The organism is Streptomyces hawaiiensis (assembly GCF_004803895.1).
Classification (GTDB): Bacteria; Actinomycetota; Actinomycetes; order Streptomycetales; family Streptomycetaceae; genus Streptomyces; species Streptomyces hawaiiensis.
In genome coordinates this window covers 5,170,060-5,224,252 of sequence record NZ_CP021978.1, presented here as the reverse complement: position 1 = coordinate 5,224,252, position 54,193 = coordinate 5,170,060, and the positions used below count along the sequence as shown (strand labels likewise).

The following is a 54,193-nucleotide window of genomic DNA, read 5'->3' as shown; positions in this document are numbered from 1 at the left end:
GGTGGGACACGGGGTGCGGGCGGCGGAGGATCCGCGGCTGATGAAGCGGCTGGCCGACCGGCAGGTGACGTGCGAGGTGTGCCCGGCGTCGAACGTGGCGCTCGGGGTGTACGAGAAGCAGGAGGACGTGCCGCTGCGGACGTTGTTCGAGGCGGGGGTGCCGTTGGCGCTGGGCGCGGACGATCCGTTGCTGTTCGGGTCCCGGTTGGCGGCGCAGTACGAGATCGCGCGGCGGCATCACGGGTTCACGGACGCGGAGCTGGCGGAGGTGGCCCGGCAGTCGGTCCGGGGGTCGGCGGCGCCGGAGGATGTGAAGACGAAGCTGCTGGCGGGGGTGGACGACTGGCTGGCGTCGTAGGGACCTCTTCGCCGGTGAGGCGGCGGACCACGCCGAGGGGCACGCCCTGCGGTCGGACGCCGGGAGTCCGTCCTGCGGACGGCGCGGTGGGGTTCTGTCGCGCGGGCGGCGCGGGGGGCTTCTCGCCGGGCAGTTCGATGAAAGTCCCGTTGTGCGGAGGACGCGATGGGGTTTCGTCCCGCAGAGGGCGCATGAGGGGGCCCCGTCGCGCGGAGGAGGCGATAGGGGTCTCTCCCGCAAACGGCGCGACACGGGCTCCGGCCCCGGCGCGAGGGACAACGAGGCCAGGTGGGTTTCTCGGCGACGGCCGCGTGGGCGGCCGCCTCGTCGGTCGCGTCCTCCTCTCGCTTCCGGCAGCAGCGGGCACGTCGTGGCCGGCGCTCCGGCGGCCCGGGAGCCGCGGCCGTGTCGGTCAGACGCCGATACCGGCCAGGAGCGTACGGGCCAGTCTCGCGGCGAACGTGTGCGCCGGGGGCCGTTCGGCCGTCACGTCGTACGCGAAGGCCCGCTGCGCGCACGCCCCCATCAGCAGCGAGGCGGCGGCGAAGGTGTCCGCGTCGGCCCGGACCCGCCCGGCGGCCTGCTCGGCCCGCAGATACGCGTCCAGCCCCTCGATCGGCAGATGCGGCCCCTTCCCCATCTCCCGCATCGCCTCGTCATGGCGCCGCTTGAGCTGCGTCTCGGCGTACAGCGACGCCGCGATCGGAAAGCTCTGCTCGTAGAACAGGGCCGCCTGGCGGGCGATCTCGGTGAGGTTCTCTTCCACCGTGCCGCCGCCGTGCTCGGTGGCCAGGCCGTTCAGCAAGGGGGTCAGCTGCGGCAGCCGTTCCGTGAGAACGCGGATGAACAGGTCCTCCTTGCTCGCGAAGTGCTTGTAGAGCGCGGCCTCGGAACAACCCGCGGCGCGGGCGATCTCCTTCGTCGTGGCGCGGGCCAGTCCGACGGTGAGCATCAACTGGTGGGCGGCGTCCAGGACGCGCTCCCGGGCCGGCTTGGGTGCCGGTGGCTGCATGGCCGCTCTCCTGGAGTTGACGAGTGGGTGAGTACTTACTCACTGTAGGAGGCACACAGGGGTGAGTGAGTACTCACCCACCAGGTTGGGGGAGCTCGTGAAGCTGACTGTTTTCGGTGCCACCGGCGGGGTCGGACAGGAGATCGTGCGCCAGGCGCTGAGAGCCGGCCATCAGGTCACGGCCGTCGTGCGGGATCCCGCACGGCTGGAGGTGACCGGCCCGGGGCTGGACGTGGTCCGTGCGGATCTGACGGACGAAGAGACGGTGCGTCCGGCCGTGGCCGGGCGTGATGCCGTGTTGTCGGGGCTCGGCGCCCGCAGCCGCAAGGACGCCGGCATCGCGACCCGGCTGACCCGCACGGTGCTGGGCGCGATGGAGACGGAGGGGGTTCGCCGACTGCTCGTCGTCAGCGCCGCGCCGCTCGGGCCCGCGCCGGAGCAGGACGGTCCGCTCGACCGGGCCGTGCGCGGCGTCGTCTCCGCCGTGTTCAAGGACATCTATGCCGATCTGCGCGCGATGGAAGAGGAGATCGCCCGTAGTGCGACCGACTGGACGGTGGTGCGGCCGCCGCGGTTGCAGGACCGGCCCGTCACCGGGAAGTACCGGGTGGTCGTCGGCGGGTCCCCGGCCAAGGGCCGCTCCCTGGGGAGGGCCGACGTCGCGCACGCGATGCTGGCGATGACCGGCGACCCGGCCACCGTGAAGCAGGGCGTCGGCATCGCCTACTGATTCCCCTCAGAGGCTGACGCCGACCGTCACCGGCTCGTTGACGAGGGTGATGCCGAAGGCCTCGCGGACGCCGGTCACGACCTCGCGGGCCAGGGCGAGGAGATCCTCCGTCGTGGCACTCCCCCGGTTCGTGAGCGCCAGGGTGTGCTTCGTGGAGATACGGGCGGGGCCGGCGCCGTACCCCTTGGTGAAGCCCGCCTTGTCGATCAGCCAGGCCGCGGAGGTCTTGGTGTGGCCGTCGGCGGCCGGGTACGCGGGGGGTTCCACCCCGTCGCCGAGCCGCTCACGCACGCGCGCGCGGAACGTCGCGAAGTCCGTGTCCGTGAGGATCGGGTTGGTGAAGAAGGAGCCGGCCGACCAGGTGTCGTGGTCCTCGGGGTCCAGGACCATGCCCTTGCCGGCGCGCAGCTTGAGCACCGTCTCACGGGCCTGCGCGAGCGGGACGCGGTCGCCCGCTTCCACACCGAGGGCGCGGGCCGTCTCGGCGTACCGGAGAGGGGCGGAGAAACCGTCGGCGTCCTCCAGGCAGAAGCGGACGCGCAGGACCACGTAGCGCTCGGGGTCGGACTTGAAGCGGCTGTGGCGGTAGGAGAAGGCGCAGTCCTCGCTGGCCAGGGTGACCGTGTCGCCGGTGCGGCGGTCGTAGGCGACGACCTCGGTGATCGTGGAGGACACCTCCTGGCCGTACGCCCCCACGTTCTGGATGGGCGTCGCGCCCGCCGAGCCGGGGATGCCGGCCAGGCACTCGATGCCGGCCAGGCCCGCCTCGACCGTGCGGGCGACGGCGTCGGTCCAGATCTCGCCCGCGGCCAGCTCCAGCGTCGTGCCGTCGAGGAAGAAGCCCTTGGTGGCGATGACGAGGGCCGTGCCTTCGAAGCCCTTGTCGCCGATGACGAGGTTCGAGCCGCCGCCGATGAGCAGCAGCGGGGTGCCCGTCTCGTCGGCTTCGCGGACGGCGGCGATCACCTCGTCGTCCGTCGTGGCGGTGATCAGCCGGGTCGCGGGGCCGCCCAGCCGGAAGGTCGTCAGGGGGGCGAGGGGGGCGTCGTGGAGTTCCTGCACGGGCTCAAGAGTACGAGACGGTACTGACAGGGCCGGGCACACGTGCGTACGGCCCCGTTCCGCAGGGAAAAGGGGCCGCACGCGCGCGTGGTGGTCGTCAGGGCAGGCGGCGGAGTGCCTCGGACCAGGGCAGCGGGAGTTCGTCGCTGTTCACCTGCCATGTGGTGAAGGCCGAGTCCCTCATCTGCGGGGCGAGGCCCCGGGAGGCGGGGCCGTGGGCACCCGCGCGGACGAAGGCGTGGAGCGCGTCCTTGGACTCCCAGGCCGACAGGGTCCAGAAGGTCCGTTCGAGGGGCTTCGCCTTGAGGGTCGCTCCATAGGCGCCGGGGCTTTGGCGGACCTGCCGCCAGACGGCGGGCGTCCCGGCGAGGAACTTCAGGGCTCCCCACAGCGTGCGGGTCTCGAAGCGAGAGGCGAAGACGTGCACCTCGGTGTCCCGGGGCGGGGTGTTCGGGACGGTCCAGGGAAGGGTCGGCATGCCGCTTCTCCTTGTCGTAAGTCCTTCGGGGTCAGTGGGCGGCCGTCTCCAGTACCGGTGCAGGCTCGGCCGAGGCCGCCTGCCGCTCGGCGCGCCGCCGGGTCGGTATCAGCAGGGCGGCGATGCCGGCGAGGGCGACCACCGCGGAGCCCGTCACCAGGGCCGGCCGCATGCCGTCGACGAAGGTCTGGCCGGTCTCGTAACCGCCCTGGGCCGCGAAGATCGACGCCATGACGGCGATGCCGAGCGCCCCGCCCACCTCGCGCAGGGCGTTGTTGGCGCCGGAGGCGATGCCCTGCTCCGACGGCCGCACGCTGGACATCACCAGGTGCGAGGCGGGGGCGAAGAACAGCGCCATTCCGATGCCGCTGACGATCAGGGCGGGCAGCTGGGCCGCGTAGGAGGCGTCGGCCGTGGCCACCACCGCCATGTAGCCGAGGCCCAGGGCCTGCAGGAAGAGTCCCGCGGCGACGACCGGGCGGCCCCCGATGCGGTCGGCCAGGATGCCGGCGATCGGGGCGACCAGCATCGGCATGCCGGTCCAGGGCAGCATCCTGAGCCCCGCCTCGGTGGGCGAGTAGCCGAGGACGCCCTGCATGTACTGGCTGAGCAGGAAGATCGAGCCGAACATGCCGAGGAACATCAGCAGGCTCGCGGCGTTGATGCCGGCGAAGGCCCGGGAGCGGAACAGCCGCATCGGGAGCATGGGGTTCTTGGCGCGTGTGCTGTAGAGGACGAATCCGGCGAGCAGCGCGGAGCCCGCGAACAGACCCGTCAGGACGAAGGGGCCGGTCCAGCCGTCGACCGGGCCGCGGACCAGGCCGTAGACGATGCCGAAGAGGCCGCCGCTGGCGAGCAGGGTGCCGGGGATGTCGAGCGAGGCTCCGGTGCCGTGGGACTCGGCGAGGCGGAGGCGGGCGAGGGGCAGCAGGGCCAGGCCCAGCGGGACGTTCAGCCAGAAGATCCACTGCCAGGAGATGTGTTCGGTGAGGGTGCCGCCGACGAGCGGTCCGGAGGCGACGGCGAGTCCGTTGACGGCGCCCCAGATGCCGTACGCCATGCCGCGCTTGGCGGCGGGCACGGCGGCGGTCAGCAGGGTGAGCGTCAGCGGCATCATCACGGCCGCGCCGGCGCCCTGGACCGCGCGGGCGGCGATGAGGGAGTCGATGCCGGGCGCCAGGGCCGCGGCAGCGGAGGCACCGGTGAAGACGGTGAGTCCCGCGATGAAGAGCCGGCGGCGGCCGAAGCGGTCACCGAGGGCCGCGCCGAACATCAGCAGGACGGCGAAGGTGAGCGTGTAGGCGCTCACGGTCCATTCCAGGTCGTGCAGTCCTCCGCCGAGGTCCTCGCGGATGGAGGGCAGGGCGGTGGTGACGACGAGGTTGTCGAGGGCCGCCATGAATCCGGCGACGCTGGTGATGACGAGGGCCCAGGCGGCTCCCCCGCGACGTGCGGTCTGGTGTGACATCTCTCCCCCAGAGAGGTGATTCACTCGAGCAATTAGTTATTGATTACTAACTTTCGCGGACATGGAAGGGCACGGTGACGCGCCCTTCCCAGTCACGCCTCCAGCCGGCCCGTGAGCTTCGCCGACGGGTACAGCCCCTCCCAGACGCGGTGCTCGGGAGGGAAGCCCATTCCCAGCAGACAGTTGATGAGCATTCCGTACGCCAGGAAGGTCGTCGTCTCTTTGACGTCGGCACCCAGCGGCCCGTGGACGGTGTCCCACAGCCGCATCCAGCCGGCCCGGACCGATTCACCGAATTCGTGGTCGCCCTCCTGCTCGGCGGCTGCCACGGCGACGTACATCTGCATCTGCATCATCAGCCGCTCGGGCCGTTCCGCGATGACCTTGGTGTACGCGTTCGCCATGGCGTGCTGGGCCTCTTCACCCTCCAAGCCCTCGGCGGCCTCCGCGAAGGCACGGATCGACTCCTCGACGCAGCGCTGAGCCGCCGCCAGGAAGATCGCCTTCTTGCCCGGGAAGAGTCGGAAGAGGTACGGCTGCGAGACGCCGACCCGTCGGGCGATCGCCTCGGTCGAGGTGCCGTGGTAACCGCCGCGGGCGAACTCGGTCGTCGCCGCCCGGATGACGCTCTCGCGCCGCTCTTCCGCACTCATCCTGGCCATGCAACCTAAGTTAGTGCTCAATCACTAACAAAGTCAAGCGGTGGTCCGCGCGGGCCATGCGTAAGGGGCGCCCCGTAATGGAGAGCGCCCCTTACATCGCGTGCGGCCGTCTCAGGCCAGCCGCACGACCGCCCTGGACATGCCCAGCACCTTCTGCCCTGCGCTGGTCGCCGTCAGGTCCACGCGGACCGTGTTGTCGTCGAGCTTGGCGGCGACCTTGCCGGCGACCTCGATCACAGCGCCCTGGCCGTCGTTCGGGACGACGACCGGCTTGGTGAAGCGGACGCCGTACTCGACGACCGCGCCCGGGTCGCCGGTCCAGTCGGTGACCACGCGGATCGCCTCGGCCATGGTGAACATGCCGTGCGCGATGACGTCCGGCAGGCCGACCTCCTTGGCGAACTTCTCGTTCCAGTGGATCGGGTTGAAGTCGCCGGAGGCGCCCGCGTACCGGACGAGGGTCTCGCGGGTCACGGGGAAGGTCTGCGCGGGCAGTTCGGTGCCGACCTCGACGTCGGCGTAGGAGATCTTCGCGGTCATGGGGTCGCTCACGCCTCCTCGGCCGCGCGGGCCACGAGCTTGGTCCAGGCGGTCACGACGTGCTCTCCGGCCTCGTCGTGCACCTCGCCACGGATGTCCACGATGTCGTTGCCCGCGAGGGACTTGACGGCCTCGATGGTCGAGGTCACCGTGAGCCGGTCACCGGCGCGGACCGGGCGGCGATAGGCGAACTTCTGGTCGCCGTGCACCACGCGGCTGTAGTCCAGGCCGAGCTGCGGGTCCTGGACGACCTGGCCGGCGGCCTTGAAGGTGATCGCGAAGACGAAGGTCGGCGGGGCGATCACGTCGGGGTGCCCGAGTGCCTTGGCGGCCTCCGTGTCCGTGTACGCCGGGCTGGCGTCCCCGACCGCCTCGGCGAACTCGCGGATCTTCTCCCGCCCCACCTCGTAAGGCGCGGTGGGCGGGTACGTCCGCCCCACGAAGGACTGGTCGAGCGCCATGGCTCGGCACCTCCTGGTAGCTCTACTGACCGGTACGGGTCCCTCAACGACGCGAGGCCGCCCCCGATCACTCGGGAACGGCCTCGTGTACGAGCCTGTTTTTATCGCGTTTCGCGGTGCGCGGTGTGCGCATTGCAACGCGGGCAGTGCTTCTTCATCTCAAGACGATCCGGGTTGTTACGCCGGTTCTTCTTGGTGATGTAGTTCCGCTCCTTGCACTCCACGCAGGCCAGCGTGATCTTCGGGCGGACGTCGGTGGCAGCCACGTGAGTGCTCCTAAGACGAACGGATGGACTGTATTAACGCAAGAAGAGTAGCCGATCGAAGGACCGACCCCGCAATCGGCTACTGTCAGTAGCGGTGACCGGACTTGAACCGGTGACACAGCGATTATGAGCCGCTTGCTCTACCGACTGAGCTACACCGCTTTGATGTGGTCCGGGCCCCGCCTCGCGACGGGAACCAGTCACACCAGAGCCCCAAAACGGAATCGAACCGTTGACCTTCTCCTTACCATGGAGACGCTCTGCCGACTGAGCTATTGGGGCGAGCGATGAAGACATTACACGCTCGGCTGCCGTTCACCCAAATCCGTTTCGAGGCACCCGCCCCGGGCGCCCGGACCGCCCTCCCGGCAGCCTCGTGGGCGCCTCCCGTTCCATGAGCGGACCACGCCGGTACGACTATTGCGCTCCTCCCCGCCACGGGCGGGAGGCCGTCCTAGGCTCGTCTCACTCTGCGTGATCATGCGTCCTCCGCGCGGAGCCCGAGCCCCTGGAGTGCGATGCCCGACAGCCGGCCGCAGCCGCCACCGCCCCCGTCGTCCTCGCCGGGTCCGGCCGACCCGTCGTCGCTGCTGCTGTGCGGAGCACGGCTCACGGACGGCCGGACCGTGGACGTACGGCTGGGCGGCGGGCGCATCGAGGCGGTCGGCACGGCCGGCAGCCTGGGGGCGGTCGGCACGCGCGCGTGCGGGGCGCGCGTGGACCTCAGCGGCTATCTGCTGCTGCCGGCCCCGGCCGAGCCGCATGCCCACGCCGACACGGCCCTGTCGGCCGACGCCGAGGGGCCGGTCTCCTACGAGCCGCAGGACGTGCAGCGCCGGGCGACGGAGGCCGCGCTGCTCCAGCTCGGGCACGGGGCGACGGCGACACGGGCGCACGTGCGCGTGGGGGACGTCCAGGGACTGGGCGCGCTGGCGGCCGTGCTCCAGGCGCGCCGGGCGCTGCGCGGGCTGGCGGAGCTGACGACGGTGGCGATGCCCCGGGTGCTGACCGGGGTGGCCGGTGCGGACGGGCTGGCGATGCTGCGGGACGCGGTGAAGATGGGCGCCTCGGTGGTGGGCGGCCGGCCGGACCTCGACCCTGATCCGACGGGGTACGTGGAGGCGGTCCTGGAGGTGGCCTCCGAGCACGGCTGCCCCGTCGACCTGCACACGGACGCCGACGACCCGGCCCGGCTGGCCCGGCTCGCGGCGATGGCGGGCGGACTGCGCCCCGGGGTGACCCTCAGCCCGTGCGGCGACCTGGGCCGGCTGCCCTCCGAGGTGGCCTCGCGGACGGCCGGCCAACTCGCGGCGGCCGGGGTGGCGGTGGTGTGCCTGCCGCAGGGCGGTTGCGGCGGCGTCGACCGGCGCGGGGCGGCTCCGGTACGGCTGCTGCGCGCGGCCGGGGTGCGGGTGGCCGCCGGGAGCGGGGCGCTGCGGGACGTGTCCAACCCGGTGGGGCGCGGCGACCCACTGGAGGCGGCCTTCTTGCTGGCGTCGCGTTGCGGGCTGTCCCCCGAAGAGGCATACGACGCGGTGAGTTCCTCGGCACGGGCGGTGCTGGGGCTGCCCGAGGTGCGGGTGGAGGCGGGTTTCCCGGCCGAGCTGCTCGCGGTGCGCGGGGACCGGCTCGCGGGGGTGCTGTCCCTGGCGTACAGCCGGATCGTCGTGCATCAGGGGCGCGTGGTGGCGCGGACCAGCGCGGTGCGGGAGTACTGCGGTTCGGCGGCCTCGGTGGAGCTGGGGCTGCCGCGGCAGGGGCGGGGCGAAGTGCCGTAAGGCCTGCGGGGTGTGACCGACGTCGTGCGGCGGGGTGTGACCGACGTCGTGCGGCGGACGGTGCCGTCCGGGCGTACGGTCGAAGGCATGCGCATTGTCATCGCTGGTGGTCATGGTCAGATCGCGTTGCGGCTGGAGCGGCTGCTCGCCGCACGCGGGGACGAGGTGGCGGGACTCATCCGCAAGGCCGAGCAGGCCGAGGATCTGCGGCAGGCCGGTGCCGAACCGGTCGTGCTCGACCTGGAGTCGGCGTCCGTGGACGAGGTCGCGGAACGGCTCAGGGGTGCCGACGCCGCGGTCTTCGCGGCGGGCGCGGGCCCGGGCAGCGGGGTGGCCCGCAAGGACACGGTGGACAAGGCCGCGGCGGTCCTCTTCGCGGACGCGGCGGTGAAGGCGGGCGTCCGGCGCTTCGTGATCGTGTCGTCCATGGGCGCCGACCCGGGCCACCAGGGCGACGAGATCTTCGACGTGTACCTGCGCGCGAAGGGCGATGCGGACGCCTACGTGCGCGGGCTGGACGCCCTGGACTGGACGATCCTGCGCCCCGGCCAGCTCACCGACGACGCGGGCACGGGTCTCGTACGCCTGGAGGCGCGCACGGGCCGCGGCCCGATCCCGCGCGACGACGTGGCGGCCGTGCTGGCGGAGCTGGTGGACACCCCCGCGACGGCCGGGCTCACTCTGGAGCTGATCAGTGGGTCGGCGCCGGTGTCCGTGGCGGTCAAGTCGGTGGCCGGGAACTGAGGTTCGCGGCCGGCCGCATGGTCAAGTCCCCTAGAACAGGGGCAGTTGGCCAGGGAAGTCCGGGACCGTGTAGCCGTCCAGGGACGGTTGCTCCGGGCCCGGGCGGGCCTGGCGGCGGGAGCCCGGACACGAGGTGAGTTCGCCGTGCTCGCGGGCGCCGGGCGGGTCGTGGCGCGCGTACCGCCCGGCGACGACGGCGATCTCGCGGCGGCACTCGGGGCAGACTCTGCGGCGGGAGGACATGGGGCCAGTGTGCCGCGCGTGCGGCCGGGTCATGCCTCTCCCCTGCAGGGGCCGCCTTTTCGCGGAGTCCGGCAGCGAACCTCGATCCAGTTGCTCGAGGAGCCGGTGGCGTACGACGTGCTGCTGAGCGGCGCCGGCGGCCTCGCCGGTGTGGTGCGCTCCGCGGACGGCGGGACACCGGTCGCCGAGGCCGTGGTCATCGTGACGGACGTACGCGGGGAGGTGCCGGCCACCGGACGGACGCGCTGGGTGAGTTCACGGTCACCGACCTGGTGCCGGGGCCGGTGACCCTCGCGGTCAGCTCCCCCAAGCGCCGGCCGCTGGCCCGGGTCGTCGAGATCGGCGGGGGCGGAACCACCCGGGTCGACCTCGAACTGCGTCTCGGCGCGCAGGTGGGGGCACGGTGCGCGCAGGGTTGCGCCGCTGGGCGACGCGCGGGTGACGCCGAACCGGACGTGGGTCTTGCGGACTTCGGCCGTCACGGCCGCCAGCTCCTCCGGCGACGCGGCCACTTCCCTCTCGCCCAGCAGTGTCTCGACCCTGGAGGGCTCACCGGGGAAACCGACGCCGAGCAGCTTGCGCACCGTGCTGCGGGCCGGACTGCAAGCTGAAGGACGGCATCTGGTCGTCCCACTACGACGCCCGCAAGATCACCTCTGCCGCCGCCATGGACGTCGACCACATGGTGCCGCTGCCCGAGGCCTGGGACTCCGGCGCCTCCCTAGTGGACCGCCGCGCGCCACGAGGCCTACGCCAACGATCTGGAAGACCCGCGCAGCCTGGTGGCCGTCTCCGCCGCGGCCCACCGCAGCAAGGCCGACCAGGACCCGGCACAGTGGCTGCCGCCCAACACCAAGGCCACGTGCCGCTACACCGTCGAATGGACGGCCGTGAAACTCCGTTGGAGCCTCACCGCGGACACCGAGGAACGTCAGTCCCTCACCCGCCTCGCCGAGGCCTGCCCGGACGCGACCGTCACGTACACCCCGGCGCCGTAGCGGCGGCCTCCCGGCCGTGGGACGGCGTCGCCCCCTCTCGCCTGCGTCTCCGCAGATGAGAGGGGGCCGCTCGTTGGGTTCTTCCCCCCTGGCCCCGAACGTGCGCTGAGGACGTCAGCGCCGTCGGTCAACGAAAAACCCCCTCTGATCAGATAAACAACCTGATCAGAGGGGGTCTTCCCCAATGTGGCGGCGCCAGGATTCGAACCTGGGAAGGCTGAGCCGGCAGATTTACAGTCTGCCAACTTGAACGTGTTCACTACTACGCCGACCTGGCCGGACGAGGCATCCGAGACCAGCGCGGGCGTAAACCGTCCGCGCCCCGTCCGCTACGACCAAACAACCGCCACGGCGACCGGTGCATCGCTAAGCTGCTCCTGTGGTGGCTCAACTCATAGCCCTAGCAGCCGTCTTGGCCGCGATCCTCGTGCCCTTCGCCGTTGAGTGGTTCAAAGGAACCAAATGGAAGGACGAACAAAACCGGATCATCGGTATCAACGCTTGGGCGGAGCAAGTCGCCCCGCCCGGCACTCCACCCGGCTACTGCCACCTTAAGTACGTCGTCCGCAATGGGTCGAATAACGACATCACAGACATTGCAGTCGTACCGCCTGGGCGAGATAAACTTCGTTTTGTTTCGGTCGTGCACGCTGGCGGGAAGCATGAGGAAGTGGACCCGAATCTTCGAGCCCTAGATCCCACTTTTGCGGATTACCCGGTGGAACTACTGTTCACGGACAGTTGGGGAATCCTCTGGCACAAGCACCGGAAAGTGGAGCGCGTTAAGGCCCTCCACTCAAGCCCCCGAACCATTAGAGACTACACCCCCCACCACCGCAACCCTAATGGAATGAGTTCCGCTATCCGACAAGGCTCGATCATTTTCGCGGCTTGTATTGTAGCCGCAATGATCGCTTACGGCATTGCAGCCTCTAAGCCTCCAGATAGCACCACTGAAAAACCGAGCCCCGAGGCTACTGCCTCCACGAAGAAGGCGGGGTCGTGATGGAGGAACTTCTCACAACTCTGGCCGCTCTATCGGGAGGCGTGGGCGCCGCGTTCGCCTTTTTCGCCGCCGCCTACACCAGGAAGGTGAGTCGCAAGCTCGACTCCCGCTCTGTGGCAGGGCAAGTGTTTGCACACGTCAGTCGAGACACGGAGGGGCGACCCGTTCTGATCGTCGAGAATCGCAGCGACGAGTCCGTACACGACGTACATCTAGAGCTGTCCGACTTTAAAGTCTCTTTCGCCTCTCTTGAACCAGGAACTCTGCGCATCATGGTAGAAGGGGCCTCCGATGGCCCCGGAACGCCCGTCATGAAGTTCAAAGATTCTCGCGGACATAAGTGGGTCGCACTGGAATCTAGCCTGCACGCGGCCAACCCAAGGGACGACGCAGATGAGCATTCACGCATCAGTCTAACGACGAGTGCAACAGTAGCCCTAGTGTCATTGATAGTGACAATTGCAGGGGCTGCGGTGGCAATTTACATCTCTCAATTGCCTAGCCGATAGGCAGCGTAGCCATGCATTGCAATGGGCATAGTGAATAGGTTCTGTTGGATACCGCGCCATTCGAAGTTGCGCTGCCGCAAGACGTCCGCTTTGGGCTCAGTTGCCATTGCGCTACGCCCCTCCCCGACGTGTGACAGTCGTGGGAGGATTACCGGTGTGGACGGCCGACAGACAGGGAGCGGAATGTCGCAGCAGGCCAACCCTCGGGGAACCTTCCTGAAGATTGCCGACGCAGTGAAGAGGCAGATCGAGGATGACCCAAACATGACAGAACTACCGTCGCTGGCCGAACTCATGCGCGATCACAAGGTCTCCCGTGGGGTCGCCCTACGCGCATTCGGCGTGCTGCGCCAGGAGGGCGTGGCCGAACCAGTACGGGGCGAGCGGTGGCGCGTCGTACGCGCGGGGGTGCAAGTCGACCGGCGCACACTCGATCAGCGAATCGCAGAGATCATCGCGACTGAGGGACTCGAAGTAGGGGAAGCGTTCCCGAGCGCTTCCGCACTGGCCGAACGGTTCGGAGTGTCACGTCCGACCGTGACGAAGGCGCTGGAGAAGTTGGAGGTCGCCGGCGTGCTGGCGGGCGGAGGACAGGGCAAGGTGCGGACGGTCCGCGCCGTGCCGGCGCGAGAGGGGCGTTCGTAGCTTGTCGACGTTGACGGAGTGGGCTTATCCCCTGGCTGAGTCGCTGCTCGCTGAGCCGCTGCCGCGACGCTGGAAACACTGCCTCGGGGTCGCTGAGAGGGCGCGCACCATCGCGCTCATCCTCGATCAGGATGCGGATCTGTTGGAGGCTGCGGCGGTCCTGCATGACATCGGCTATGCGCCGGACCTGGCCAAGACAGGCTTCCACCCCCTGGACGGCGCACGGTACCTCCGGGACGTGGCTGCCGCCGACGAGCAGGTCGTCAACCTGGTCGCCCATCACTCGTGCTCATGGCTTGAGGCGGACGCGCGCGGCTTGCGTGCTGAGCTTGATGGTGAGTTCCCCCGTGAGAGCGAGCACCTGAACGATGCGCTCTGCTACTGCGACATGAACACCACCCCGGACGGCACCCCGACCAACCCCGTGGACCGGATCAACGAAATCACCGGGCGCTACGGGCCGGACAGCCTGATCGGCAAGTTCATCCGGCGTGCCGAACCCGAGATCCTCGCGTGCACCTGCCGCGTCCTCGAACGGGTCGCCGCCGCCAAGCGTCAGCCGATGTAAGGCGCCGTGCGCGTCCGGTCCATCGCGTGCTCAATCCGGAGCCGCATCGTGGGGTGCACGTCCAGCGTCGCCAGGTCCGCCGGGGCAACCCATCGGACCTGAGTCGTTTCGTTGCTCGTACGGAGGTCGCCGCCGACCGGCCGGGCCCGGAAGCAAATGCTGAACTGCTGACGGACTTCGCCATCGTCGTACTGCATGACGTGCCCGGGGTCTGTGTAGAGGCCGGACACGTCGATCACTTCCGCCCTGATGCCGGTCTCTTCCCAGACCTCACGGACCACCGTGTCACTGATGGACTCCCCCACGTCGTGACCACCGCCGGGCAGTGCCCACCTGCCGTTGTCAGAACGCTGGATCATCAACACCTGCCCTGCGTCGTTCTGGACGAAAGCAACAACGGACGGCACGACCGAGTTGGCCGGCGGTGCGTCCGGGTCGTGCAGGTAGTCGATACGTCCCATGGTCAGGCTCCCGTGATGCTCTTGACGTCCTGGTCAGTGACCGGACGCGCGTTCTCCCATGTGTGATCGATGCTATTCGCGTACGTGTCGAAGAGACTTCCGCCGGGGAGTCGCCGCAGGTGCAGTACGGGCGCCATGTAGGCGCCGATGCCGTAGACGTGGGGGTTGACGAGCATCTCGTCATCGGCCCGGTAGATCGAGTTGTACAGCGTCGAATCGTGCAGCCGGACACCAACGTCCGGGTGACTCCGCATGAGGGGCCGGTACAGCACGAGGGCATTGCGGATCTTGCCGTCCATGATGTGGTGTCCCTCGTCAATGCCGCGTTGCCGGACAGCCGCACACTCCGGGTCCCCCAGCAGGATGCGCACCCGCGCCCCCGCTTCCACCTTCGCCCTCACGAGGTCATGGAAGAGCGGGTCTTCAGACAGGAAGAGACCCGAGTACACGAGGACGTCTAGGTTTCGCTCTGCACGTCCGTACAACTCTCGCCAGAGGCCAGTAGGCACCGTGTGGCGATGCGGGTAGACCGTCGCTATTTCGGCTTTCGTGAGGTCCGCCGCACTGCCGACGGTCCGCCCGTCCTCCCACAGCGTGGTCACGTCGACCTTGAGGGTCGCTGCCGTCGCGTACTGGTGACGCAGGTACGGCACCTTGCCCTGCGTGATCCAGCGTTCGACCGTCTTGGGGCTCACTCCGATCGCCTCAGCGAGGCTCTGCACGGTCATGCCACGGGCGAGGAGAGCGGTTCGTAAGCGCTCGTTCGACATCTGCACCCCCGGTGGGACGTCTAGGGACTTCTTGACCGTAGCCAGAAGTCCCAGAGCTGTCCATGAGCGGGGTAACCAACTCCCCTGATCTGCGGGGATTCTGAAGATACGCCAGGACGTCCCGGCGCGAGACAAAGAGATTGCGTCGCTGTACTTGACGGACCCCTATGCAGTACCTGTAAAACAGGTACTGCATCGCACGGAGGAAAGCCCCCGCTCTCGCTGGGGGGTGAGTACGAAGGAAGTGGCCGTTGGTTGACAACTGAACAAGTGGGCCCCGTCTCCCCGAGTCGAAAAGACGGACGGCGCGCCATGAAGTCGCGCCCTATGTCCCTGCGAACGCGGGAGGTCGATGTGAACCGACGCCATATCCAGGCGCCGCCGGTACGGACCGGCCGGCGGCGCCGTCGACAGTTCGGTCCGTTCTGGTTCGCGGCGCTGATGCTGCGGCCGGCTGCCTCTCCCGCCCGTCCGTTCCGCGCTCTGCGTGAGGACGTACGGGCGGGGGCGCGGGGAGCCGGAACCGACTCCAACGGCAAGCGGCTCCCGGGTGGCACCCCGGGAGCCGCGTCGGGCCGTTCCACGCTGAGAGGAACACGACCCAATGAACCACATCGTCACTGTTCAGGACGCTGTTACCGCGTTCGCTCCCTGGATGGAGCCGACGGACGCTGAGCTGGACGCGATCGAGTCGGAGATGCCCGCGATCCTGGCGGATGTCGACTTGCTCGACGCGCAGATCGTCACCCTGGACCGCACGCCGACCGAGCTGGACGAGCGCCGCATCCGCCGGGCCCGCCGCCGGGTGCTGGCCGCCCGTCGGGACCTGGTCAACCGCACGGCCGACGCGAGCCTCCCGGGCGGTGCGGCGTGAACGAGCTGCTGACGCTGGACGGTCTGGCCGCGCCCTTGCGCGTGCTGCGGCTGCTCGCTGCTGACTTCGGGCACCTGCCCGCCCCGGACGTCGACCTGTCCCGCATCTACCCCGAACGGCTGACCCTGCGCTTCCACGAGGGTCTGCACGCGTTCGAGGCGTGGCGGGAGGCCCTGGCCGTGCCACCGGAGACGGTGACCCACGGGCTGCAGGCCGCCGGCACGACACGCGTGCTGAAGGCATCGACCGACTACGCGGGCGCAGAGGTGCACCTGCACGGCTACACCGACGTATCCGCTGCGGACGGGGGTGCGGCGTGAACGCCAAGACCGTTCTGCCCGCCGTGGCGATGACGGCGGTGTCCATGGTGCTCACCCTCGCCGTGGTCGTGATGTGGCTGGGCACGGCCATGCCGTGGCCCGTCGCCCTGGTCGTCGGTCTCGGCATCGACGGCGGATGGCTCGCCACCCTCGCCTACGAACGCCGGTTGGCCGCGCAGGGCGACCACAGCCACGCCGTGACCGCCGTCGGCTGGGCCTTCGGCCTGATCGCCACGGGCGTCCTGGTCGCCCACGCGCTCACGGCTGAGGAGTCGGCCGGCGCGTGGCTGGCCGTGGCGTGGCTGCCGGTCGCGGCCAAGGCCCTGTGGCTGGTGCACGGGTTGTGGGAGCGCACCGCGCTCACCCCGGGCGCCCTCGGAGCGATCCGCGGGATTCAGCAGGAGTCCCGCGACGAGGCGGCCGTGGCGCGCGCCCGGCTGCTCGCCGAGGCCCGCACGGAGGAGACGCGACTGACGGCCGTGACGGCCGCCGGGGCACGCGTCGCACGCGTCCAAGCAAGGACTGCCGTCACCCTGGCCGGAGCGTGGTCGACGCTGGAGACGGCGCGCGACGGCGAGGACACCGGCAGGGCGCTGACCAGCGTGACGACCCGCGTCACACACGGCGTCACGCCCCCGTGGGAGCTCCCGGTGTGGGGGCCCACTCAGCCCGTTCCCGCGCTGGAGACGGGACCCGCGCTCACGGATGAGGCGCTTGACGCGCTGGTCGACGAGATCCGCCACAGCGAGACTCCTGCCCTGTCCTACCGCGAGATGTCCGCCCGCTTCCGGGCGGCCGGTCACGCCGCATCGGAGGTCCGGTTGCGGGCCGCTTGGAAGCGCGTCGTCGCCTGATGGGGACGCTACCGGTGTTCCGGTGGCACCTCGCCCCGGACGGCTACGCCACCCGCCGCCAACTCAGGGCCCGCGACCTGCGCCCCGGCGGTCAGGCTGTGGCCGCTCAGCTCGAACGGCCGCGCCGCCGCCGGGGGCCGCTGGTCGCCTACCTCTACCGCGTCGACCTCGCCAAGCCGGTCCGGCCGATGACCCCGGACCGGTGGGCGGCACTGGCCAAGGCGAACGCCGCTCGCCGCATCTGCCCGGCCTGCCGGTGTGACGCCGGATACGTCATCCCCATTTCGCTCGGCACCTGCGTGCCCTGCGCCTACCCCGACCCGCACGGGTCCGAAGGGAGTACCTGATGGGCAACTCCGACATTCGCCGTCTGGACCGCGAGATCCGGGCGACCACAAAGAAGCTGGAAGCCGTGCGGCGGGGCGAGTGGTGGCCGCTGACCAGCCGTGAACGGCTCGCAATGACTCGCGCGATGGCCAGCGGCGCCCGCAGCGTCCACCGGGGCCGCAGCACGACCGGCGCTGAGGACCGGATGGACTCCATCGGATCGGCCGCTGAGATGCGGCTGAACGCGGAGTTGACCGCCCTGCACGGCGAGCGTCAGCGGCTCATCACCGAGGCCGCCCGCGACAAGGCCAAGAGGAAGTCGTCGGGCTGGTTCTGACCAGCCATCACGCCGGGGTGGCCGCCTCTTTCCACGGACACGGCCACCCCGGCTCTCTCCCTTACTCCCGCCCCGATGGGGCAGTCAGGAGCAGTTCCAGCATGTCTGAGAACGTCGTCCACCTCCACAAGCCCACCGACCCCCCGGCCGACGACACCGCCCCCACGGTTCTGACCGTCGTCCCGGACGCGCCGCCCGCCCGGCCCGTGCCGCTGTGGGTGCGCTCAGGGCGAGCGGTGAAGACGGCCGTCACGCACGAGACGACCAGGGCGACCGTGCGCGCGGTGGCCCGGCACGGGTCCTACACGTTCAACGGGGGCCGGATCGTGGCCCGCCGCGCCTGGGACGGCCGTACCGGCTCCCGCTATGAGCGGATGATCCGGGCGGCTGAAGCCGCGGGGAACCTGGAAGCGGCCGAAGAGTGGGAGGAGCGGTTGCAGCGCTTCCGCGCCGCCCGCCATCACCGCCGCATGGACCTCCTGCACTCGCCCGTCGAGGCCGCCAAGGGCGTAGCCGTCGGCGCCGGAATGAGCGTCGGCGTCTTGGTCGCCCTCGGCATCGTCATGGCCCTCAACACCGGCCACGTCGCCGACGTCATCACCCCGCTGACCGCGACCATCGACTTCATCGCCCTCCTGATCCGGATCGTGCAGGTCGTCTGGGGCCCGGCGCTCACGATCGGCCCGTTCCTCGCCCTGCTCGCCCTGTGGTCGGTCGGCCGCAAGCAGCACGCCGCCCCCGCGTGGGCGCTGCCCGCCAACGTGCGGTCGGGTGAGGGTGAGCCGATCACGCCGTCCATCGTGGTCAAGGCCCTGCGCGACCTCGGGGTGCCCGCCCTAGCGCGCGCCATCAAGGAGATGGGCGACGCCGGCGCGAGCATGCTCGGACCGATCACCATCGCGGGATGCGGTGTCGAGGTCGACGTGACCCTTCCTTCCGGGGTGTCGACCAACGAGGTGCAGAACAAGCGCAGGAAGCTCGCCGAGAACCTGACCCGGCACGAGCACGAGGTGTTCATCACGATCCCGCAGGCCGCACGGACGGTGCGGCTGTGGATCGCAGACTCCGGCGCGCTGGACGAGCCGATCGGCCCGTCCCCGCTGGTCACCGACGAGACCATGACCGCCGACTACACCAAGGGCCGCGCCCCGTGGGGTCAGGACCTGCGCGGCGACGCCGCGAGCCTGAGCCTGTACCAGCGCCACCTGCTCATCACGGGCCTGTCGAACCAGGGCAAGACGGTGGCCCTGCGCTCCCTGGCCCTGTGGCTGTCGCTGGACAAGTCGGTGCAGTTCCTCATGGGCGACCTCAAGGGCGTGGGCGACTGGGCCATGTTCGACGGGCTCGCCACCACCCTGATCCAGGGGCCCACCGATGAGCACGTGATCCAGGTGACCGAGATGGTCGAGGGCGCCGTCGACGAGATGAACCGCCGCATTCAGGCGCCGCCCGGAACTCAGTTCCCGCCGCTGATCGTGCTGGTCGACGAGGCGCAGGTGGCGTTCATGTGCCCGGCCAAGGACGCTGAGAAGCGCCCCTATGGCGGGTCCAAGGCCAACTCCCGGTACTTCATGGCCGTCCGCAAGATCCACAACCAGGGGCGGGCCGTGAACGTGCTGATGTGGCAGGGCACCCAGGACCCGACCAACGAGAACCTTCCCAAGCTCGTACGGGAGGGCGCCCACACCCGCGCCTCCCTCGCTTTGGGCACCGAGTCGCAGGCCCGCATGGCCCTGGGAGACAAGGCCGTCGACGGGGGCGCCGCGCCGAACCTGCTGCGTCCGGGCCTGGACCGGGGAACCCTGGTCGTCGCCTCCGACGGCATCACCATCCCCGCCGGACAGTCGTCCATCACGGTGCGCACGCACTACATCGACGACGACGCCGCCGAAGCCATCACCGACCGGGCCAAGGCCCTGCGCGACGGCGTCACCACCCTGCACGCCATCGACCACGGCGAGGACCACGACCCGCTCATCGACATCTTCGACGTCATCGGCACCGCGTCGCGGGTGCGGACCAAGGACGTGCTGGCGCGACTCGCCACGCTGAACGCGGACGCCTACGGCGGCTGGTCGTTCATCGACCTCAAGCGCGTCCTGGACGACGCCGACGCCGAGCCGTACAAGTCCGACGGCGTGATGGTCGTCGCCCGCGACCGCGTTGCCCGCGCCCTCGCCAACCGCGACAACGAGGATTCCGCTTCCGCCGACGGATGACAGGGAGCCGACCCTCGACGGGTCAGGGAGGCAGGGAGAACTCCCTGACCGCCTCCCTGGCCCGCCTCCCTGGCCCTGACCTGCATAAATGATCAGTCAGGGAGTCAGGGAGGCTCGCAGGTCAGACCCCCGAAACACCCCTCCACACGGCACCCCGAAGGGGGTGTCTCTGCCTCCCTGACCAACGTTCGGAAGGGATTCCGCATGTACCCCGAACACGCCCGCCAGACCCCCGCGCAGGGGGCCGTGGAAGTCCACCACCCCACCCCCATCACCCCCGCCGCCGTCACGCCGGCGCCGCTCGCCCCCGTCCAGCCGCACACCGTCCCGGCGGTCGCGAGCGTCGTCCTGCCGGACGGCCGAGTCGTCACTGGCTACGCCATCCCCACCGCGCAGCCCGAACCGGTCGCCGCCAAGCCGGCCGTCTCCCGGACGGCGGTGAACGTCGCCCTCGGGGGCATCGGATTCCTCGCCGTGTGCGGCGGACTGCTGATGCTGACCACGTTCATCACCGCGCTCGCTGCGCTGATCACCCAGCTCATCACCCTGGCCGCCGTCATCTTCGGCGGATGGATCGCCGTCCAGGTCTTCAGCGCCAACCGGCACGGCGCCGGAACGACGGTCAACATCCGAAAGGCCGTCATCAAGCGCAACCGCTTCTACCAGTAGCTACGCCAAGGGCGGCCCCCACATTCCGCCAAGAACCCGGGGCCGCCCTTGTCATCCAGCCAACAACTGACCTGTTGGAGGTCATCCAGCATGACGCAACCCACCACCATCGGGCGAGTCTTACCGCCGGCCGTTCGCACCCTGCTCCCGGGAGCTCCCGCGGCGGGCGGGATGCGGTTCTACCTGACCACGCACAAACGGCACTGGCTGCGTCTCACCGATGTGCCGCTGTTCTTGAAGTCCGAGCACTGGGACCGCGCCATCAAGTGGGACGTAGCCCGCGGTCCCTACGCCATCGACTCCGGCGGCTTTATGGAGCTCAAGGACAAGGGCACATGGACCCGCCCGCCCCGCAAGTACGTCGATGACCTGCGCCGCATCTGGGAACACGTCGGCCCCTACGACTGGGCCGCCCCGCAGGACTGGATGTGCGAGAAAGCCATCATCGAAGGCGGCTGGTTCGGCGGGCAGTACTTCGTCGGCACCCACCTCAGCGTTGCCGAGCACCAGCGGCGCACGGTGGCCAACTTCCTCGAACTGCGCTCCCTCGCCCCGGACCTGCGCATTGCCCCCGTTCTCCAGGGCGACACCATCCCTGCCTACGAGCGGTGCGTGGAGCTGTACGAGCGGGCCGGTGTCGACCTGCGGGCCGAACCGGTCGTCGGGCTCGGGTCGGTGTGCCGGTTGCAGTCCACCCGCCAGGGCGCCGCGATCGTCACCGCGATGGCTGCGCATGGCTTCAAGCTCCACGGCTTCGGCTTCAAAATCCTCGGTCTTGAACGAGTCGGTCACCTGCTGGCCTCCGCGGACTCCGCCGCCTGGAGCTCCCACGCCCGCCGGCGGCCCCCGCTGCCCGGCCACACGCACAAGAACTGCGCGAATTGCATCGACTACGCCCTGATGTGGCGCGAGCGCGTCATCAGCGCCATCCCCACCCATGGCCAGATGCTCCTGACCGACCGGAGTGCCGCATGAATCTCCTGCACACCGCCCTCAGCCTCGCCGCGAACGGCATCCCGCCCCTGCCCCTGCGGGCGGGCAAGGTGCCGTTCGGCAACTGCCCCGCCTGCACCGGCAACGCGTGCGGCGGACGGCCGAACATGAAGACCCCCGGCCCCTGCCAGTGCCCCGGGGTCTGCCACGCGTGGGCCGCCGCCACCACCGACCCGCACGTTCTCACCTCCCCGACATGGGGGACCGCGTGGCGCCGGGCCGCCGCCATCGCCTACCACCCCGGCGGCGCCGGCCTGACCGTCGTGGACCTGGACGACGCGGCGGCCGTCGCCTGGGCCCGTGAGAGCCTGCCTGCCACTCGGACCGTGCCGACAACGCGGGGGGAGCACTGGATCTACCAGGGCGCCATGCGGTCCGTGAACGCCGTCCGCACCGGCGTCGACATCAAGTCCCTTATGGCGTACGCCCGTTGGCTCGGCCCCGGCACCGGCACCACAGCCGCTCTCCCGGACGCTGTGCGCGCGCTGGCAGTAAAGGACCCGACCACAGCCCGTAGGACGCCACAGAGCCTCTCAGTGCCTCTGAGGGGCCACGGGGGCGAGTGCAGGCACCGCACGCCCGCCTATCTGGAGCGCGGGATCGCCATGGCAGAGCAGCGCATCAGCGAGGCCCGCAGCGCCGTCCACGCGACCGTGTATCGCACGTTCCTCGCCGTGCTGTCCACGCACGGCCGGTGCGGCTGCCTCACCGACACCCACGTCAACCGGCTGTTCACCGCCGCGCAGGCCAAGGGCGAGACCCCCCGACACTGCACGGAAGCGTGGGCCAACGCCCTGACCACGTTGGGACTGTGACGTGTCCGACGACGAGAAGAACCCCGCCCGGCAGGTCATCACCGACTACGCGCAGTCCCACTTCCGGTACTTCCGCACCGTGGACGGGACCGTGTACGCGCAGCGCACCGGCCACCCCGTGGCCCGCCCGATCCGCTCCCAGGGCACGACCGGGAGCCACCGGCAGGAACTCATGGTCGGCCTCTTCCGCGACGGGGTCGGCGTCTTCAACGGAACCGCCCTCAAGGAGGCGTTGGATTTGATCGAGGCTCTCGCCCTCACCGAGCGGGTACAGCCCACCCACATCCGCGTGGCCCCCGGATTCGACGGGGCCACCTGGCTCGACCTGGGCCGCGACGACGGCCGGTCCGTCCGTATCCACCCCACCGGCTGGGACGTCCGCGTCCCCGACCCTGAGGAGGTGTGCTGGCGGCGCACCCAGCTCACGGGGGAGCTCCCCCTGCCCGCCAAGGACACCAACGGCAAGGGCATCGATCTGCTGATGCGGCTGTGCAACTTCGCCGACGCCAAGACCGAGGCCCTGGCCATCGCGTGGCTCATCGGCTGCCTGGAGCCGTCCGTGCCCGTCCCGGCCCCGTTCCTGACCGGCCCGCAGGGCGCCGGCAAGTCGACCGGCGGGCGGATGCTCGTGCGGATCATCGAGGGCATGACCGGCGACCTGCGCAGGGCGCCCAAGGACGAAGAGAACATGATCACGGCGGTTGCGGCCGGATGGATCACCGCCCTGGACAACCTCTCCCACCTGCCCCCGGACCTGTCCGACCTCATGTGCTGCATCATCACCGGGGCCGAGAGCATCAAGCGCGCGCTGTTCACCGACGGCGACGTCGTCCGCTCCCGCTACCGCCGCCCGATGCTGCTGACCGGCATCGACGTCGGCGTGATCCGCCCCGACCTTGCCGAACGGCTCCTCACCCTGCGTCTGGAACGCCCCCGGGTACGGCGCACCGAAGCGGAGCTGTGGGCCGAGTACGCCGAGATCCTGCCCATCGTCCTCGGCTCCCTGCTCGACCTGACCGTCAAGGTCCGCGCAGTGCAGGCCGAGACTCCGACCGATCTGCGGATGGCCGACTTCGCCCACCTGTGCGCCCAGCTCGACACCGCCACCGGCTTCGGGACGCTGGAGGCATACCGGGCCAGCCTGGATGACCTCAACGACGACGTGATCGAGGGTGATCTCCTGGCGCAGACGGTCCTCAAGCACGCCGCCGAACTCACCCCGGGCGTGGAAGAGCGGATGACGTCGGCGGAGTGGCTGCACGCCCTGACCGCCCTCTACAGCGGCGAGGAATGCCGCCCGCTCCCCAAGGGCTGGCCCACCACGGGGAAGGTGTTGTCCGACCGGCTGCGGCGCATCCAGCCCACCTTGGCCGCGCGGGGCGTCCTGGTTGACTGGGGGCGCACCAGCGCCGCCCGCTACATCGAGCTCAGCCGCCAGGCCCCGCCTCCGCCGCCCGAGCAGCAGACCGCGTTCTGACCGCCCCCGGACAGGCGGACAAGCAAGAGGAGCACGCCTCGCCCGCGGGTGCTCCTCTTGCTGTTCGGCGGCGCCAGCCGCCCTGCACGGTCGCGCCGCGAAGCGGCTCGTTCTTCAAGCCCTGAGCGGACGCAAAGACCCACAGACACCACCCCTTTCTCTTTCCCAAGTAGGGAAGATCTGCGTCACTGCGTCACCACGGGCCCGACACACAGCCGCTGACCTGCGGCGACAGCGCTGACGCAGACAGGGAATCCTGCGTCATCCCGCGTCATCGGCGTCACCCCGTGACGAGCGCCCACGTCATCGGTGACGCAGGACCCGCCTCGCTGCGTCACCGGAACCCGCAGGTCAGACGCCTCATTGACGCAGGTGACGCGATGACGCAGAAATCCCGGCTTCGGACACAGCCACGCCCAGCCGCACAGGTATGGAGACCTCAGCATGACCACGCCCACCCGGCGCCGCCGCACTCCGAAAGACGAGTTGATCCCCCTGCCGGAAGTTCTGGAAGAACTCGGCATCAGCCGCCCGACTTGGTACCGCTGGCGTGACCGTGGCCTCACCCCCGAGGCCCGCCGCACGCCGTCCGGCCGCATCTGCGTACGCCGCAGCGTCCTGGACGCCTTCAAGGACGAGCTGGAGGCCGCGTGACCGAGTGGAGCTACACCGTCAAGTTCTGGGCCATCCGAAAGCGCAGCTACCGGAAGCCGTACCAACTGCGGTGGATGGTGGGCACCCGCGAACACGCGGAGTCGTTCCTCACCCAGGGTTTGGCCGACAGCCGCCGGTCGGAACTCATGACGGCGGCCCGGAAGGGCGAGCCGTTCGACGTGGAGAGCGGCCTCCCGAAGTCTATGGTCGACCAGAACCGAGACATTCCCTGGTACGAGCACGCGCGCAACTACATCGCGATGAAGTGGGACGACTCCCCCGGCAACACCCGGCGGACGTTGGCCGAAGCCATGGCGACCGTGACCCCGGCGTTCGTGAAGGACACCAAGGGCATGCCCGACGCCCGGACCGTACGGAGCGCTCTGTATGGGTGGGCGTTCAACAAGAACCGGTGGGAGGAAGAGCCGCCGGCCGAGGTGGCGCAGGTACTCGCCTGGTTCCAGCGGAAGTCGCTGCCCACGTCGGCCCTTACGGACCGGCTGTTGGTGAAAGCCGCACTCAGGGCCTTGTCCAAGAGGCTGGACGGGAAGACGGCGGCCCCGGGGACGATCAGCCGCAAGCGTGCGATCTTCTACAACTCCCTTGAGTTCGCGGTCGATGCCGAGTTGCTGACGGACAACCCGTTGGACCGCGTCAAGTGGAAGGCGCCCGAGCAGGTCACGGAGGAAGTGGACCCGGCGTGCGTCCCGAATCCGGCGCAGGCCGCCAAGCTGCTGACTGCTGTGCGTGATCAGAGCAAGCGGGGACGCCGGCTTACCGCGTTCTTCGGCTGCATGTACTACGCCGCCGCGCGGCCGGCGGAAGTGATCGGCCTACGGGTCACGGACTGCGACCTGCCCCGGCGGGGGTGGGGCACGCTCCGGCTCCATGAAACCCGCCCCCGATCCGGCACCGCGTGGACGGACAGCGGCGAGGCGCACGAGAAACGGGGTCTGAAGCACCGCCCGCGGAAGGCAGTGCGGCCCGTGCCGATTCCGCCGGAACTGGTCGCGCTGCTGCGGTGGCACCTCACCGCGTACGGCGCGGCGCCGGACGGCCGCGTCTTCCAGACGCTGCGGGGTGGACTTGTACAGGACACCGGATACGGGGAGGTGTGGGCTGAAGCGCGGTCGCGCGCTCTGACGCCGACCGAGTTCCATTCCGCACTGGCCAAGCGTCCTTATGACCTTCGTCACGCCGCAGTGTCCACCTGGCTCAGCTCTGGCGTTGAACCGCAACTCGTGGCTGAGCGGGCCGGCCACAGTGTGGCGGTCCTGTTTCGCGTGTACGCCAAGTTCCTGAAGGACGGCGACGACGCGGCCAACGCCAAGATCTCCGCACGACTGGGGCGGAGCGTCTGACGCGGCGGAAATCCCGTCCGCGCTCCGTCCGCAGAGTCCGAGACGGGACGTTCGAACGCGAGACAGGGTGAGACACCGCGCCCTTTGGGGCGGTGTATGACGAGAGGCCCGTGACCTGCTGAGACAGCAGGTCACGGGCCTCTCGTTCCCGTGTGGCGGCGCCAGGATTCGAACCTGGGAAGGCTGAGCCGGCAGATTTACAGTCTGCTCCCTTTGGCCGCTCGGGCACACCGCCGGGGTAGCTGCCCGTCGAGCCGCTCTTCCGCGGCGCTCCGTGGCAACGACGTAAACAATACCTGATGTGGAGGGGTGCTCCGCCACCCGATTGATCGGCGCTCGACGGGCCGGGGGTGGCTAGGCTTGTCCGGATGCGGCCCGGGACTGAACGGGCCCTGCGACCGCCCGCATACGCCGGTACGCACGACACGCACCCCGATACAAGGAGCCACAGGACATGGCCGACTCCAGTTTCGACATCGTCTCGAAGGTCGAGCGGCAGGAGGTCGACAACGCACTCAACCAGGCCGCCAAGGAGATCTCGCAGCGCTACGACTTCAAGGGCGTGGGTGCCTCGATCTCGTGGTCCGGTGAGCAGATCCTCATGGAGGCGAACTCCGAGGACCGGGTGAAGGCCATCCTCGACGTCTTCCAGTCCAAGCTGATCAAGCGGGGCATCTCGCTGAAGGCTCTGGACGCGGGCGAGCCTCAGCTCTCCGGCAAGGAGTACAAGATCTTCTCGTCGATCAAGGAGGGGATCTCCCAGGAAGACGCCAAGAAGGTGGCGAAGACCATCCGCGACGAGGGCCCCAAGGGCGTGAAGGCGCAGGTGCAGGGTGAGGAGCTGCGGGTCAGCTCCAAGAACCGTGACGATCTGCAGGCCGTCATCGCCCTGCTGAAGGGCAAGGACTTCGACTTCGCCCTGCAGTTCGTGAACTACCGGTAGGTCCGGCCCTCCGGGCTACTGCCCGCACGGCTGTGAGAGGGGCGGGCACCGTTGGTGCCCGCCCCTCTCGTCTGCAGGCTGCCATCGGTGAGCGCGGTCAGTCGCGCGAGTTGCCGAACAGAAGGCGGTAGGCGATCAGCAGGACGAGCGATCCGCCGACCGCCGCTGCCCAGGTCGCACCGTCGTAGAAGTCCGTGGTGATCGGGTGGTCCATCCAGCGGGCCGATATCCAGCCGCCGATGAACGCGCCGGCGACACCGATCAGGGTCGTGCCGATGAGGCCGCCCGGGTCGCGCCCCGGCAGCAGGAACTTCGCGATGGCTCCGGCCAACAGTCCCAGGAGGATCCAGCTGATGATGGTCATGCCGTGAACCTGCCCTTTCACAGTGTGCCCGCACTGTCCCGGCCATGTGATCTTGCTTGCGGCAGGCCGGGCCCGCGCGTCGTACCTCGGAGATCCCGTGCGCGGCGTCCTTGTCGCGCACGTTCACGCCGTGTTGGTGGGGAGGACGTCCTGGCCGCACCCGCCGGTTGCACTGATCAGTAGGGTGCGACGCATGACTGCCTCCGGTCCCGGACTGCGCCGCACCCTCGGCGTGGGCGACGCCGTCGTCATCGGACTCGGCTCGATGGTGGGAGCCGGGATCTTCGCCGCTCTCGCGCCGGCCGCGCACGCGGCCGGCACCGGGCTGCTCCTCGGGCTCGCCGTCGCCGCCGTGGTCGCGTACTGCAACGCCCTGTCGTCGGCTCGCCTCGCCGCCCTGTATCCGGCCTCGGGCGGCACCTATGTGTACGGGCGGGAGCGGCTCGGGGAGTTCTGGGGGTATCTCGCGGGCTGGTCGTTCGTGGTCGGGAAGACGGCCTCCTGTGCGGCGATGGCGCTCACCGTGGGCGCGTACGTCTGGCCGGGGCAGGCGCACACGGTGGCGGTCGCTGCCGTGGTGGCGCTGACCGCGGTGAACTACGGCGGTGTCCAGAAGTCCGCGTGGCTGACGCGGGTGATCGTGGCGCTGGTCCTGGCTGTCCTCGCTTGCGTGGTGGTCGTGTGTCTGGTGTCCGATGAGGCCGCTGCCGGGCGACTGGACGTCGGTGCCTCGGGCGGGGCGGACGGGATGCTGCAGGCGGCCGGACTGCTGTTCTTCGCCTTCGCCGGGTACGCCCGGATCGCCACCCTCGGTGAGGAGGTGCGGGACCCGGCGCGCACCATTCCACGCGCGATCCCGCTGGCGCTGGGCATCACGCTGGTGGTGTACGCGTCTGTGGCGGTGGCTGTCCTTTCGGTACTCGGGTCGGGCGGCCTCGGGGACGCGACGGCGCCGCTGGCCGACGCGGTGCGGGCGGCCGGGATGCCCTGGCTCGCGCCGGTGGTGCGGATCGGTGCGGCCGTGGCCGCGATGGGCTCGCTGCTCGCGCTGATCCTGGGGGTGTCGCGGACGACGCTGGCCATGGCCCGGGACCGGCATCTGCCGGGGACGCTGGCCGCCGTGCATCCGCGGTTCCAGGTGCCGCACCGGGCGGAGCTGGCCGTGGGGGCGGTGATCGCGGTGCTGGCCGCCACGGTGGACGTCCGGGGCGCGATCGGTTTCTCCTCCTTCGGTGTGCTGGCGTACTACGCCGTGGCCAACGCATCGGCATGGACTCTGTCTTCGGCGCCCGCGGCGCGTGTGGTGCCGGTGGTGGGGCTGGTCGGGTGTGTGGTGCTGGCGTTCTCGCTGCCCGGGGTGTCGGTGGTCGTGGGCGCGGGGGTGCTGGTGGTGGGGGCGGTCGCATATGGGGTGCGGGAGCGGGTGCAGGCCGGGGCGGGGAGGGAGTAGGGCCGGCCTCCGCTGCAGCCCGGCCTTCAGGAGCCTCTCGGCTCGGGCCTTCAGGCGCCCTTCGGTTCGGGGCTTGCAGGGCCTCTCGGCTCGGGTCTTGCAGGGTCTTTCGACGGCTCGGGTCTTTCGGCGCCTCTCGCTGGGGCGGCCGGCTCGGGGCGCGACGGGCCGGACCCCAAGCGGGTGTTGCGGGTCTCGGCCAGCACTCGGGGCGGCACCTGCTCGATCGCGGTCATGGGTTCATCATGCAGGCCGCCGCTGACAGCCGGGCGGGCCTGTGGACAACCCCTGGCCTGTGGAAAACGGAGGCGCGATGTCTCTCCGTCAGCGCACCGCGAACGGCTCGTCCGTCCGCACGATGTCGCGGCCGAGCGGGAGCAACGAGACCGGGATGAGCTTGAAGTTGGCGATGCCCAGCGGGATGCCGATGATCGTCACGCACAGGGCGATGCCGGTGGCGATGTGGCCGAGGGCGAGCCACCAGCCCGCGAGCACCAGCCACAGCACGTTGCCCACGCAGGACGGGGCGCCCGCGTCTCGGCGTTCGACCGTCGTATACCCGAAGGGCCACAGGGCGTAGACGCCGATGCGGAAGGCCGCGATGCCGAACGGGATGCCGATGATGGTGATGCAGAGGAGCAGGCCCGCGAGCATGTAGGCGAGGAACAGCCAGAAGCCGCTCAGGACGAGCCATATGACGTTGAGAATGGTCCTCACTGGTTCCCACCTGCCATCTTCTCGAGCCGGGCGATTCGTTCCGCCATCGGCGGGTGTGTGGAGAACATCTTCGAGAGGCCCTGACCGGGCCGGAACGGGTTCGCGATCATCATGTGACTGGCGGTCTCGATGCGCGGCTCGGGCGGCAGCGGGAGCTGCTTCGTGCCGAGTTCGAGCTTGCGAAGGGCACTGGCCAGGGCGAGCGGGTCGCCGGTGAGCTGGGCTCCGGAGGCGTCCGCCTGGTACTCCCGGGAGCGGCTGACTGCCAGTTGGATGAGCGAGGCGGCGAGCGGGCCCAGGAGCATGATCAGCAGCATGCCGAGCAGACCGGGGCCGTCATCGTCGTCCGAGCGTCCGATGGGGATCAGCCAGGCGAAGTTGACCAGGAACATGATGACGGAGGCGAGAGCGCCGGCGACCGACGAGATGAGGATGTCGCGGTTGTAGACGTGGCTGAGTTCGTGGCCGATGACGCCGCGCAGCTCGCGCTCGTCCAGCAGGCGCAGGATGCCATCGGTGCAGCACACCGCTGCGTTGCGCGGGTTGCGGCCCGTGGCGAAGGCGTTGGGTGCCTCCGTCGGCGAGATGTACAGGCGCGGCATGGGCTGGCGGGCCTGGGTGGAGAGCTCGCGGACCATGCGGTAGAGCGCCGGGGCCTCGAACTCGCTCACCGGGCGGGCGCGCATCGCGCGCAGTGCCAGTTTGTCGCTGTTCCAGTACGCGTACGCGTTGGTGGCCAGCGCTACCAGGACGGCGATGACGAGCCCCATGCGGCCGAAGAAACTGCCGATGACGATGATGAGTGCGGACAGTCCTCCGAGGAGGATCGCTGTCCTGAGCCCGTTGTGCCGGCGGTGCACGGTGCGCCCTCCAAGTGGTGCGGCAGGGGGACCTTTGCTTGCTGAATCTGGGGTGCCACTGGTGCCGCGTCTCACGTCCAGTGGAGCCTCCCGTACTGGTCAACGCCAGGCGGGAGGCTCTAGTTCCCTTGCGCGTGCTGGCGGCGGGTGTGGACCGTCCGGGTGACGGTGACGGGAAGCGGCACGCGCGCGTGGGAGCGAGTGCCCCACGCGCGCGCGGTGTAAGCGGCCGGTTTCCGGGAACCCCGGTGGGTTCAGAAGAGGCCGGTGTCGGTGAAGCGCAGGACCAGCTGGGGTGCGCCGGACAGGGCGATACCGAGGACGCCGGTCAGGGCGATCGCGGCGGTGACCGGGCCGGGGACGCGGTGCTTCTCGGGTTCGCCCTCGGGGGCGCGGAAGAGCAGGGCCGTCCACTGGAGGTAGTAGAAGAGCGCGATGACGACGTTGACGGCCATGACCACGGCCAGCCAGCCGAGGCCGGCGTCGACGGCCGCCGAGAAGACGGTGACCTTGGCGAAGAGGCCGATGATGCCCGGCGGCAGCCCGGCGAGGCAGAGCAGGAAGAAGGCCAGGAGCAGCGCGGACAGGGGGCTGGAGGCGTACAGGCCGCGGTAGTCGGCGACGCGGTTGAGGGACTTCGTCCGGCCGACGAGGGCGGCCACGGCGAAGGCGCCGAGGTTCACGGCGCCGTACATCAGGGCGTAGGCGACGGTGGAGCCGATCGACTTCTCGGCGTCGCCGGAGTACGCGGCGGCGGCGATCGGCACGAGGAGGTAGCCGGCCTGGCCTACGGACGACCAGGCGAGCAGGCGGACCGCGCTGTACGCGCGCGTGGCCTGCTGGCGCAGGGCTCCGGCGTTGCCCACGGTCATGGTGAGCGCGGCCAGGGCCGCCAGGGCGGGGCCCCAGACGTCGGCGTACGACGGCAGGGCCACGACCGTGACGAGGATCAGGCCGCTGAAGCCGACCGCCTTGCCGATGACCGACAGGTAGGCCGCGATCGGCAGGGGCGCTCCCACGTAGGTGTCGGGCACCCAGAAGTGGAAGGGTACGGCGGCCGTCTTGAAGGCGAAGCCGACGAGGGTGAGGACGACGCCGGTCTGGGCGAGCGTGTGGAACTGCCCGTCGACGTTCTGGATACGGTCGGCGACCTGGGTGAGGTAGAGGGTGCCCGTGGTGGCGTACAAGAAGCTGATGCCCATGAGGCTGACCGCGGTCGCGGTCACCGAGGACAGGAAGAACTTCAGGGCCGCTTCGGAGGACTTGCGGTCGCCGTACCGCAGGCCGACCAGCGCGAAGGCGGGCAGGGAGGCGACCTCCAGGGCGACGATCAGGGTCGCGAGGTCGCGGGAGGCGGGCAGGAGGGCGGCTCCGGCAGCGGAGGACAGCAGCAGGAACCAGTACTCGCCTTCGGGGAGGTCCTTGCGGGCGTCCTTCAGGGCGGTGACCGACAGGAGGGCGCAGAGCAGGGCGCCGCCGAGGACCAGGAACTGGATGACCAGGGTGAAGCGGTCGGCCGCGTAGCTGCACACGGCGGCGTCGCCGGTCAGGCAGAAGGTGCTGCGGTCGCCGTCGAGCAGGGGCAGCAGCATCACCGTGGCGGCGGCCAGGCCTGCCACCGATGTCCAGCCGAGCACGGCCTTGCGGTGCTCGGCGAGGAACAGGTCGGCGACCAGGACGACGAGTCCGACGACCGCCACGATGGTGGGCGGCGCGATCGCGAGCCAGTCGACGGACTGGACCAGCGAGGCGGCCGGGGGCTGGGCCGGGGAGCTCATCGGGTGCCTCCTGAGAGGAGCTGCTGGACGGCCGGGTCGCTCAAGCCGAGGAGAACCTTGGGCCACAGGCCCGCGACGACGGTGAGGACGACGAGCGGGGTCCACGCCGCGAACTCGTACGAGCGGACGTCGGTGAGCTTGGGGGCGTCCTGGGGCAGGGCGCCCATGCAGACGCGGCGGACCACGATCAGCAGGTACGCGGCTGTCAACAGGGTGCCGAACGCGCCGATCGCCATGAAGGTGAGGAAGGCGGCGCGGTTGAGGCCCTCGGCGGGCTGGAACGCGCCGAACAGGGCCAGCATCTCGCCCCAGAAGCCGGCCAGCCCCGGCAGGCCGAGCGAGGCGACGGCGGCGAAGGCGAGCAGGCCGCCGAGGCGCGGGGCCTTGCCGTAGAGGGCGGCGCCGGTCTCTTCGGCGAGGGTGTCGAGGTCGGTGGTGCCGGTGCGGTCCTTCAGCGCGCCCACCAGGAAGAAGAGCAGGCCGGTGATGAGGCCGTGGGCGACGTTGGCGAAGAGGGCGCCGTTCACGCCGGTCGGGGTCATCGTGGCGATGCCGAGCAGCACGAAGCCCATGTGGCCGACGGAGGAATAGGCGATGAGGCGCTTGAGGTCGCCCTTCGCGCCCCGCTTGGCGAGGGCCAGGCAGGCCAGTGATCCGTAGATGATGCCGACGACGGCGAGGGCGGCGAGGTAGGGCGCGAACGTGCGGAAGCCGTCCGGTGCGATGGGGAGCAGGATCCGGACGAACCCGTACGTACCCATCTTCAGCAGGACGCCGGCCAGCAGCACCGAGCCGACGGTGGGCGCGGCGGTGTGGGCATCGGGCAGCCAGCTGTGCAGCGGCCACATCGGCGTCTTCACCGCGAGCCCGATCCCGATCGCCAGAACGGCGATGACCTGCACGGATACGGTCAGGGACCGGCCGTTGTCAGTGGCGAGTGCCATCATGTCGAACGTGCCCGCCTTGATCCCGATCAGGAGCAGGCCGAGCAGCATGACCACGGAGCCGAGCAGCGTGTAGAGGATGAATCGCCAGGCGGCCTGGCTCCGGCCCTCGCCGCCCCAGCGGGCGATGAGGAAGTACATCGGGATGAGGACCATCTCGAAGGCCAGGAAGAACAGCAGCAGGTCGAGGACGGCGAAGGTCGCGAGTGTGCCGGACTCGAGGACGAACAGCAGGGCGACGAAGGCCTTCGGGGTCGGACCCGCGGGCATCTTGAAGTACGAGTAGAGCGCGCAGAGGAAGGTCAGCAGCGCGGTCAGAACCAGAAGGGGGAGGGAGATGCCGTCGATGCCGAGGTGGATGCGTACGTCGAGTGCGGGGATCCAGCTGATGTCGGTGCTGGCCTGCATCTTCGACGGCTGGTCGTGGTCGAAGCCGAGCGCGAGGACGATCGCCGCGATGAGGACCGCGCCGGTCACGGTGACGCCGTGCCGGAGTACGGCCTGCTCGGGTGACTTCCCCTTCAGCCCGGGCGGCGCGGGCAGGAGGGCCGCGGCGGCGCCGAGGAGCGGGCCGACGACGATGAACGCCAGAAGGAACTGCATCACGGACTCGCTGATATCGATCACGCCTGCTCACGCTCCCGTGGCGACGAGGACGACGGCGACCGCGAGGACGACGGTGCCGGCGAGCAGCGCGCTCACATAGGTCTGGACGTTGCCGGTCTGGGCGCGGCGTACGGCGGCGCCGAGCCAGCGGGGCAGCGCACCGGCACCGCGTACGTAGGTCTCGACGACCTCGCGGTCGAGGAACCGGACGAGGCTCGCTCCGGCCTGGACCGGGCGGACGAAGAGGGCCGTGTACACGGCGTCCAGGTGGAAGCCGACGGCCGCGTGCCGGTGCAGGGGGCCGAGCAGCAGGCGTCCCGGGTCGGCGGGGTCCGGCGCGTAGGCGATGTCGCCGTAGGCGGGCTTGTGGCTGGCGATGGCTTCGGCCTCGACCTGGGCGGCGTCGCCCTCGGGGTGGGCGGCGACCGCGCCCAGGGGGACGCCGGCGCTGAGCGCGGTGGTGTGCCGCCAGGCGGCGTAGGTGACGATGCCGCCGACCAGGGCCACGCCCGTGCCGAGCACGGAGGTGGTCAGGGTCGGGGTCAGGTCGCGGCCGTCGAACCAGTCGGGCAGCAGGCGGAAGGCGAACCCGCCGAGGGCCAGGGACGGGACGGCCAGCACCCAGAGCACCACGGTCATCGTCAGCGGCTGCCTGCCGTGGTCGGGGGCTTCGATGCCCCGGCCCCGGAAGGCCAGCAGCCACAGGCGCGTCGCGTAGGCGGCGGTGAGGACGGCCGTGACCAGGCCGGCGACGAGGACGATCCAGCCCGCGGCGGCGGGGGCGTGCTCGGTGTGCCCGGTGACGACGTGCTCGGCGACGCCGAGGACGGCCTCCTTGGAGAAGAAGCCGCTGAACGGCGGGATCGCGGCGAGCGCGAGCAGCGCCACGGTCATCGTCCAGTAGGCGTCGGGGACGCGGTCGCGCAGGTTCCGCATGCGGGACATGGCGGCCAGCGAGTTGGTGCCGGCGGCGTGGATGATCACGCCGGCGGCGAGGAACAGCAGCGCCTTGAAGGCGCCGTGGGACAGGAGGTGGAAGACGGCGGCCCCGCGGTCGCCGACGGCGAGGGCGCCGGACATGTAGCCGAGCTGGCCGATCGTCGAGTAGGCGAGGACGCGCTTGATGTCGTCCTGGGCGAGCGCGGCGAGCGCCGAGCCGGTCATCGTGACGGCGGCCATGACGGCGAGGACGACCATCGCGGCCTGGGACGCCTCGAACAGCGGAAGGAGCCGGGCGATGAAGTAGACGCCGGCGGCGACCATCGTCGCGGCGTGGATCAGCGCGGATACGGGGGTCGGGCCCGCCATCGCGTCGGGGAGCCAGGTGTGCAGCGGGAACTGCGCCGACTTGCCCGCCACGCCCGCGAGGAGGAGCAGGGCGATCAGCGTCGGGTGGTCGAGTGAGCCGCTCGCGACGGCGCCGAGGACGTGGGTGACGCGGAACGAGCCGGCGTCGGTGGCCAGGGCGAAAAGGCCGATGAGGAAGGGGACGTCGCCGAGCTTGGTGACCAGGAAGGCCTTGAGGGAGGCGGCGCGGGCCTCCGGGGTCTCCCAGTAGTGGCCGACCAGGAAGTAGGAGCAGATGCCCATGACTTCCCAGCCGACCAGCAGCACGATCAGGTCGCCGGAGTAGACGACCAGGAGCATCGCGGAGGTGAACAGGGAGACGAGGGCGGCGTAGGAGGGGTAGCGCGGGTCGTCGCGCAGGTAGCCCGTCGAGTAGATCTGCACGCAGGAGGCGACCAGGCCGACCAGGACGGCGACGAGGGCGGCGAAGCCGTCGATGTGCAGGGCGAGCTCGATCGGGACCGAGCCGGTGGGGGTGAGTTCCGTGGCCGAGTCGACGGCCGCGTCACCGCCCTGGCGTACGGCGACCAGCGCGGCGAGTACCAGGGAGGTGAGCGTCGGCAGGACGGCGAGCGGGCGGACGAAGCCGGGTGCCGTACGGCCCAGGAGCAGGCCGGCGGCGGCGCCGAGGAACGGAAGGAGGGGGACGAGGACGGCGAGGGTGGTCGTGGTCACGCGGTGGCCTCAGCCTTCTGGGCCTCGTCGGACTGCTCGGCCGCGGGGGTGTCGCTGTCGGGGCCGTCGGGGTCGTGCCGTTCGGAGGTGTCGCGGAGTTTGTCGATGTCCGCGGTGCCGCGGTTGCGGTGGACGGCGAGCACGATCGCCAGGCCGATGCCGATCTCGGCGGCGGCGATGGCGATGGTGAACAGGGTCAGGGCCTGGCCGGAGTGCAGGGTCTCCTCGGCGGTCCTGCTGAGCCAGACGTCGAAGGCGACCAGGTTGAGGTTGACGGCGTTGAGCATCAGCTCGACCGACATCAGGACCAGGATCGCGTTGCGGCGGGCGAGGACGCCGTACAGGCCCGTGCAGAAGAGGAGGGCGGAGAGCACGGCGGGATAGGCGAGGTGCATCAGCGGGTCCCTTCCTTCTCGCTCCGGGCGCCCTGGGTGCTGTCGGCCGCGGTCGCCGTCTCGGCGTTGGCCTTGGCCTTGCGGGACAGGACGATCGCGCCGACCAGGGCGGCGAGGAGGAGGACGGAGAGGGCCTCGAAGGGGAGGACCCAGTTCTGGAAGAGGCTCGCGCCGGTGGCCTCGGTGGAGCCGGCGGCCGGGCCGTCCAGGTCGATCCAGGTCGTGCGGAACGCGTCGACGACGACCCAGACCAGGGCCGCGGCAGCGGCGGCGGCCACGGTGAGGGCGGCCCAGCGGTTGCCCGAGTCGGCGTCCGGGGAGCGGCCGATCGGGGCCCTGGTGAGCATCAGGCCGAACAGGAGGAGGACGACGACGGAACCGACGTAGATGAGGACCTGCACCCAGGCGATGAACTCGGCGGTGAGCAGGAGGTACTCGACGGCGAGGCCGCCAAGGGTGACCACCAGCCACAGGGCGGCGTGCACCAGCTGCCGGGTGGTCACGGTGACGAGGGCGGCGCCGAAGGTGACCAGACCGACGAGGAGGAAGGCGATCTCGACGCCGGTCGGGGAGAGGAAGCCGTGGGTTTCGGCGGCGGCCCCGGTGGTCGGGCCCGTCGCGAGGGCAGAGGCGGTTGCGGCGGTTGCCGCGGTTGCGGCGAGGATCATTCCGGCCCCTCCTGCCCCGGCTTCGGGTGATCCGGCGTCGCCTGGCCCGGGGTCGGCTGGCCCGGCTTCGGCTGGTCGGTCTGTTGTTTCGAGTCGCCCTGGGGCCGGGTGGGTTGTTCGGCGGCGCGGGCCTGCTGGTCGGCGTGCGGTTCCGTGGCGGGCGGGGCCTGCTGGGCGGCCAGCTTGTCGGCGGTCTTGCGGGCGGTGGCGAGTTCCTTCGGTTCCTCCGCGCCGGGGTCGAGGGCGGGCGGGGCCGGGACGGTCCACATCCACTCGCGGAGTTTGTCGCGCTCGTGGGTGAGATCGCGGATGTCGGTCTCGGCGTACTCGAACTCGGGGGACCAGAACAGAGCGTCGAAAGGACAGACCTCGATGCAGATACCGCAGTACATGCACAGGGAGAAGTCGATGGCGAAGCGGTCGAGGACGTTGCGGCTGCGCTCACGGCCGCCCGGGGCCGCCGCCGGGACCGTCTCCTTGTGGGAGTCGATGTAGATGCACCAGTCGGGGCACTCACGGGCGCACAGCATGCAGACCGTGCAGTTCTCCTCGAACAGGCCGATCACGCCGCGGGTGCGGGGCGGGAGGTCGGGCTGGGTGTCCGGGTACTGCGCGGTGACGGACTTCTTCGTCATCGTGCGGAGGGTGACGGCCAGGCCTTTGGCGAGCCCAGAGCCGGGGATGGGGGCCATGGTTACTGGATCACCACCTTGACGATGCCGGTGAGGGCGATCTGGGCGAGGGAGAGGGGGACGAGGAGGGTCCAGGCGAGCTTCTGGAGCTGGTCCTCGCGCAGACGGGGGTAGGTGACGCGCAGCCAGATCACGAGGAAGGCGAGGACGGCGGTCTTCAGCAGGGTCCAGACCCAGCCGAGGCCGTCGGCGCCCCAGGGGCCGTGCCAGCCGCCCAGGAACAGGACGGTGGTCAGGCCGCACAGGACGACGATTCCGGCGTACTCGGCGAGGAGGAAGAGAGCGAAACGGAGGCCGGTGTACTCGGTGTACGCACCGAAGATGATCTCCGAGTCGGCGACGGGCATGTCGAAGGGCGGGCGCTGGAGTTCGGCGAGGCCGGCCACGAAGAAGACGATCGCGCCGACGATCTGCCAGGGCAGCCACCACCACTCGAAGGCGTCGAGGATGCCGGGGAGGGAGACGGTGCCGGCCGCCATCGCCACCGAGGCGGCGGTCAGCAGCATCGGCAGTTCATAGGCGAGGAGCTGGGCGGCGGTGCGCAGGCCTCCGAGCAGGGAGAACTTGTTCGCGGAGGCCCAGCCGGCCATCAGCGAGCCGAGGACGCCGACGCCCATGACGGCCAGGACGAAGAAGACGCCCGCGTCGATGACCTGGCCGACGGCTCCCTCTCCGGGGCCGATGGGAATGGCGAGCAGGACGAGGAGGTAGGGCAGGAGGGCGACGGCGGGGGCCAGTTGGAAGATGCGGCGGTCGGCGCCCGCGGGGACGATGTCCTCCTTCTGCGCGAACTTCACGCCGTCGGCGATCAGCTGGGCCCAGCCGTGGAAGCCGCCGGCGTACATGGGGCCGAGGCGGCCCTGCATGTGGGCCATCACCTTGTGCTCGGTCTGGCCGATGACCAGGGGGAGAGTGAGGAAGACGACGAAGACGACCAGCAGTCGCAGGGCGACGTCGAGCACGTCGTTCACTGCGGGCCTCCTGCGGGGTCCTCGGGGTGGCCGGTGGGCTTGGTGTCCCCGTCCGTGGATTTCGCGTCGTCGTCCTTGGGCTGCGCGTTGTCCGCCGTGGGCTTCGGATCGTCCGGCGAGTCCGGCGAGTCCGGCGAGTCCGGCGAGTCCGGCGAGTCCGGCGAGTCCGAGGCGTCCTGGGCGTCCGGGCTCTCGAGGGTTTCCGGCTCTGGAGCCGGCAACGGCGCCGCCTCCAGGGACGGTTCGGGTGCCGGTTCGTCGAAGGCCGGGCGGGCGTGGTGCCAGGGGGCGTCCGAGCTGCGGGGGGTGCTCGAAGCCGTGCCCGGCCGGGTGTCACCGCGGTCGGACCCGGCCCTCTGGCTCGCGCTCCCCTGCGATGCGCTGCGCGCCCGGCGCGGTCCCGCCGACGGTGCCGGTGAGCCGGCCTCACTGGCCGACGGCTCCGAACCGGTCGCCGACGGCTCCGAACCGGTCGCCGAGGGCTCCGAACCCGTCACCGGCGTCCCGGAACCGGTCTCCGCTGCTTGCGAACCGGGTGTCGCGGACTCGGAGCCGGAGCCGGACTTCGGGGATACGGGCCCGGACGTCGCGGACTCAGAGCCCGGTGTCGGGGATGCCGGGTCGCTGGGCTGCTGACTCGCCGAACCCTGCGACGCCGAGCGGTTGCGCCGCGGTCCCGCCGGGGATCCGGCGGTCGACTCGCCGGGCGTGGACTGGCTCGCCGAACCCTCCGCGGCAGAACGCGCCCGCCGCGCAGCCCCGGGAGCCTCCGCCCCACCAGCGGACTGACTGGCCGAGCCCTCCCCCACCGAACGCGCACGCCCCGGATCAGCCGGAGTCTGCGCACCGGCAGCGGACTGGCCGGCCGGAGTCTCCGGAGCGGCAGCGGACTGGCTCGCTGAGCCCTCCGATGCCGAGCGGGTCCGCCGTACCGGGCGTTCGCCCGCGGGGCGTGCCGCGCCCCGGGCGGGGCGTTCGCCCGCCGTGCGGCCCGCGGCGCGGGCCGGGCGGGCGGGGGCCGCAGGGAGCTGGCCCTTGAGGGGGCCCCATTCGTTGGGGTCGGGGACGCCGGGCGGGAGCATCTGGCGGCGCTTGGGGCCGCCGTGTTCCGACTCGCCCGGTTCCTTCGCGCCGGGCCAGGCCTTGGCGACGCGGGCGGCCAGGACGAAGTCCTTGCGCAGGGGGTGGCCTTCGAAGTTCTCGGGCAGGAGCAGGTGGTCCAGCGCCGGGTGGCCTTCGAAGGTGATGCCGAACATCTCGTGCGTCTCGCGTTCGTGCCAGGCGGCACCCGCGTAGACGTCGACCGCCGTGGGCAGGGCGGGAGCCTCGTGCGGGACGGTCGTACGCAGGAGGAGGCGTCGTACGGGCGAGAGCGCTGCGATGTGGGCCGTGACGCGAAAGCCCGTGCCCGGTTCGTCGACAGCGCTCAGCCAGTCGAAGTAGGTGCAGCCGAGCCGGTCGCGGGCGGTCCGCAGGGCGGGGATCCAGGCGGCCGGAGGGACGTCGACCGTCAGGACCTCGTAGGACTCCTCTGCCGTGGCGTCCGTGCCGAAGAGCTCCTCGGCGTCGGCGGGCAGCCAGCCGACGGCGGTCATCGTGCCTCCCCCGGCGTCGCGTCCGAGCCCGGGGCGGGGGGCGGCGGCTGCACCAGACCGCTCTGCAGGGCCGCTGCCGAAGGACGGCCGGCACCGCTGCCGTACCGCTCCCCCAGCGACTCGCGGGCGATCTTCTCCTGGAGCTTGAGGATGCCCTGGAGCAGCGCCTCGGGCCGGGGCGGGCAGCCGGGGACGTAGACGTCGACGGGGATGATCTGGTCGACGCCCTTGGTGACGGAGTAGGAGTCCCAGTAGGGGCCGCCGCAGTTGCTGCACGCGCCGAAGGAGATGACGTACTTCGGCTCCGGCATCTGCTCGTAGAGGCGCTTCACGGCCGGGGCCATCTTGTCCGTGACCGTGCCGGAGACGACCATCAGGTCGGCCTGGCGCGGGCCCGGGGCGAACGGGATGACGCCGAGGCGGATGAAGTCGTGGCGGGCCATGGACGCGGCGATGAACTCGATCGCGCAGCAGGCGAGGCCGAAGTTGAAGACCCAGAGAGAGTAGCGGCGGCCCCAGTTGAGGACGACCTTCATCGGTTCGGGGGCGAGGCGGGCCAGGGCGCCCAGCCGCTTGGGCTCGGGCAGCAGAACAGGCTCGGACACCGAGGGGTTCACGTCCATGCCAGGACGCCCTTCTTGTAGGCGTAGAGCAGGCCGACGGCCAGGAAGCCGAGGAAGATGAACATCTCGACCAGGGTCGTCGCGCCGTATCCGGGGGCGGCGAAGACGGTCGCCCAGGGGAACAGGAAGATCGAGTCGACGGCGAAGATCACGTAGAGGAAGGCGTACACGTAGTAGCGGACCTGGGTGTGGGCCCAACCCTCGCCGACGGGGTCGACGCCGCACTCGTACGTCAGGAGCTTCTCGGGGGTGGGGACCACGGGCCGCAGCAGGCGGCCGGCCCCGAAGGCCACGGCGACGAACAGCACGCCGACGACGGCGAGCAGACCGACGACCGAATAGGACTGGAAGTAGTCCGCCGCGACGACGGTCGTGGTGACGACGGTCGGTTCCGGCACGTCCGTCCCTCGCTCCCTGAAACTCGGACCTGGATCCTGCGACGATGCTGCGGCTCACTCGGATGCCGCCGTTCGACGATCTGTACGCACGGGAGTCTAGGCCCTGATAAGGGCAGGGTAAGCAGCCCGTCACGGCCCGGCATGCGGGGGTGGGGTTTTCCTCAGTTGATCCCGGCGGCCCACCTCATGGCGCCGTGGCCCGCCGCCGGGCACGCTAACGCATATGACCCAACGCATCCCGTCCCCGGGCACGGCGGCCCGGGCGGCCGCCGGGCCGGACGACCGTCCGCCGCCGGCCCGGCTCGCCTATGACCGGCACACCTGGAAAGAGATCGCGCACCTGCTGGCCAACCTGCCGGTCGCGCTGCTCGGTTTCACCTACGTCGTGACGGTGTTCTCCACCGGTTTCGGGCTGACCGTCACGGTGATCGGGTTCCCGCTGCTCGCGGCGGGACTCGTGGGCGCACGGCAGTTGGGCAGGATGGAGCGGGCGCGGGCCCGGGCGCTGCTCGGGGTGCGGATCGAGGAGCCGAGCCGGCTGCGGCTGCGCGGCGGGGGCGGCTTCTTCCAGCGGTTGTGGATGCAGCTGAAGGACCCGGTGGGCTGGCGCACGGTCCTGTACGAGTTCATCCGGCTGCCGTGGGGTGTCCTCACGTTCACCGTCACGCTGGCCTCGCTGTTCGTGCTGTGGCCGGTGCTGCCGTTCATCGCCCGGGGGCTGACCAACGCCGACCGGGCCATGGTGCGGGCGCTGCTGTCGCCCTCCGACGAACTGGAGCGGCGGATCGCCGAGCTGGAGTCGGACCGGGGGGTCGTGGTCGACACGGCCGCGGCCGACCTGCGGCGCATCGAGCGGGATCTGCACGACGGGGCGCAGGCCCGGCTGGTCAATCTGGCCATGGGGCTCGGGCTGGCCAAGGAGAAGGTGCTGGAGGATCCCGACGCGGCGGCGGCGATGGTCGAGGAGGCACACGGCGAGGTGAAGCTGGCCCTCCAGGAACTGCGGGACCTGGCGCGGGGCATCCACCCGGCGGTCCTGACCGACCGTGGTCTGGACGCGGCCCTGTCCTCGGTCGCCTCGCGCTGCACGGTCCCGGTGAAGGTGACGGTCGATCTGCCGCAGCGGCCGGCCGCGGCCATCGAGGGCATCGCCTACTTCACCGTCTCGGAGCTGCTGCAGAACGTCAGCAAGCACAGCGGGGCGAAGTCGGCCTCGGTGGATGTGTGGCAGACGAACACCCGGCTGCTCATTCAGGTGTGGGACGACGGGGTCGGGGGCGCGAGCCTCGACGGCGGTACGGGGATGAAGGGCCTGGCGGACCGGCTGGACGCCGTCGACGGGCTGTTCGTCCTGGAGTCGCCCGCGGGTGGCCCGACGACGGTCACGGCGGAACTGCCGTGGCGCGACCGGTCCGGGGCCCCGGGGTAGGGAAAACCCCCCGTCCAAGATGCCGACGGACCGCATGGTCCGGCGACCTGCGGCGGAGCAGGGTGGAGGTAAGAGAGCACAGCAGCGGGACGAGGAGAAGGACGGCGCCGATGGCCACGGAGTACGGACAGGGATACGGGCTCGACAGCGGGCCCGGGTTCCCGGAGAGCACCGAACGGCGGCACCGGCTGCCCGCCGCGCTGCGGGCGCCGGTCGAGCTCCGCAGCTGGCTCGAGCTCACTCATGTGCTGCTCAGCCTGCCGATCAGCATCCTGCTGTTCACCTACGCGGTGACGATGGTGTCGCTGGGGGCGGGGCTGCTGGTCACGTTCCTCGGCGTACCGGTGCTGGCGGCGGCGCTCGCCGGGTGCCGGGGCTTCGGGGCGCTGGAGCGGATGCGGGCGCGGGCGCTGCTGGGCCTGGAGGTGGCCGAGCCGGAGCCGCCGCGGAGGACCAAGCCGGGCGCGATGGCGTGGATGGGGGCCGTCCTCAAGAGCGGCGCCTCGTGGCGGGCCCTGCTGTACGCGGTGCTGCATCTGCCCTGGGCGGTGTTCTCGTTCGTCGTCGCCGTGAACGTGTGGGCGCTGGGCTGGGCGCTGCTGACGTATCCGCTGTGGTTCTGGGTGTTCCCGGTGTACGCCGGTCAGGAGGGGATCCAGCTCTACGGCGACGAGACGCACCGGATCTACCTCGACAATCCCTTCGAGATCACGGTGACCGCGCTGGTGGGGCTGCTGTTCACGATCGCCACGCCGTGGATCGTGCGGGCGCTGACGATGGTGGACCGGCTGCTGGTGCACGGGCTGCTCGGGCCGTCGCGGCTGGCGTCACGGGTGGTGGAGCTGGAGTCGGACCGGGGGGTCGTGGTCGACACGGCGGCGGCCGACCTGCGGCGCATCGAGCGGGATCTGCACGACGGGGCGCAGGCCCGGCTGGTGGCGCTGGCCATGGATCTGGGGCTGGCGAAGGAGAAGCTCCAGGAGGACCCGCAGACGGCCGCGCGGATGGTGGACGAGGCGCACGGCGAGGTGAAGACGGCGCTGCAGGAGCTGCGGGACCTGGCCCGGGGGATCCATCCGGCGGTGCTGACGGACCGGGGTCTGGACGCGGCGCTGTCGGCGGTGGCGTCGCGGTGCACAGTGCCGGTGCGGGTCGAGGTCGACCTGGCGCGGCGGCCGGCGCCGGCGATCGAGGGGATCGCGTACTTCACGGTGTCGGAGCTGCTGCAGAACGTCAGCAAGCACGCGCGGGCCACGTGGGCGGGCGTCGAGGTGTGGCGGACGGAGAACCGGCTGATGCTGCAGGTCGTGGACAACGGCGTGGGCGGGGCCGATGTGTCCCAGGGGTCCGGTCTCGCGGGGCTGACGGACCGGCTGGACGCGGTGGACGGGATCCTGGTCGTGGACTCACCGGCGGGCGGGCCGACCCGGGTGACCGCGGAGTTGCCGTGGCGGGGGGAGCACGTGCGGTGACCTTCGCGGGGGCTCGGCCCCGCGGGCTGTGACGGGGCCAGGGGTCTTCACCCCTGGCCTCGAAGCTTCCCTCCACCACCCGATCGTCCAGTGAAGAAGCCGGTCCCGTCCCCATACACCCCCCGACCCTGAAATGCTGGAGCCGTCGCACGGGTGGGCGCAGGGCCGTTGTGGGCTGCGGACGGGCGGCATCGGGCTGTGGGGGGCCGGACATCGTGGAGGACAGGGTGCGGGTGGTCATCGCCGAGGATTCAGTGCTGCTGAGGGAGGGCCTGACCCGGTTGCTGACCGACCGCGGGCACGACGTCGTCGCCGGTGTCGGTGACGGCGAGGCACTGATCAAGACCATCACCGAGCTGGACGCGCAGGGCGAGCTGCCGGACGTGGTCGTGGCGGACGTGCGGATGCCGCCGACGCACACCGACGAGGGGGTGCGGGCGGCGGTGCAGCTGCGCAAGACCCATCCGGGGCTCGGGGTGCTGGTGCTGTCGCAGTACGTGGAGGAGCGCTACGCCACGGAGCTGCTCGCGGGGTCCAGCCGGGGTGTCGGCTACCTGCTGAAGGACCGGGTGGCCGAGGTGCGGGAGTTCGTGGACGCGGTGGTGCGGGTGGCCGGGGGCGGTACGGCGCTCGACCCGGAGGTGGTGGCGCAGTTGCTGGGCCGCAGCCGTAAGCAGGACGTGCTGGCGGGGCTCACCCCGAGGGAGCGGGAGGTGCTGGGGCTGATGGCCGAGGGGCGGACGAACTCGGCGATCGCGCGGCAGCTCGTGGTCAGCGACGGGGCGGTGGAGAAGCACGTCAGCAACATCTTCCTGAAGCTGGGGCTGTCCCCGAGCGAGGGGGACCACCGCAGGGTGCTGGCCGTGCTGACATACCTCAACTCCTGATGCACCTCGACTTGCGGCATGCGGAAAATCCGGACAAGTCCGGGCGCGCGCTCATCCCGAAGTCGTGTCCAAGATGCGAATGACCCGAAGAAGGCGACCCTTGCGGTCGTAGGGTTGATCCTGGGAGGGCCTGCGGGAAGGCCTGTCCCGGACAGCGTCCTCGAGGGAGGTCCAGTTCAGTGACCAGCCAGGTCAGTAGCCCAGCGGAGCAGGCCGACGGAGCAGTCGTAGGAGAGCAGCGCAAAGCGGCGGGCGCGAAGGATGTCCGTCGTCTCGACCGAGTGATCATCAGGTTCGCGGGGGACTCGGGTGACGGTATGCAGCTCACCGGTGACCGTTTCACCTCGGAGACCGCGTCGTTCGGCAACGACCTGTCGACGCTGCCGAACTTCCCCGCCGAGATCAGGGCGCCCGCCGGGACACTGCCGGGTGTGTCGTCCTTCCAGTTGCACTTCGCCGACCACGACATCCTCACGCCCGGTGACGCGCCGAACGTGCTGGTGGCGATGAACCCGGCGGCGCTGAAGGCGAACATCGGCGACCTGCCGCGCGGCGCCGAGGTGATCGTCAACACGGACGAGTTCACCAAACGGGCGATGCAGAAGGTCGGCTACGACACCAGTCCGCTCGAGGACGGGTCGCTGGACGGCTACCACGTGCACCCCGTGCCGCTGACCACGCTCACGGTCGAGGCACTGAAGGAGTTCGACCTCAGCCGCAAGGAGGCCGAGCGCAGCAAGAACATGTTCGCGCTGGGCCTGCTGAGCTGGATGTACCACCGGCCCACCGAGGGCACGGAGAAGTTCCTGAAGTCGAAGTTCGCGAAGAAGCCCGACATCGCGGCGGCCAACATCGCCGCGTTCCGGGCCGGCTGGAACTTCGGCGAGACCACCGAGGACTTCGCCGTCTCCTACGAGGTCGCCCCGGCGGCCTCCGCGTTCCCGCCGGGTGTCTACCGCAACATCTCCGGCAACCTCGCCCTGTCGTACGGGCTGGTCGCGGCGAGCCGACAGGCGGATCTGCCGCTGTACCTGGGCTCGTACCCGATCACTCCGGCGTCGGACATCCTGCACGAGCTGAGCAGGCACAAGAACTTCGGGGTGCGGACCTTCCAGGCGGAGGACGAGATCGCCGGTATCGGGGCGGCGCTGGGCGCGGCCTTCGGCGGTTCGCTGGCCGTGACCACCACGAGCGGCCCGGGTGTGGCACTGAAGTCCGAGACCATCGGCCTCGCGGTCTCCCTGGAGCTGCCGCTGCTGATCGTGGACATCCAGCGCGGCGGGCCGTCGACGGGCCTGCCCACCAAGACCGAGCAGGCGGACCTGCTGCAGGCGATGTACGGGCGCAACGGCGAGGCTCCGGTGCCGGTGGTCGCGCCGCGCACACCGGCGGACTGCTTCGACGCCGCGCTGGAGGCGGCGCGGATCGCGCTGACGTACCGCACGCCGGTGTTCCTGCTGTCCGACGGCTACCTGGCCAACGGCTCCGAGCCCTGGCGGATCCCGGACATCGAGGAGCTGCCCGATCTGCGGGTGCAGTTCGCGCAGGGCCCGAACCACACGCTCGACGACGGCTCCGAGGTGTTCTGGCCGTACAAGAGGGACCCGCAGACGCTGGCCCGTCCGTGGGCGATCCCGGGCACGCCGGGTCTGGAGCACCGGATCGGCGGCATCGAGAAGCAGGACGGCACGGGCAACATCTCCTACGACCCGGCCAACCACGACTTCATGGTGCGCACCCGGCAGGCGAAGATCGACGGCATCGACGTGCCGGACCTCGAGGTGGACGACCCGCACGAGGCCAGGACGCTGGTGCTGGGCTGGGGCTCGACGTACGGGCCGATCACGGCGGCGGTGCGGCGGCTGCGCAGAGCCGGGGAGTCCGTCGCGCAGGCGCATCTGCGCCATCTCAACCCCTTCCCGCGGAATCTGGGCTCCGTGCTGGAGCGTTACGAAAAAGTAGTGATCCCCGAGATGAACCTCGGGCAGCTCGCCACGCTCATCCGGGCGAAGTACCTGGTCGACGCCCACTCGTACACCCAGGTCAACGGCATGCCGTTCAAGGCGGAGCAGCTCGCCGCGGCTCTGAAGGAGGCCATCGATGGCTGAGACGTCCACGCACGGCACGGGCACCATCGAGTCGCTGTCCCTCGTCCCCAAGGCCGAGGGCAGGCAGTCGATGAAGGACTTCAAGTCCGACCAGGAAGTGCGCTGGTGCCCCGGCTGCGGCGACTACGCCATCCTCGCCGCGGTGCAGGGCTTCATGCCGGAGCTGGGGCTGGCGAAGGAGAACATCGTCTTCGTCTCGGGCATCGGCTGCTCCTCCCGCTTCCCGTACTACATGAACACCTACGGGATGCACTCCATCCACGGCCGCGCCCCCGCCATCGCCACGGGTCTGGCGAGCTCCCGCCGGGACCTGTCGGTGTGGGTCGTCACCGGTGACGGCGACGCGCTGTCCATCGGCGGCAACCACCTGATCCACGCGCTGCGCCGCAACGTCAACCTCAAGATCCTGTTGTTCAACAACCGGATCTACGGTCTGACCAAGGGCCAGTACTCGCCGACCTCCGAGGTCGGCAAGATCACGAAGTCGACGCCGATGGGCTCGCTGGACGCGCCGTTCAACCCGGTGTCGCTGGCGATCGGCGCGGAGGCCTCGTTCGTGGCGCGGACGGTGGACTCCGACCGCAAGCACCTCACCGAGGTGCTGCGCCAGGCCGCCGCCCACCAGGGCACGGCGCTGATCGAGATCTACCAGAACTGCAACATCTTCAACGACGGCGCCTTCGATGCCCTGAAGGACAAGCAGCAGGCCGAGGAGGCCGTGATCCGGCTGGAGCACGGCAAGCCGATCCGCTTCGGCGCCGACCAGGCCAAGGGCGTCGTGCGGGATCCGCTGACCGGTGATCTGAAGGTGGTCGCGGTGACGCCGGACAACGAGGACCGGGTGCTCGTCCACGACGCGCACGCCCCGTCTCCGACCACGGCGTTCGCGCTGTCCCGCCTCGCCGACCCGGACACCCTGCACCACACGCCGATCGGAGTCCTGCGCTCGGTCGACCGGCCCGTCTACGACACGCAGATGGCCGACCAGCTGGACACCGCGATCGAGCAGCACGGCAAGGGCGACCTGGGCGCGCTGCTGGCGGGCGGCGACACCTGGACGGTCGTGGGCTGACCGACCGCAGGACGCAAGGGGCCCGGGACCGCTACGAGGCGGCCCGGGCCTCGTCGTACGCGCGGCGCGCCTGCTCCACGTCGTCCATGCGCTGGTGCGTCCATGCCGCGAGGGCCCGGACCTGCTCGGCGGCCTCGCGGCCCAGGCCGGTGAGGGAGTAGTCGACGCGCGGCGGGATGACGGGCTTGGCGTCGCGGTGGACGAGGCCGTCGCGCTCCAGTGTCTGGAGGGTCTGGGTCAGCATCTTCTCGCTGACGCCCCGGCCCCCGTAGGTGCCGATCGCGCGGCGCAGCTCGCTGAACCGGTACGGGCGGTCCAGGAGCTCGGTCAGGACGAGCACGCCCCAGCGGCTGGTCACGTGCTCCAGGACCAGCCGGTACGGGCACAGGGCTTCGTTGTCACTTACGGCCATGCCAGTACCTTACTTCAAAGTGGGTACTTTCCAAGAGTTAGCGCGTCCCCTAGGGTTAGTGTCAACGCACCCCACAAGGAGAGCCTCACCATGAGCATCGTCGTCACCGGAGCCACCGGACACCTCGGCCGTCACGTCGTGGAGCAGCTGCTGGAGAAGGTCCCCGCCGAGCAGATCACCGCGGTCGTGCGCAACGCGGAGAAGGCCGCCGACTTCGCCGACCGCGGTGTGAGGATCGCCCTCGCCGACTACAACGCCCCCGCCTCCTTCGACGGCCTCTTCTCCGCCGGCGACAAGGTGCTGCTGATCTCCGGCACCGAGTTCGACAAGGGCCGTGTACAGCAGCACAAGGCCGTCATCGACGCCGCCAAGGCGGCCGGTGTCGCCCTGCTCGCCTACACCAGCGCCCCCGCCACCCTGACCGCCGCGCTCGCCGACGACCACCGCGGCACCGAGGAGATCCTGCTGGACTCCGGCGTGCCCTACGCGCTGCTGCGCAACGGCTGGTACCACGAGAACTACACCGAGAACCTCGCCCCGGTGCTGGAGCACAGCGCGGTCGTCGCCGCCGCCGGTGAGGGCAAGGTCTCCTCCGCCTCCCGCGCCGACTACGCCGCCGCCGCCGTCGCCGTGCTGACCGGCGAGGGACACGAGAACAAGACGTACGAGCTGGGCGGCGACACCCCCTGGAGCTTCGCCGAGTACGCCGCCGAGCTGAGCCGCCAGACCGGCAAGGAGATCGTCTACAACGCCGTCTCCCCCGACACCCTCGTCGGCATCCTGACCGGCGCGGGCCTGCCCGAGCCGTTCGCGCGGATCCTCGCGGGAGTGGACGCCTCCATCGAGAAGGGCGAACTGGTCGTCTCCACCGGCGACCTGTCCCGCCTGGCCGGCCGCCCGACCACGCCGCTCGCCGACGCCATCGCCGCCGCGCTCAAGGGCTGACACTCCCCCGCCCCTACGCCACCCCCGGACTGTCATGACCGTATGCCGATACGGGCATGACAGCCGGGGGCGCCCGGCGTTACCGTCGTGCACGCGGACACACGCCAGGCGTGAAGGAGGGGCCCGTGACCGGCAAGCCGAGGGGCGAGCGGCACATAGGACTGCTGAACGGCTTCGCCGCCTACGGGATGTGGGGGCTCGTACCCCTGTTCTGGCCCCTGCTGAAACCGGCCGGCGCGATGGAGATCCTGGCCCACCGGATGGTGTGGTCGCTGGTCTTCGTGGGCGCCGCCCTGCTCGTGCTGCGCCGCTGGGCCTGGGCCGGTGAGCTGCTGCGGCAGCCCCGCAAGCTGGGGCTGATCACGGTCGCCGCGGCGGTCATCACCGTCAACTGGGGCCTGTACATCTGGTCCGTGAACTCCGGGCACGTGGTCGAGGCCTCCCTCGGGTACTTCATCAACCCGCTGGTCACCATCGCGATGGGCGTACTGCTGCTGAAGGAGCGGCTGCGGCCGGTGCAGTGGGCGGCGGTCGGGACCGGCTGCGCCGCGGTCGTCGTACTGACCATCGGCTACGGGCAGCCCCCGTGGATCTCGCTCTCCCTCGCCCTCTCCTTCGCCACCTACGGGCTGGTGAAGAAGAAGGTGGGGCTCGGCGGCATCGAGTCGCTGGCCGCCGAGACCGCGATCCAGTTCCTGCCCGCGCTGGGCTTCCTGGTGTGGCTGTCCGCGCGGGGCGACTCCACCTTCTCCGGCGAGGGCGCGGGGCACGCGGCGCTGCTCGCCTCGGCCGGCATCGTCACCGCGCTGCCCCTGGTCTGCTTCGGCGCGGCCGCCATCCGCGTGCCGCTGTCCACCATCGGCCTGCTGCAGTACTCGACGCCGGTCCTGCAGTTCGTGCTCGGCATCCTCTACTTCCACGAGGAGATGCCGCCGGAGCGCTGGGCCGGGTTCGCGCTGGTGTGGCTGGCGTTGACCTTGCTCACCTGGGACGCGTTGCGCGCCGCCCGCCGGGCCTCCCGCGCGCTCACCAACGAGATCAGCGTGCCCAGCACCACCAAGGCGACCGGCACGGTCAGTGCCGCGCGGAACGCCGACAGCGTGGCCTCCGGGCCGGACCCGGTGGACGCCAGGCCGTAGACCGCCGTCACCGCCGAGATGCCGATCGCGGAGCCGAACTGGGTGGCGGTGGTCAGCAGGCCGCCGGCCAGGCCCTGCTCCGACCCGGCCACCCCGTCCGTCGCCGCGATCGTCAGCGGCCCGTAGGCCAGGGCGAACGCGAGACCGCTGAGGAGCAGGGTCGGGAACATCATGGCGTAGGACCAGTCCATGCCGACCGGCAGGAACAGCGCGTACGCGGCCACGGCCAGCAGGAAGCCGCCCGTGATCACCCGGGCGTTGCCGAAGCGGGTGACCAGTCTGGGCGTGAGCGTCGGCGCGAGGACGGCGTCGATGCCCATGACGATCAGGGCCGCCGCCGTCTGCAGGGACGACCAGCCGCGCAGTTCCTGCAGATAGAGCGTGACGACGAACTGGAAGCCGAAGAAGGCGCCGAGGAAGAGCAGCGCCCCCAGGTCGGCGCGCACGACCGGGCCCTGGCGCAGCAGGCCGAGCCGGACGAGCGGGTCGGGGCAGCGGCGTTCGACCGCGACGAAGACGCCGGCCAGCAGGACGGCCGCGAGGCCCGAGGTCAGGGTGAGCGGCCAGTGGTGCAGGCCGTGTTCCAGGCGTACGACGGTGTAGGCGGCCAGCAGCATGGCGCCGGCGGCGGTGATCGCGCCGGGCAGGTCGAAGGTGCGGCGGCGGTTCGGCGGGGCGTCGCGCCGGGGGATCAGACGCACGGCCGCGACGAGCAGGGCGGCGGCCAGCAGCACGGGGGCGAAGAACACCCAGCGCCAGCCGATCTCGGTGAGCAGACCGCCGATGACCAGACCCAGGGAGAAGCCCGCCGCGCCCGTCCCGGCGAAAACCAGCAGGGCCTTGTTGCGCTGCGGGCCCTCCTCGTACGACGTGGTGATCAGGGAGAGCGCGGCCGGGGTCATGAAGGCGGCGGCGATGCCCGTGACGAACCGGGCGACGATCAGCATCCAGCCGTCCGTCGCGAAGCCGCCAAGCCCCGAGAAGGCGAGGAAGACGGTCAGCCAGAGCAGGAACATCCGCCGCCGCCCGAGCAGGTCGGCGGCCCGGCCGCCCAGCAGCGTGAAGCCCGCGTAGCCGAGCACATAGGCGCTCATCACCCAGGCCGCGGTGCCGGTGGCCAGTCCGAGGTCGGCGCGGACGGCCGGGATCGCCACCGCCATCATCGCGACGTCGATGCCTTCGAGGAAGATCGTTCCGCACAGAACGAGCAGCAGCGCCCAGGCACGGGTGCCCATGAGTCAACACTCCTCCGGTGGGGGAGCGTTACGCAAGTGAGGGCCGGTTCCCTCTGTGACCAGGGCACACCCTGTGACAGCCCACCCGGTGGTGCCGCCGCGGGTCGAGTGCCGGACCGCGTACGACACCCGAGAGGCGCGGGCAGCCGACGCTACGGCTTGGCAGGAGCGTTGCGGGCCCGGTGCGCCCGGACCTTCTCGCGGTTTCCGCAGTGCTCCATCGCGCACCAGCGGCGGCGGCCCGGGCGGGAGGTGTCGACGAAGAGCAGGTAGCAGTTGTGGGCGCCGCACTCGCGGACGCGGTCGGAGTAGGGCCCGGTGAACAGGTCGATCGCGTCGCGGGCGACGGTCGCGAGCAGCTGGGTGCCGGTGGCGCCCGGGGCCCAGGCGCGGGTGCCGTCGGGCTCGATGCGGGCGATCAGCGGGGGCCCGGCCGCGGCGGCGTTGACGACGTCCAGGTGGGGGGCTCGCAGGGGGCGGCCGTGGGCGCGGTCGGCGGCGAGCAGGAACACGGCGTCGCGCAGGGTGCGTGCCCGCTCCAGTTCCCCGGCGGAGACGGTGAGGTCCAGCCCGTCCGGCAGCCGGCTGCACCCGGCCCAGGTGACCAGGTCGGAGGGTTGGTGCAGCACGTCCCAGCGGGCGAAGGCCCCGGGGCCGCCCGTCGTCGTCAGCTCCAGGCACAGGGTGCCAGGGTCGAAGCGGTAGGGCTTGCCCTCGCCGGAGACCAGCGTCAGGCCGGGCGTTCGATCCGGCGTTTCCCCTGCGCGTCCACTCACCTAACCAGTATAACTGGTTACATGACGCAGACACCGGCATCACCCACTCCCGTGCACTGGAAACTGGTCATCGACGCGAACGACCCGCACGCGCAGGCCGACTTCTGGGCCGCCGCCCTCCGGTACGAGGTCGAGGACAACAGCGCCCTCATCGGGAAGCTGCTGGGCTTCGGCGCCCTGCCGGAGGAGGCCACGGTCGACTTCCACGGCCGCCGCGCCTTCCGGGACCTGATCGCCGTACGGCATCCCGAGGACCCGTACGACGAGGAGAGCGGGACCGGGCTGGGGCGCCGGCTGCTGTTCCAGCGGGTACCGGAGGCGAAGACGGTCAAGAACCGGCTGCACCTCGATCTGCACCCGGGCGAAGGGCGGCGCGACGAGGAAGTCGCACGGCTGGAGGGGCTCGGGGCGAGCGTGCTGCGGCGGGTGAAGGAACAGGGCGGCGAATGGGTCGTGATGGCGGACCCGGAGGGGAACGAGTTCTGCGTGCAATGACATGGACGCCGGAGGCCTGCACTCCGTAACTCCCTGACCGAATAAGGACCTTGACGGAGAGTCAGTACCAGCTTCACCATCCAGGCACCCCATTCACTGTGGGCGGCCCGTGGACACCCCACGGGCTTCCCTACGGAATCCGGAGCCCCCACATGAAGCTCTCCGTTTCCGCACGCGCCGTCGCCGCGGGCGGCATGGCAACAGCCATGCTCCTGACCGGCGGTGCGGTGGCCGACGCCGCGTCCTCCGCTCCCTCCAGAGCGGCCGCCGCGCCCGACATACCCGTGGCGAACGTCAAGACCCACCTGTCCCAGCTCCAGTCCATAGCCACCGCCAACGGCGGCAACCGCGCACACGGCCGGGCCGGCTACAAGGCCTCGCTCGACTACGTCAAGGCCAAGCTGGACGCGGCCGGATACACCACCACGATCCAGCAGTTCACCGCCTCCGGCCGCACCGGCTACAACCTGATCGCCGACTGGCCGGGCGGCGACACGAGCCAGGTCGTGATGGCCGGCTCGCATCTCGACAGCGTCTCCTCCGGGGCCGGCATCAACGACAACGGCTCCGGCTCGGCCGCCGTCCTGGAGACCGCCCTGGCCGTGTCCCGGGCGCAGTACAAGCCCACCAAGCACCTGCGGTTCGCCTGGTGGGGCGCGGAAGAGCTCGGCCTGGTCGGCTCCCGCCACTACGTCAACCAGCTGGCCACCGGCGACCGTTCGAGGATCAGCGCCTACCTGAACTTCGACATGATCGGCTCCCCGAACCCCGGCTACTTCGTCTACGACGACGACCCGGCGATCGAGAAGACCTTCAAGGACTACTTCGGCGGCATCGGCGTCCCGACCGAGATCGAGACCGAGGGCGACGGCCGCTCCGACCACGCGCCCTTCAAGAGCGCGGGCGTGCCGGTGGGCGGTCTGTTCACCGGGGCCAGCCGGACGATGACGGCGGCGCAGGCGGCCAAGTGGGGCGGTACGGCGGGGCGGGCCTTCGACCGCTGCTACCACTCCTCCTGCGACACCACCGCCAACATCAACGACACCGCCCTGAACCGCAACAGCGACGCCCTCGCGTACGCGGTGTGGGAGCTGTCCGAGTAGCCCCCCGGGTCACGCCTGCTGCTTGCGGGCGCGTTCGGTGAGACGGCCCATGCGGGCGCGGGCCGACTCCAGTTGCTCGACCTCCTCGGCGGCCGGGCCGTCCTCGGCGGCGAGCTCCGTCCACAGGCCGATCAGGTCGCGTCCCAGCTCCAGCCCCAGCGCCGGGTCGCGCACCGCGCGCCAGGCGGTGGCCGCGCTCTCCACGTTGCCGTAGGCGGCCTCCGCGTCGCCGGCCCGGCGGCGGGCACCGGCCAAATCCAGCGACAGCCGGCAGGCACGGAGCGGATCGCCCGCCAAGTAGGCGATGTAGGCGGTGAGTTCACCCAGCCGGAGCACCTCGGGGTGCTCCGGCCCCAGCGCTCCCGACGCCTGGACGACGGTCTGCTCCGCCAGCTCGGACGCGGTGTCGATCCTGCCTTCCTTCACCGCCTCGTT

General features: G+C 70.6%; 59 protein-coding genes, 4 tRNA genes and 2 pseudogenes (2 of these 65 running past the window's edge). 32 read left to right on the top strand and 33 right to left on the bottom strand.

Features of this window, described 5'->3' with window-relative positions; all coding sequences use genetic code 11:
* On the top strand, nt 1–358 hold the end of the coding sequence (locus CEB94_RS24205) for an adenosine deaminase (RefSeq protein WP_175434211.1). 674 nt of this gene lie to the left of the window's left edge; 358 of the gene's 1,032 nt are visible here — the last part of the coding sequence; its start codon lies beyond the left edge, outside the window; it ends in the stop codon at nt 356–358.
* A gap of 412 nt (nt 359–770) precedes the next feature.
* On the opposite strand, the gene CEB94_RS24200 is transcribed toward CEB94_RS24205, so the two are convergent.
* Nucleotides 771–1,370: a TetR/AcrR family transcriptional regulator gene (locus tag CEB94_RS24200; protein WP_175434210.1), complete on the bottom strand. Its 600-nt coding sequence runs from the start codon at nt 1,368–1,370 to the stop codon at nt 771–773.
* Between the two features lie 97 nt (nt 1,371–1,467).
* Here CEB94_RS24200 and CEB94_RS24195 point away from each other — a divergent pair, with 97 nt between their 5' ends.
* Entirely contained in the window at nt 1,468–2,100 is a 633-nt protein-coding gene (locus CEB94_RS24195; RefSeq protein WP_175434209.1) for an NAD(P)-dependent oxidoreductase, read from the top strand.
* A gap of 6 nt (nt 2,101–2,106) precedes the next feature.
* Here CEB94_RS24195 and CEB94_RS24190 read toward each other — a convergent pair whose 3' ends face one another.
* The 9 genes from CEB94_RS24190 to CEB94_RS24150 form a co-directional block, all read right to left on the bottom strand.
* Complete coding sequence (locus CEB94_RS24190; RefSeq protein ID WP_175434208.1) at nt 2,107–3,162, bottom strand: UDP-N-acetylmuramate dehydrogenase; 1,056 nt, start codon at nt 3,160–3,162, stop codon at nt 2,107–2,109.
* A 97-nt stretch (nt 3,163–3,259) separates the two neighbouring features.
* A complete protein-coding gene (locus tag CEB94_RS24185) occupies nt 3,260–3,640 on the bottom strand; it encodes a DUF3291 domain-containing protein (RefSeq protein ID WP_175434207.1) in 381 nt (126 codons plus the stop codon).
* A 31-nt stretch (nt 3,641–3,671) separates the two neighbouring features.
* Nucleotides 3,672–5,108 (bottom strand): MFS transporter, encoded by a 1,437-nt coding sequence (locus tag CEB94_RS24180; RefSeq protein ID WP_175434206.1) that lies wholly within the window; start codon nt 5,106–5,108, stop codon nt 3,672–3,674.
* A 92-nt stretch (nt 5,109–5,200) separates the two neighbouring features.
* Complete coding sequence (locus CEB94_RS24175) at nt 5,201–5,770, bottom strand: TetR/AcrR family transcriptional regulator (protein WP_175434205.1); 570 nt, start codon at nt 5,768–5,770, stop codon at nt 5,201–5,203.
* Between the two features lie 111 nt (nt 5,771–5,881).
* Nucleotides 5,882–6,310 carry a MaoC family dehydratase gene (locus tag CEB94_RS24170; RefSeq protein ID WP_175437138.1) on the bottom strand — a complete coding sequence of 143 codons (429 nt, stop codon included), beginning with the start codon at nt 6,308–6,310 and terminating at the stop codon, nt 5,882–5,884.
* Between the two features lie 8 nt (nt 6,311–6,318).
* A complete protein-coding gene (locus CEB94_RS24165) occupies nt 6,319–6,771 on the bottom strand; it encodes a MaoC family dehydratase N-terminal domain-containing protein (protein ID WP_175434204.1) in 453 nt (150 codons plus the stop codon).
* Nucleotides 6,772–6,872: 101 nt separating this feature from the next.
* Nucleotides 6,873–7,037, bottom strand: a complete 165-nt coding sequence (gene rpmG / locus CEB94_RS24160) for a 50S ribosomal protein L33 (protein ID WP_003948671.1) — start codon at nt 7,035–7,037, stop codon at nt 6,873–6,875.
* 89 nt (nt 7,038–7,126) lie between these two features.
* Nucleotides 7,127–7,199, bottom strand: a tRNA-Met gene (locus CEB94_RS24155).
* Nucleotides 7,200–7,246: 47 nt separating this feature from the next.
* Nucleotides 7,247–7,319: transfer RNA gene (locus CEB94_RS24150), tRNA-Thr, on the bottom strand.
* Between the two features lie 236 nt (nt 7,320–7,555).
* Between CEB94_RS24150 and CEB94_RS24145 the strand changes: the two genes are divergently transcribed.
* The gene (locus CEB94_RS24145) at nt 7,556–8,815 is read left to right on the top strand and encodes an amidohydrolase family protein (protein ID WP_175434203.1); all 1,260 of its coding nucleotides are present in this window, start codon (nt 7,556–7,558) and stop codon (nt 8,813–8,815) included.
* A gap of 87 nt (nt 8,816–8,902) precedes the next feature.
* Nucleotides 8,903–9,559, top strand: coding sequence for an NAD(P)H-binding protein (locus CEB94_RS24140; protein WP_175434202.1), 657 nt, complete (start codon nt 8,903–8,905; stop codon nt 9,557–9,559).
* A 30-nt stretch (nt 9,560–9,589) separates the two neighbouring features.
* Here the strand turns inward: CEB94_RS24140 and CEB94_RS24135 are convergent, their stop codons facing one another.
* On the bottom strand, nt 9,590–9,802 hold the full coding sequence (locus CEB94_RS24135; RefSeq protein WP_030839769.1) for a hypothetical protein: 213 nt from the start codon (nt 9,800–9,802) through the stop codon (nt 9,590–9,592).
* Between the two features lie 90 nt (nt 9,803–9,892).
* On the opposite strand from CEB94_RS24135, the gene CEB94_RS24130 reads away from it, so the two are divergent.
* Nucleotides 9,893–10,090, top strand: coding sequence for a hypothetical protein (locus CEB94_RS24130; protein WP_175434201.1), 198 nt, complete (start codon nt 9,893–9,895; stop codon nt 10,088–10,090).
* 152 nt (nt 10,091–10,242) lie between these two features.
* On the opposite strand, the pseudogene CEB94_RS42490 reads toward CEB94_RS24130, so the two are convergent.
* Nucleotides 10,243–10,407, bottom strand: a pseudogene (locus tag CEB94_RS42490) (FAD-dependent oxidoreductase); the annotation flags it as partial.
* 177 nt (nt 10,408–10,584) lie between these two features.
* On the opposite strand from CEB94_RS42490, the gene CEB94_RS41920 reads away from it, so the two are divergent.
* Nucleotides 10,585–10,800 (top strand): hypothetical protein, encoded by a 216-nt coding sequence (locus CEB94_RS41920; protein ID WP_342789808.1) that lies wholly within the window; start codon nt 10,585–10,587, stop codon nt 10,798–10,800.
* A gap of 187 nt (nt 10,801–10,987) precedes the next feature.
* On the opposite strand, the gene CEB94_RS24120 is transcribed toward CEB94_RS41920, so the two are convergent.
* Nucleotides 10,988–11,072, bottom strand: a tRNA-Tyr gene (locus CEB94_RS24120).
* Nucleotides 11,073–11,179: 107 nt separating this feature from the next.
* On the opposite strand from CEB94_RS24120, the gene CEB94_RS24115 reads away from it, so the two are divergent.
* From CEB94_RS24115 to CEB94_RS24105, 3 genes are all read left to right on the top strand, one after another.
* On the top strand, nt 11,180–11,806 hold the full coding sequence (locus tag CEB94_RS24115; RefSeq protein ID WP_175434200.1) for a hypothetical protein: 627 nt from the start codon (nt 11,180–11,182) through the stop codon (nt 11,804–11,806).
* Between the two features lie 692 nt (nt 11,807–12,498).
* Nucleotides 12,499–12,960 (top strand): GntR family transcriptional regulator, encoded by a 462-nt coding sequence (locus CEB94_RS24110; protein ID WP_175434199.1) that lies wholly within the window; start codon nt 12,499–12,501, stop codon nt 12,958–12,960.
* A 1-nt stretch (nt 12,961) separates the two neighbouring features.
* Complete coding sequence (locus CEB94_RS24105; protein ID WP_175434198.1) at nt 12,962–13,528, top strand: HD domain-containing protein; 567 nt, start codon at nt 12,962–12,964, stop codon at nt 13,526–13,528.
* Here CEB94_RS24105 and CEB94_RS24100 read toward each other — a convergent pair.
* Both CEB94_RS24100 and CEB94_RS24095 read right to left on the bottom strand, forming a co-directional pair.
* Nucleotides 13,516–13,989, bottom strand: a complete 474-nt coding sequence (locus CEB94_RS24100; protein ID WP_175434197.1) for an NUDIX domain-containing protein — start codon at nt 13,987–13,989, stop codon at nt 13,516–13,518. The two genes, CEB94_RS24105 and CEB94_RS24100, sit on opposite strands and share 13 nt — an antisense overlap.
* Nucleotides 13,990–13,991: 2 nt before the next feature.
* The gene (locus CEB94_RS24095) at nt 13,992–14,759 is read right to left on the bottom strand and encodes a helix-turn-helix domain-containing protein (protein ID WP_175434196.1); all 768 of its coding nucleotides are present in this window, start codon (nt 14,757–14,759) and stop codon (nt 13,992–13,994) included.
* Nucleotides 14,760–15,363: 604 nt separating this feature from the next.
* Here CEB94_RS24095 and CEB94_RS24090 point away from each other — a divergent pair.
* From CEB94_RS24090 to CEB94_RS24035, 12 genes are all read left to right on the top strand, one after another.
* Complete coding sequence (locus CEB94_RS24090) at nt 15,364–15,633, top strand: DUF6284 family protein (RefSeq protein WP_175434195.1); 270 nt, start codon at nt 15,364–15,366, stop codon at nt 15,631–15,633.
* Nucleotides 15,630–15,953, top strand: a complete 324-nt coding sequence (locus CEB94_RS24085) for a hypothetical protein (protein ID WP_175434194.1) — start codon at nt 15,630–15,632, stop codon at nt 15,951–15,953. Before CEB94_RS24090 ends, CEB94_RS24085 begins: the two co-directional genes overlap by 4 nt.
* Complete coding sequence (locus CEB94_RS24080) at nt 15,950–16,807, top strand: protein spdB (protein WP_281292516.1); 858 nt, start codon at nt 15,950–15,952, stop codon at nt 16,805–16,807. Before CEB94_RS24085 ends, CEB94_RS24080 begins: the two co-directional genes overlap by 4 nt.
* Nucleotides 16,807–17,154: an RRQRL motif-containing zinc-binding protein gene (locus CEB94_RS24075; RefSeq protein WP_175434193.1), complete on the top strand. Its 348-nt coding sequence runs from the start codon at nt 16,807–16,809 to the stop codon at nt 17,152–17,154. The genes CEB94_RS24080 and CEB94_RS24075 overlap by 1 nt, the downstream gene beginning before the upstream one ends.
* Nucleotides 17,154–17,471, top strand: coding sequence for a hypothetical protein (locus CEB94_RS24070; protein WP_175434192.1), 318 nt, complete (start codon nt 17,154–17,156; stop codon nt 17,469–17,471). The genes CEB94_RS24075 and CEB94_RS24070 overlap by 1 nt, the downstream gene beginning before the upstream one ends.
* A 101-nt stretch (nt 17,472–17,572) precedes the next feature.
* Nucleotides 17,573–19,690: an FtsK/SpoIIIE domain-containing protein gene (locus CEB94_RS24065; RefSeq protein ID WP_175434191.1), complete on the top strand. Its 2,118-nt coding sequence runs from the start codon at nt 17,573–17,575 to the stop codon at nt 19,688–19,690.
* A gap of 204 nt (nt 19,691–19,894) precedes the next feature.
* Nucleotides 19,895–20,359, top strand: a complete 465-nt coding sequence (locus CEB94_RS24060) for a hypothetical protein (RefSeq protein ID WP_175434190.1) — start codon at nt 19,895–19,897, stop codon at nt 20,357–20,359.
* 90 nt (nt 20,360–20,449) lie between these two features.
* The gene (locus CEB94_RS24055; RefSeq protein WP_246111900.1) at nt 20,450–21,334 is read left to right on the top strand and encodes a deazapurine DNA modification protein DpdA family protein; all 885 of its coding nucleotides are present in this window, start codon (nt 20,450–20,452) and stop codon (nt 21,332–21,334) included.
* A complete protein-coding gene (locus tag CEB94_RS24050; RefSeq protein WP_175434189.1) occupies nt 21,331–22,167 on the top strand; it encodes a bifunctional DNA primase/polymerase in 837 nt (278 codons plus the stop codon). Before CEB94_RS24055 ends, CEB94_RS24050 begins: the two co-directional genes overlap by 4 nt.
* Nucleotide 22,168: 1 nt before the next feature.
* Nucleotides 22,169–23,644 carry an ATP-binding protein gene (locus CEB94_RS24045; protein ID WP_175434188.1) on the top strand — a complete coding sequence of 492 codons (1,476 nt, stop codon included), beginning with the start codon at nt 22,169–22,171 and terminating at the stop codon, nt 23,642–23,644.
* 444 nt (nt 23,645–24,088) lie between these two features.
* Nucleotides 24,089–24,298, top strand: coding sequence for a helix-turn-helix transcriptional regulator (locus CEB94_RS24040; RefSeq protein WP_030671993.1), 210 nt, complete (start codon nt 24,089–24,091; stop codon nt 24,296–24,298).
* Between the two features lie 74 nt (nt 24,299–24,372).
* Entirely contained in the window at nt 24,373–25,659 is a 1,287-nt protein-coding gene (locus tag CEB94_RS24035) for a tyrosine-type recombinase/integrase (protein WP_175434187.1), read from the top strand.
* 153 nt (nt 25,660–25,812) lie between these two features.
* Here CEB94_RS24035 and CEB94_RS24030 read toward each other — a convergent pair.
* A tRNA-Tyr gene (locus tag CEB94_RS24030) sits at nt 25,813–25,894 on the bottom strand.
* 219 nt (nt 25,895–26,113) lie between these two features.
* Here CEB94_RS24030 and CEB94_RS24025 point away from each other — a divergent pair.
* Complete coding sequence (locus CEB94_RS24025) at nt 26,114–26,602, top strand: YajQ family cyclic di-GMP-binding protein (RefSeq protein ID WP_175434186.1); 489 nt, start codon at nt 26,114–26,116, stop codon at nt 26,600–26,602.
* A gap of 97 nt (nt 26,603–26,699) precedes the next feature.
* Here the strand turns inward: CEB94_RS24025 and CEB94_RS24020 are convergent, their stop codons facing one another.
* Entirely contained in the window at nt 26,700–26,966 is a 267-nt protein-coding gene (locus tag CEB94_RS24020; protein WP_175434185.1) for a GlsB/YeaQ/YmgE family stress response membrane protein, read from the bottom strand.
* 193 nt (nt 26,967–27,159) lie between these two features.
* Here CEB94_RS24020 and CEB94_RS24015 point away from each other — a divergent pair, with 193 nt between their 5' ends.
* On the top strand, nt 27,160–28,416 hold the full coding sequence (locus tag CEB94_RS24015) for an APC family permease (RefSeq protein ID WP_175434184.1): 1,257 nt from the start codon (nt 27,160–27,162) through the stop codon (nt 28,414–28,416).
* Nucleotides 28,417–28,740: 324 nt separating this feature from the next.
* Here the strand turns inward: CEB94_RS24015 and CEB94_RS24010 are convergent, their stop codons facing one another.
* The 12 genes from CEB94_RS24010 to CEB94_RS23955 form a co-directional block, all read right to left on the bottom strand.
* On the bottom strand, nt 28,741–29,133 hold the full coding sequence (locus CEB94_RS24010) for a YccF domain-containing protein (RefSeq protein WP_175434183.1): 393 nt from the start codon (nt 29,131–29,133) through the stop codon (nt 28,741–28,743).
* On the bottom strand, nt 29,130–29,993 hold the full coding sequence (gene htpX / locus CEB94_RS24005; protein WP_031141231.1) for a zinc metalloprotease HtpX: 864 nt from the start codon (nt 29,991–29,993) through the stop codon (nt 29,130–29,132). The genes CEB94_RS24010 and htpX overlap by 4 nt, the downstream gene beginning before the upstream one ends.
* Before the next feature lie 254 nt (nt 29,994–30,247).
* Entirely contained in the window at nt 30,248–31,771 is a 1,524-nt protein-coding gene (locus tag CEB94_RS24000; protein WP_175434182.1) for an NADH-quinone oxidoreductase subunit N, read from the bottom strand.
* On the bottom strand, nt 31,768–33,342 hold the full coding sequence (locus tag CEB94_RS23995; protein WP_175434181.1) for a complex I subunit 4 family protein: 1,575 nt from the start codon (nt 33,340–33,342) through the stop codon (nt 31,768–31,770). The genes CEB94_RS24000 and CEB94_RS23995 overlap by 4 nt, the downstream gene beginning before the upstream one ends.
* A 6-nt stretch (nt 33,343–33,348) precedes the next feature.
* Complete coding sequence (locus CEB94_RS23990) at nt 33,349–35,343, bottom strand: NADH-quinone oxidoreductase subunit 5 family protein (RefSeq protein WP_175434180.1); 1,995 nt, start codon at nt 35,341–35,343, stop codon at nt 33,349–33,351.
* Entirely contained in the window at nt 35,340–35,738 is a 399-nt protein-coding gene (nuoK, locus tag CEB94_RS23985) for an NADH-quinone oxidoreductase subunit NuoK (RefSeq protein ID WP_175434179.1), read from the bottom strand. Before nuoK ends, CEB94_RS23990 begins: the two co-directional genes overlap by 4 nt.
* Nucleotides 35,738–36,406 carry an NADH-quinone oxidoreductase subunit J family protein gene (locus tag CEB94_RS23980; protein ID WP_175434178.1) on the bottom strand — a complete coding sequence of 223 codons (669 nt, stop codon included), beginning with the start codon at nt 36,404–36,406 and terminating at the stop codon, nt 35,738–35,740. Before CEB94_RS23980 ends, nuoK begins: the two co-directional genes overlap by 1 nt.
* Nucleotides 36,403–37,098, bottom strand: coding sequence for a NuoI/complex I 23 kDa subunit family protein (locus CEB94_RS23975; RefSeq protein ID WP_175434177.1), 696 nt, complete (start codon nt 37,096–37,098; stop codon nt 36,403–36,405). The genes CEB94_RS23980 and CEB94_RS23975 overlap by 4 nt, the downstream gene beginning before the upstream one ends.
* Nucleotides 37,099–37,100: 2 nt before the next feature.
* Entirely contained in the window at nt 37,101–38,069 is a 969-nt protein-coding gene (locus tag CEB94_RS23970) for a complex I subunit 1/NuoH family protein (protein WP_175434176.1), read from the bottom strand.
* Nucleotides 38,066–39,664, bottom strand: coding sequence for an NADH-quinone oxidoreductase subunit C (locus CEB94_RS23965; RefSeq protein WP_175434175.1), 1,599 nt, complete (start codon nt 39,662–39,664; stop codon nt 38,066–38,068). The genes CEB94_RS23970 and CEB94_RS23965 overlap by 4 nt, the downstream gene beginning before the upstream one ends.
* Nucleotides 39,661–40,287 carry an NADH-quinone oxidoreductase subunit B gene (locus CEB94_RS23960; RefSeq protein WP_175434174.1) on the bottom strand — a complete coding sequence of 209 codons (627 nt, stop codon included), beginning with the start codon at nt 40,285–40,287 and terminating at the stop codon, nt 39,661–39,663. The genes CEB94_RS23965 and CEB94_RS23960 overlap by 4 nt, the downstream gene beginning before the upstream one ends.
* Nucleotides 40,278–40,685, bottom strand: coding sequence for an NADH-quinone oxidoreductase subunit A (locus tag CEB94_RS23955; protein ID WP_010041427.1), 408 nt, complete (start codon nt 40,683–40,685; stop codon nt 40,278–40,280). Before CEB94_RS23955 ends, CEB94_RS23960 begins: the two co-directional genes overlap by 10 nt.
* 223 nt (nt 40,686–40,908) lie before the next feature.
* Here CEB94_RS23955 and CEB94_RS23950 point away from each other — a divergent pair, with 223 nt between their 5' ends.
* The 5 genes from CEB94_RS23950 to CEB94_RS23930 all read left to right on the top strand — a co-directional run bounded on the left by CEB94_RS23950 (nt 40,909) and on the right by CEB94_RS23930 (nt 47,653).
* Nucleotides 40,909–42,114, top strand: a complete 1,206-nt coding sequence (locus CEB94_RS23950; RefSeq protein WP_175434173.1) for a sensor histidine kinase — start codon at nt 40,909–40,911, stop codon at nt 42,112–42,114.
* 110 nt (nt 42,115–42,224) lie between these two features.
* Nucleotides 42,225–43,586, top strand: a complete 1,362-nt coding sequence (locus CEB94_RS23945; protein ID WP_175434172.1) for a sensor histidine kinase — start codon at nt 42,225–42,227, stop codon at nt 43,584–43,586.
* A 227-nt stretch (nt 43,587–43,813) separates the two neighbouring features.
* Nucleotides 43,814–44,473 (top strand): LuxR C-terminal-related transcriptional regulator, encoded by a 660-nt coding sequence (locus CEB94_RS23940; RefSeq protein ID WP_281292580.1) that lies wholly within the window; start codon nt 43,814–43,816, stop codon nt 44,471–44,473.
* Between the two features lie 179 nt (nt 44,474–44,652).
* Nucleotides 44,653–46,581 (top strand): 2-oxoacid:acceptor oxidoreductase subunit alpha, encoded by a 1,929-nt coding sequence (locus CEB94_RS23935; protein ID WP_175434170.1) that lies wholly within the window; start codon nt 44,653–44,655, stop codon nt 46,579–46,581.
* Nucleotides 46,574–47,653, top strand: a complete 1,080-nt coding sequence (locus CEB94_RS23930) for a 2-oxoacid:ferredoxin oxidoreductase subunit beta (RefSeq protein ID WP_175434169.1) — start codon at nt 46,574–46,576, stop codon at nt 47,651–47,653. The genes CEB94_RS23935 and CEB94_RS23930 overlap by 8 nt, the downstream gene beginning before the upstream one ends.
* 31 nt (nt 47,654–47,684) lie before the next feature.
* Here the strand turns inward: CEB94_RS23930 and CEB94_RS23925 are convergent, their stop codons facing one another.
* A complete protein-coding gene (locus CEB94_RS23925) occupies nt 47,685–48,065 on the bottom strand; it encodes a winged helix-turn-helix transcriptional regulator (protein WP_175434168.1) in 381 nt (126 codons plus the stop codon).
* A 90-nt stretch (nt 48,066–48,155) separates the two neighbouring features.
* Between CEB94_RS23925 and CEB94_RS23920 the strand changes: the two genes are divergently transcribed.
* Together CEB94_RS23920 and rarD are read left to right on the top strand one after the other, a co-directional pair.
* Entirely contained in the window at nt 48,156–49,010 is an 855-nt protein-coding gene (locus CEB94_RS23920; RefSeq protein ID WP_175434167.1) for an SDR family oxidoreductase, read from the top strand.
* Between the two features lie 56 nt (nt 49,011–49,066).
* A pseudogene (gene rarD / locus CEB94_RS23915) lies at nt 49,067–49,936 on the top strand (EamA family transporter RarD); the annotation flags it as partial.
* On the opposite strand, the gene CEB94_RS23910 reads toward rarD, so the two are convergent.
* Together CEB94_RS23910 and CEB94_RS23905 are read right to left on the bottom strand one after the other, a co-directional pair.
* Entirely contained in the window at nt 49,921–51,384 is a 1,464-nt protein-coding gene (locus CEB94_RS23910; RefSeq protein ID WP_246111899.1) for an MFS transporter, read from the bottom strand. The pseudogene rarD and the gene CEB94_RS23910 sit on opposite strands and share 16 nt — an antisense overlap.
* 152 nt (nt 51,385–51,536) lie before the next feature.
* A complete protein-coding gene (locus CEB94_RS23905; RefSeq protein WP_246111898.1) occupies nt 51,537–52,160 on the bottom strand; it encodes a CGNR zinc finger domain-containing protein in 624 nt (207 codons plus the stop codon).
* 21 nt (nt 52,161–52,181) lie between these two features.
* Between CEB94_RS23905 and CEB94_RS23900 the strand changes: the two genes are divergently transcribed.
* Complete coding sequence (locus CEB94_RS23900) at nt 52,182–52,655, top strand: VOC family protein (RefSeq protein WP_175434165.1); 474 nt, start codon at nt 52,182–52,184, stop codon at nt 52,653–52,655.
* A gap of 152 nt (nt 52,656–52,807) precedes the next feature.
* Nucleotides 52,808–53,758, top strand: a complete 951-nt coding sequence (locus CEB94_RS23895; RefSeq protein WP_175434164.1) for a M28 family metallopeptidase — start codon at nt 52,808–52,810, stop codon at nt 53,756–53,758.
* A 9-nt stretch (nt 53,759–53,767) separates the two neighbouring features.
* Here the strand turns inward: CEB94_RS23895 and CEB94_RS23890 are convergent, their stop codons facing one another.
* Nucleotides 53,768–54,193: the end of a tetratricopeptide repeat protein gene (locus CEB94_RS23890; protein WP_175434163.1), read on the bottom strand. It continues 1,080 nt past the right edge of the window; the window shows 426 of its 1,506 coding nt (coding positions 1,081–1,506); its start codon lies beyond the right edge, outside the window — the gene reads right to left on this strand; its stop codon occupies nt 53,768–53,770.

What these genes read in the sequence shown, in the direction of transcription:
- CEB94_RS24075 (WP_175434193.1), top strand. Translation starts at nt 16,807, where the DNA reads ATGGGGACGCTACCGGTGTTCCGGTGGCACCTCGCCCCGGACGGCTAC.
- CEB94_RS24165 (WP_175434204.1), bottom strand. Translation starts at nt 6,771, where the DNA reads ATGGCGCTCGACCAGTCCTTCGTGGGGCGGACGTACCCGCCCACCGCG.
- CEB94_RS24055 (WP_246111900.1), top strand. Translation starts at nt 20,450, where the DNA reads ATGACGCAACCCACCACCATCGGGCGAGTCTTACCGCCGGCCGTTCGC.
- CEB94_RS24140 (WP_175434202.1), top strand. Translation starts at nt 8,903, where the DNA reads ATGCGCATTGTCATCGCTGGTGGTCATGGTCAGATCGCGTTGCGGCTG.
- CEB94_RS23910 (WP_246111899.1), bottom strand. Translation starts at nt 51,384, where the DNA reads ATGGGCACCCGTGCCTGGGCGCTGCTGCTCGTTCTGTGCGGAACGATC.
- CEB94_RS24100 (WP_175434197.1), bottom strand. Translation starts at nt 13,989, where the DNA reads ATGGGACGTATCGACTACCTGCACGACCCGGACGCACCGCCGGCCAAC.
- CEB94_RS23895 (WP_175434164.1), top strand. Translation starts at nt 52,808, where the DNA reads ATGAAGCTCTCCGTTTCCGCACGCGCCGTCGCCGCGGGCGGCATGGCA.
- CEB94_RS24170 (WP_175437138.1), bottom strand. Translation starts at nt 6,310, where the DNA reads ATGACCGCGAAGATCTCCTACGCCGACGTCGAGGTCGGCACCGAACTG.
- CEB94_RS24015 (WP_175434184.1), top strand. Translation starts at nt 27,160, where the DNA reads ATGACTGCCTCCGGTCCCGGACTGCGCCGCACCCTCGGCGTGGGCGAC.
- CEB94_RS24070 (WP_175434192.1), top strand. Translation starts at nt 17,154, where the DNA reads ATGGGCAACTCCGACATTCGCCGTCTGGACCGCGAGATCCGGGCGACC.
- CEB94_RS24040 (WP_030671993.1), top strand. Translation starts at nt 24,089, where the DNA reads ATGACCACGCCCACCCGGCGCCGCCGCACTCCGAAAGACGAGTTGATC.
- CEB94_RS24180 (WP_175434206.1), bottom strand. Translation starts at nt 5,108, where the DNA reads ATGTCACACCAGACCGCACGTCGCGGGGGAGCCGCCTGGGCCCTCGTC.
- CEB94_RS23980 (WP_175434178.1), bottom strand. Translation starts at nt 36,406, where the DNA reads ATGATCCTCGCCGCAACCGCGGCAACCGCCGCAACCGCCTCTGCCCTC.
- CEB94_RS24060 (WP_175434190.1), top strand. Translation starts at nt 19,895, where the DNA reads ATGTACCCCGAACACGCCCGCCAGACCCCCGCGCAGGGGGCCGTGGAA.
- CEB94_RS24000 (WP_175434182.1), bottom strand. Translation starts at nt 31,771, where the DNA reads ATGAGCTCCCCGGCCCAGCCCCCGGCCGCCTCGCTGGTCCAGTCCGTC.
- CEB94_RS24020 (WP_175434185.1), bottom strand. Translation starts at nt 26,966, where the DNA reads ATGACCATCATCAGCTGGATCCTCCTGGGACTGTTGGCCGGAGCCATC.
- CEB94_RS23920 (WP_175434167.1), top strand. Translation starts at nt 48,156, where the DNA reads ATGAGCATCGTCGTCACCGGAGCCACCGGACACCTCGGCCGTCACGTC.
- CEB94_RS24145 (WP_175434203.1), top strand. Translation starts at nt 7,556, where the DNA reads ATGCCCGACAGCCGGCCGCAGCCGCCACCGCCCCCGTCGTCCTCGCCG.
- CEB94_RS24090 (WP_175434195.1), top strand. Translation starts at nt 15,364, where the DNA reads ATGAACCACATCGTCACTGTTCAGGACGCTGTTACCGCGTTCGCTCCC.
- CEB94_RS24035 (WP_175434187.1), top strand. Translation starts at nt 24,373, where the DNA reads ATGGTGGGCACCCGCGAACACGCGGAGTCGTTCCTCACCCAGGGTTTG.
- CEB94_RS23965 (WP_175434175.1), bottom strand. Translation starts at nt 39,664, where the DNA reads ATGACCGCCGTCGGCTGGCTGCCCGCCGACGCCGAGGAGCTCTTCGGC.
- CEB94_RS24185 (WP_175434207.1), bottom strand. Translation starts at nt 3,640, where the DNA reads ATGCCGACCCTTCCCTGGACCGTCCCGAACACCCCGCCCCGGGACACC.
- CEB94_RS24200 (WP_175434210.1), bottom strand. Translation starts at nt 1,370, where the DNA reads ATGCAGCCACCGGCACCCAAGCCGGCCCGGGAGCGCGTCCTGGACGCC.
- CEB94_RS24050 (WP_175434189.1), top strand. Translation starts at nt 21,331, where the DNA reads ATGAATCTCCTGCACACCGCCCTCAGCCTCGCCGCGAACGGCATCCCG.
- CEB94_RS23975 (WP_175434177.1), bottom strand. Translation starts at nt 37,098, where the DNA reads ATGGCCCCCATCCCCGGCTCTGGGCTCGCCAAAGGCCTGGCCGTCACC.
- CEB94_RS23950 (WP_175434173.1), top strand. Translation starts at nt 40,909, where the DNA reads ATGACCCAACGCATCCCGTCCCCGGGCACGGCGGCCCGGGCGGCCGCC.
- CEB94_RS24110 (WP_175434199.1), top strand. Translation starts at nt 12,499, where the DNA reads ATGTCGCAGCAGGCCAACCCTCGGGGAACCTTCCTGAAGATTGCCGAC.
- CEB94_RS23945 (WP_175434172.1), top strand. Translation starts at nt 42,225, where the DNA reads ATGGCCACGGAGTACGGACAGGGATACGGGCTCGACAGCGGGCCCGGG.
- CEB94_RS24095 (WP_175434196.1), bottom strand. Translation starts at nt 14,759, where the DNA reads ATGTCGAACGAGCGCTTACGAACCGCTCTCCTCGCCCGTGGCATGACC.
- CEB94_RS24135 (WP_030839769.1), bottom strand. Translation starts at nt 9,802, where the DNA reads ATGTCCTCCCGCCGCAGAGTCTGCCCCGAGTGCCGCCGCGAGATCGCC.
- CEB94_RS24065 (WP_175434191.1), top strand. Translation starts at nt 17,573, where the DNA reads ATGTCTGAGAACGTCGTCCACCTCCACAAGCCCACCGACCCCCCGGCC.
- nuoK (WP_175434179.1), bottom strand. Translation starts at nt 35,738, where the DNA reads ATGCACCTCGCCTATCCCGCCGTGCTCTCCGCCCTCCTCTTCTGCACG.
- CEB94_RS23900 (WP_175434165.1), top strand. Translation starts at nt 52,182, where the DNA reads ATGACGCAGACACCGGCATCACCCACTCCCGTGCACTGGAAACTGGTC.
- CEB94_RS24175 (WP_175434205.1), bottom strand. Translation starts at nt 5,770, where the DNA reads ATGGCCAGGATGAGTGCGGAAGAGCGGCGCGAGAGCGTCATCCGGGCG.
- CEB94_RS23925 (WP_175434168.1), bottom strand. Translation starts at nt 48,065, where the DNA reads ATGGCCGTAAGTGACAACGAAGCCCTGTGCCCGTACCGGCTGGTCCTG.
- CEB94_RS24025 (WP_175434186.1), top strand. Translation starts at nt 26,114, where the DNA reads ATGGCCGACTCCAGTTTCGACATCGTCTCGAAGGTCGAGCGGCAGGAG.
- CEB94_RS23960 (WP_175434174.1), bottom strand. Translation starts at nt 40,287, where the DNA reads ATGGACGTGAACCCCTCGGTGTCCGAGCCTGTTCTGCTGCCCGAGCCC.
- CEB94_RS23930 (WP_175434169.1), top strand. Translation starts at nt 46,574, where the DNA reads ATGGCTGAGACGTCCACGCACGGCACGGGCACCATCGAGTCGCTGTCC.